Source organism: Streptomyces sp. NPDC101151 (assembly GCF_044768335.1).
In the GTDB taxonomy this organism is placed as follows: domain Bacteria; phylum Actinomycetota; class Actinomycetes; order Streptomycetales; family Streptomycetaceae; genus Streptomyces.
Genome location: NZ_JBIWPP010000003.1, coordinates 533288 through 575080 on the forward strand (window position 1 = coordinate 533288; position 41793 = coordinate 575080).

The following is a 41793-nucleotide window of genomic DNA, read 5'->3' on the forward strand; positions in this document are numbered from 1 at the left end:
GGCTGCAGGTCCTCGGGTGTGGCCTCGTGGGCGGGCCGGCCGATCCGGATGTTCAACGCGGCTGTCACAGGCCAGCGTTGAAAGTCCTGGGTGAGCAGCGCGACGCGGTCGAAGACCTGGGCGCGGTCCAAGGAGGCCACCTCGGCGTCGCCCCACAGCACAGTCCCGCTCTGCGGCAGCAGCAGACCCGACAGGACCTTCATCAGGGTGCTCTTGCCGGAGCCGTTCTCGCCGACCACGGCGGTGACCGAACCCATGGGCAGGGCGAGCGACACCCCGTCCAGAGCAGGCGCCTCGCGGTCGGGATAGCAGTAGGTGACCCGGTCGAGGACCACCTGTTCGACCTGCGCCGGAACGGGATCGCCCCCGCCGGGGATGGCACGTGTGGTGGCCTCGTCCAGGAAGCGGGAGTGATCGCGGAGATAGAGGGATTCCTCGTGCAGCTGGTTCACGTTCATCACCAGCGCGCCCAGGCTCGCCGAGCCGGAGCGGACGGCGATGACCGCGGTGCCGGCCACGGCCAGGCTCATGTGCCCGCTCATGATCAGCCAGAACATCGTCGCGTACGTGGCGGCCATGGCCAGTCCGGACATCGCGGCGGCGACCCACTCGGTGACGGCCTTGCCGGACGCCAGCCTCTCCTGCTCGGCCTCGGCACTCTCGGCCATCCGCTGGTAGCGGCTGAGCAGGAACGGCCCGACGGCATGGATGCGTACCTCCTGGGCGGCGGTGCGCTCGGTCAGCAGATTGCCGATGAGGCGACTGGCCCGAACGTGCTCGACCCAGCTCATCACCGACACATAGCGCTCCTGCGCCACCCGCATCGCGCCCCAGCCGCGCGGCGCCGCGATCAGGATCAGCATCGGCAGGAGAGCCGGGTGCAGGACGGTGAGCACTCCGGCCGTGGCGATCAACGAGATGGTGCCGTTCAGCGCGGCCACGCAGGCACCGATCATGCGGCGGGCGGATCCGGCACCGTACTGGGCGACGTCGATCAACCGGCGGAAATCCGGGTCTTCGATGGCCTCCAGCTCCACCGAGGCTGCGGCGGCCAGGTACTGGGTGGTGGCGATCCGCTCGACCAGAGGCTCCAGGCCCCCCGCCCGCGAGGTGGACCATCCGGCCAGGCCCGAGTTGACCACCGCGATCCCGGCGGCGGCAAGCAAGCCGGGCAGCACCGCGTGCAACCGCTCCACCGGCGTGCCCGAGCCGAGCAAGGCATGCATGACGGCGTTGACGGCGAGCAGTCCGACGGCAGCGGCGAAACCCTGCCCGACCTCACTGATCGCGACGGCGGACAACGCGCGTCGGTCAGCGGTCCATGCCATCCGCAAGGTCGCACCGACCAGCGCCGGCATGGAGCGCAGGGCGGACATCATGGTCAAGTCGAGTCGTGCACGCTCGTGTTCGGACCAGCCCATGTCGTAGCGCAGCGGACCGCCGAACAACTCCCGCTCCGCGTCGGAGACCTTCGGCTCGGCCATGCGTACCCGTCCCAGGAACCTCTTCACCGGGTGCCTCCCTGTGCCGGCCAGTTCAGCGCCCGATAGGAGGGCCCCTGGATGAGCATGTCGAAGATGGCGACGGTGTAGGGGTGACAGTCCGGCGGCGGCTTCTCCATCGACACCCAGAACAGCCCCTCGTGCTTGTCGGGCTCACGATTGTGCGGTTCGCCCGTCCAGGACTGCGCCACGAACACGGCGGTGACCCGGTCCTCCCCGAGAGGCTCGTGGTGGTGCACGAGTCCGCAGAACTCCTGTTGCGCGGGCGCGATATGGACTCCGGTCCCCTCGGACGCCTCCCGCCGTGCCGCACGGTCCAGCGACTCGCCGGCCTTCAGATGGCCTCCGACGACGGTGAGCCGGCGGCCCGGCGCGAGGGAGGCGGCGGGCCTCCTGCGCAGGCACAGGGCGAACCCACTGGAGCGAAGCAGGACCTGGGCAACATCCGCAGGCACCCGCCGGCGGTCCTCGCTCATCCCCGCCCCCCTTGTGTCAGGTGCTCAACAGCGCGTCGGCCGTGTGCTGTCACACGGACGTCCCCATGCCGGGCCCCGTGGGCGAGGGCGCCGGCGGCATCGGCCGCCGCGAGGCGGAGGAGGGCTTCCTCCCCCGACTTCACCCAGCGCACGACCGGGTGAGGCATTGCCTTGGTCTCACTCATGCCAGGCACCGCGGATCCGGTCGTGATGCGCTGCCACGGCCGCTGTCGTGACCGTCAATCCGGCGCATCGAGCACTCCGAAAGACCAGGCGAATTTTCGAACACGGGGTGAACGGGCTCAGGGCGGGGTGAGGGATGCATGGCTGCTCCAGAGGGTGTGATGCGGACAGGTGATCGGGTAACGGGGGGTCTGTCGTCCCCGTCACGGGTCTGCGGGGGCGAAATCTAGAACGTGATTTCGCATCGCTGATGCAGTCCCGGCGGGATGCCGCTCCTGCGATGTGATGCTGCGTTCGAATCACTCCTGTGGGTTTGAGTACTTCTTTCGGGGGATTGCGCGGATGTATGGAGGGGCGGTCCCGGCCGCGCTCCCGTGCACGACGACCAGGACTGTCGGCACCGAGCGTGTTCGCCGGCGCCGGCGCCGGGGGCCGGGACGGGGGCGGGGGTGGCGGCGAAGTGGCGGCCGTCGAGCGTGCGCAGCCCGAGGCCGCGGTGCGCCCCGGCGTGGGCGAGCGACTCGGCCCGGCGGCCGACCGCGCTCAGGACGCCGGTTCGCGCCGGATGTAATCTGCCGGGGCCTGTCGCTCCCGGACGGAATGCGAGGGCGCGCAACCGTTGAGAGTGTCACAGCTGGGAGGTCGGGTGGCGGGCGAGAACATGTCGGCGACGGATGCGATCGCAGGCCAAGGCGTATCGCAGCACGGGACGGTCCGGACCCCCGAGGAGGAGCGGCTTGCGGGCGAGCGGGCCGAAGTGGCCGCGTTCCGTCGTGCCCTCGGGCTGGACCACCTCGTCGACGTGCACACGCATTTCATGCCGCAGCAGGTGCTCGACAAGGTGTGGAACTACTTCGACACGGCCGGGCCTCTCCTCGGACAGCGTTCCTGGCCGATCACGTACCGGGATGAAGAGGAACAACGCCTGGACACACTGCGGGGCTTCGGCGTCCGTGCGTTCACATCCATGCTGTACCCGCACAAACCCGGCATGGCGCGGTGGCTCAACGACTGGGCTGCCGGCTTTGCCGCCCGAACGCCGGACTGCCTGCACACGGCGACTTTCTTCGCCGAGGCGAGCGCGGCCGAGGACGTACGCCGCGCCGTGGAACAGGGCGCGCGAGTGTTCAAGAGCCATCTGCAGGTGGGCGGGTACGACCCCAACGACCCGCTCCTCGACAACGTCTGGGGGCTGCTCGCCGACACCGGCCTGCCCGTGGTGACGCACTGCGGCTCCGGACCGGCCGCAGGTCCCTACACCGGCCCCGGACCGGTCGCGGCACTGCTCGCCCGGCACCCACGGCTGCGCCTGGTCGTCGCACACCTCGGAATGCCGGAGTACGAGGAGTTCCTCGGCCTGGCCGAGTCCTACGAGAACGTCATGCTCGACACCACCATGAACTTCACGGAGTTCACGGAATCGATCGCCCCGTTCCCGTCACGTGCCCTGCCCCGCCTCGCCGCCCTGCAGGACCGGGTCCTCCTTGGCACCGACTTCCCCAACATCCCGTACACCTACGCCGACGCCCTGCGGGGCCTGGAGAAGACCGGGCTCGGAACCCAGTGGCTGCGCGCGGTCTGTCATGACAACGCGGCACGCCTCTTCGACCTGTGACAGCGGCAGACGGCGAAGGGGCACCTCGGAGCTGACCGTCGGCGCCTCCTTCTTCGCGGGCCGCGACCGCATCAGTCCGCCGTCCAGGGGCGAAGCTTCTCCGGGTTGCGTACTCCCCAGATGTGGGTGATCCGGTCGCCGGCGATCCGGAACGCGAGGCCGGTGACGGTGATGCCGTGCTGCTGGGCGACCAGGCCCGGCCGGCCGTTGACGGTACGCTCCAGCAGCGTCATGTCGGGCGCGATGCGGGCCACGTTGAGATAGGCGTGGGCGATCCGTTCGCGACCAGTGATCGGCTGCAGCGCCGCGCCGACCAGGCCGCCGCCGTCGGCGATCACGGTGGCGTCGGGGTCGAGGACGCCGATGAGGGCGTTGACGTCCTTCGCCTCCCATGCCCGCTTGAAGTCCCGGACGATGCCGGCCTGCGCGGTCGTCGGCTGTGCCGGAGCCTGAGCCGCGCGGATCCGGCGGCGGGCGGAGGTGGCCAGTTGACGGCAGGCCGCAGGTGTACGGCCGACGATCTCGGCCACCTCGGCGAACGAGTAGCGGAAGACGTCGTGGAGGATGAAGGCGACGCGTTGGGCCGGCGTCATGGATTCGAGTACGACGAGGAAGGCCATGTCGACCGACTCGTCGAGGGTGATCCGGTCCGCCGGATCCGCCGTGACCCCGTCGGGCCGCTCCCCGCGTTCGGGAAGCGGCTCGGGGATCCATTCGCCCACGTAGCGCTCCCTCCGGGCTCGGGCGGAGCCGAGCAGATTGAGGCAGATCCGGCCGGCGACCGTCGTCAGCCAGCCGCCGGGTGAGGCGATGGCATCCCGTTGCTGCTGGTCCATGGAGTACCAGCGGGCGTAGGTCTCCTGCACGACGTCCTCGGCGTCGGACAGCGAGCCGAGGAGCCGGTACGCCAGATTGATCAACTGGCGCCGCTCGCTCATGATCGCGCTCAGATCCGGATCGGGCTGACCATGTCCTGTCTCGCCTCGGTCGGTCATGGTGTCACGTACTCCCTTGCCTCTGCTTCGCCACTGTCCTCGTCTCTTGGACAAAACAGCGCACCGGACTGTGACATCCGTTGTGCCGCCTCACATTTCTCACGGCTGCGTTGTCGTACCGGGCAAGGGAACGGAGGAAACTGATGAACGACTTTCAAGCCATCGCCGACCGCGTCGAGATCGAGGCGCTGCGCGGTGAGTTCACGGACGCGGCGATGATGCGTGATCGCGCCCGCCTCGCGTCGCTGTTCACGGCGGACGGCGTGCTGCGGATGCCCAACGTCCCCATCGAGATGAGCGGCCCGGAGGAGATACGCGCCGCGGGTGAGCGACTGCAGGCGGAGTGGGAGTTCTTCGTGCAGAACACGCATCCGGGTGTGATCCGGATCGATGGTGACACCGCGACCGGCCGCGCCTACATGCAGGAGATCGCGCGGATGCGGGACGGCCGCCAGGGCCTCAACTACGCCGTCTACCACGACCGTTACCGGCGTACTCCGGACGGCTGGAGGTTCACCGAGCGGGTCTACGAGGTCAGGTACCTCGACCTCACCCCGCTGACGGGGTCGGCGCCGCGAGCGGAGGGCGCGCCCGGCGACCCGTCGGCCGGGGACGCCCGCGGCCCGCGACCCGGTACACCACACGCACCCCAGGAGGGCTGATGACCATCTCGACTCCGGCGACACTGTTCACCGATCCGGCGCCCGCGCACCGCTTGGAGCGGGCGGCCACCGCGCTGGCGGCGCACAACTTCACCGTCGAGATCCTGGACGACGCCGCCGCCGCGCGTGTCCGGGTCAAGGAGCTGATACCGGAGAACGCCGGCGTGTTCACCGCGGCCAGTGAGACGCTCCGGCTGTCCGGCATCGACGGTGACATCAACGCGAGCGGCCGATGCCGGGCCGTCAAGCCTCGCGTGCTGGCCATGGACCGGGCCACCGAGGCCGACGACATCCGGCGGCTGGTCGCCTGCCCCGACGTCGTCGTGGGCAGCGTCGCCGCGCTCACCGAGACCGGCTCCCTCGTGGTCGCCTCGGCCACCGGGAGCCAGTTGCCCGCGTACGCGGGCGGTGCCGGGCGCGCGATCTGGATCGTCGGGGCGCAGAAGGTGGTGCCCGACCTGGGCACCGCGCTGCGCCGCGTCGAGGAACACGCCCTCCCGCTGGAATCCGCCCGCGCCCAGGTGGCGTACGGGCAGCCCAGCGCCGTCAATCAACTCCTGGTCCTCAACGCGGAAACCCGTCTCGGCCGAGGCGTCGTTCTGCTGCTCCGCGAGGCCATCGGGTTCTGAGCCGGACGCTTGAAGCGGCCCGTCATTCGGCATGCTGAGATCACCGGGGGCCGGGGGCCAGGATCCGGGGGCAGGTGACGGCGCCGTTCTCCGCGCTTCGAGATGCCGGCCGGCCTTCGGCTCCGCACTGCTGGGTGGCCGGCGTCGAGAAGACGCCGCGGATGCGGTGACCATGCTGCGGGCCGTCGCCGAGGGGATCGAGGCGCGAGGCAGCGCCCCGGACGCCTCCTGCAGCCGCCTGTGCGCGGGCGGTGGCAGCAGGACCGGGATCGGCGCGCCCGTCATCCAGTGGGGCTCCCCGCCAGCAGCCGGCCAGGAGCGGCTGCCCGGCCGACACGCGCTCGCCGACCTCGACGCCGACCTGCCGGACGGAGGCGGCAGACTCGGCCTCGACCAGATGGCCGCGCTCGGGGACCACGACGCCGGAGGCCGGCGGGGCGGCCTCGGTAACCGCCTCGGCGTGGGCGAACTCGCCGGCCGCCTCCCAGGCGTCCCGCTCCGCGCGGAACGCCGCGCTCTGCCCGGCCCGGAACTCGGCGATCGACTCGGCGTTCTCGGCGAGGAACCACTGGTACCCGCCGAGTGGGAAGGAGCCACCCCGAGTCGGGGAACTCCGGCTCCGCCGAACGCCCCGACCTCCGCAGTACACGGACGGCAACCGCGGATTCGCCGGCTCCGGCCGGTGCTGCGCGGTGCAGCCGGTCGCGTGCTTCTTCCCGACGCTCGCCGGCGGAACTCGCGCGGGTGCACGCCACGAGGGCGGACCTCAGAAGGGACCGGCGCCCGGCAGATGCTGCTCGGCCCAGATGGTTTTACCCGTGCCGGTGTACCGCGTGCCCCAGCGCTGGGCGACCTGCGCGACGAGGAAGAGACCGCGCCCTCCTTCGTCGGTGCTGTGGGCACGGCGTAGGTGGGGCGAGGTCTTGCTGCCGTCGGACACCTCGCATATGAGGGTCCGTTCGTAGATCAGACGTAGGTTGATGGGTCCTGCGGCATGTGTGATCGCGTTGGTGATCAGTTCGCTCACGATCAGCTCGGTGGTGCCAGCGACCTCTTTCAGTCCCCACTCGGCCAGCTGGCGGGCGGTGTTGTCGCGCGCCTCGTGCACCGCCCGTGGTTCGACGGGCACGTCCCAGGACGCCACGCGGTCGGGGGGCAGGGCGCGGGTCCGGGCGACGAGGAAGGCGACGTCGTCGGGTGGGTGGTCGGGCAGCAGAAGACGGACCATCGTGTCGCAGATCTCTTCCAGCGGCCGGTCGGGATGGGCCAGCGCGAAACCGAGCCGCTCGAAGCCGACATCGACATCGCGGTCGGAAGCCTCGATCAGGCCGTCGGTGTAGAGGGCCACGACGCTGCCCTCCTCCAGCTCGATCTCGGCCGACTCGAAAGGCAGGCCCCCCAGCCCCAGAGGAGGTCCGGCGGGAATGTCGGGGAGTTCCACGGGCTCGCTGAGGTGGGCGATGGCGGGAGTGGGGTGGCCGGCGCGCGCCACATTGAGTTTGCGCGAGATCGGGTCGTAGATGGCGTAGACGCAGGTTGCGCCGACCACCACCGGGCCGTCCTTGACCGCTTCCGCCTCGTCGGCCAGGCGCAGAACGAGGTCGTCGACGTGGGCGAGGAGCTCGCCGGGCGGCAGGTCCATGTCGGTGAGAGTCTGTACGGCCGCGCGTAGCCTGCCCATGCTGGCGGCGGCGTGGATCCCGTGACCCACCACGTCCCCCACGACCAGGGCGACGCGCGCCCCGGGCAGCGGGATGACGTCGAACCAGTCGCCGCCCACGCCGGCTTCGGTGTCGGTCGGCAGGTAGCGGTAGGCGACCTCCACGGCGCAGTGATCCGGCAGTTCGGGCGGAAGCAGGCTGGTCTGGAGGGTCAGGGCCGCGTGGTGTTCGCGGATGAACCGCCGGGCGTTGTCGACGCACACCGCGGCACGGGCGACCAGCTCCTCCACGAGCAGCAGGTCGTCCTCGTCGAACGGGTTGGGGTTCTGCCAGCGCAGCAGCGTGACCGCCCCCATGGTCACGCCCCGTGCCCGGAGCGGCACCACGAGGTGACTGTGCACACCGAGATGGCCGAGCTTCGACAGACGCTGAGGATCACCGGTGAGCCACCACGTCGTCGAGGACAGCACCGGGTCGCAGATCGGTCGGCCCGTGGCCAGGCAGCGCTCCTGCGGAGACTTCGGCGGGTATCTGGTCGGCCGGCCGATGGGGACGATCGCCTCCGGCAGTTCCTCGTCGATCGACAGGTGGGCGGCCCGCTGCAGCGTGTCGCCGGCGACCGGTACGGGAGTGGGATCTTTTGCCGCGAGAACGCTCTGGAAGAGGTCGATCGCGACGAAGTCGGCGAGCTGCGGTACCAGGACCTCGGCCAGCTCCTGCACCGTGCGGTCGAGGTCCAGGGTGGTGCCTATGCGCTGCGCCGCCTCGTTGACCAGGACGAGTCGCTCGCGTGCCCGGTCCTGGGCGGTGAAGTCCACGGCGGTGTGGCACACCCCGAGCGTCTTGCCTTTGACATCCCGCAACGGGAACGACGAGCGCAGCCGGAGGCGGCCCTGGGAATTCCGGCGGGACATGCTGTGCGGGAGGGACACATGCTCCACGGCAGGCGTGGCCCGCCCCGACAGCAGTGCCTGCCGCGCCTGCCAGTCCACGGCGGACGGTACCGGCCGCACTCCGGCGGTCGCGGCCGTGAGATCGGCCTCGTGGTGGGGCTGCAGGCCCTCCATGGCGGCCAGCACCCGATTCGTCCACTGCAACTGCAGCTCACTGTCGAGAACGGCGATGCCGATCGGGGACTCCTCCAGGAGGCCGCGCACCACTGCCTGGTCGAGCTCCCACCGGTGCGAGTCCTTGGCATCACAGGCCACGACGAGCCACGCGGAGCCCTTCTCCGCGCGCAGCGGACAGGCCCGCAGGGCCAGCCTGACCGAGTGGCCCGCCCGGTGACGCGCGGTGATCAGGCCCTCCCAGCTCTCCCCGGTCTTCTCGGCCGCGGACAGCAGGGACGCCAGCGGGCCCTGGCTGGTGAAGACGGCGCCCGAAGGTTGCCCCAGCACACCGGGCGCCGGATAACCGAGAAGGGTTTCCGCCTCCTGGTTCCAGTAGCGGATCAGGCCGTCCTCGTCCACGAGGACGACAGCAGCAGACGTGATGCCGAACGGATCCTCGTGGTGCTCGTTGGCCATATCCCTGAGACCCATGGTGCCGGCCCATCCGTGGGCGTCCTTCCTGGCACCACGGTCTCACACAGCCTGCGGCGTGTCTTCGGGGTCGCAGCCGGGCGTGCGTCCGCGTCGGGACCAGTGCCACGGCATCGCCGAGGCGGCCGGCCGATCCGGCCCATCGCCACGGTCACGCCGACGGCCGGGACGTCGCCGAGACCGCGGACGCCGCGCCCACCGGCTTGGCTGCCGCTTCCGACCCTCGTGGCCTCCCGCATACGGCCCGGCGACCGGCCGGGCCGGTCCTCAGGCGGTGCCGGCGTCGCGCCCGGGCGCTTCCAGAATCGGGCCGGTCCGGCCGCCCCGGCCCGGCCGGTAGTCACGTGCCGGGGAGCCGGAGGGACGGTCGCCCGCCGGCTCGGGTGCCTCCAGGTCCTTTGTCGCTAAGTCACTGGCCACGCTGATCAGTGCTGGATGCATCGGAGAGTACGGCCACCTCCGACCACCTCGCCCTGAGGGCCGGCCACGCCAGGTCACCGGATCCAGTGCTGGGCTTTCCCCGACTCGAGTGCATCCGGGATCATGAAGCATGCTCCCGGACGACTGGCAACTCACTCACGACATCCACGACTTCCTCGCCCGAGCCGAGGACTTCCTGCACTCGCGCCCCGCCCTGCACAACACGCCGCTGACCGACATCGAGAAACTGCGAACATCCGGGGCGGACGCACACGGTGCCGAAGCCGGCGTCTTCGGCTGGCTGGAGTCAGGCGGCGAGATCCGCGCCGTCTTCTATCGGACTCCGCGCAGCCGTCTGGGCCTGACCCCCCTGTCTGCCGAGCAGGCCGACACCCTCGCCGCTCACCTGGCCGGCCTCGGCCACTCACCTGCCCACGTCATCGCCGACCATGACACCGCGACCGCTTTCGCCGAAGCATGGCAGCGGCACACGGGCGCAGCGTCGGTACCTTTCTGGCGGACGCATCTCTACCGTCTCGGCACAGTCACGCCACCGCAGCCGCGCCCAGAAGGTCAGGGCCGCATCGCGGGCGGGGAGGACCATGAACGTGTCGTGCGCTGGTGCCGCGAGTTCTGCGTCGATGTCGGGGAGCAGTCCTCCATCGACCTGATCGACGCCGGCTCCTGGGCCCACTCGCGTTTCGGCGACAGACACTTTACGTTCTGGGAGACCCCGGACGGCACCCCCGTCTCCATGGCAGCCGTGACCTCGATGGTCGGCGGCATGATCCGGGTGGACCCGGTCTACACCCCGGCCCACCTCCGGGGACGCGGATACGCAGGCGCCGTGACGGTCGAGGCGAGCCGTGCCGCGCTGGCCACCGGTGCGACAGACGTCGTCCTGTTCACCGACCCGAACAACCCCACCAGCAACGCCCTCTACCAGCGCATCGGATACGTCCACATCGCCGACTTCACCGGGTACAGGTTCGCCTACGACGCACCGGAAGCCGGTCAGGCATGAGCACGCCTGCATCCGCTGTCCGATGCTGAAGCTCAACCCGAAGATGCTTCCCCGGCTCGACGAACTGGACAGCCGCTGCGCATGCCGATCGCGCATCCGGTCCCGTTCCTCGGACGAGCGGCGGAAGACGTCGGCGCCACCGTCGTAGGGGTCGTGGATGCGCTGTCGCTTCGCCGGCTGCTGAGGTAGTCGGTCCAGTTGCACTTGACGAAGTTCGTCCAGTCCGTCGCGTTGTCGATGCTGGTCCCTGTGGGGCCGGCGAGGATTGAGGCGGAACAGGTTCCCACCGAGCTTCATCCGGACCGTCGTCTCCTGAACGGCGGGGGGAGAACCGAGAGATCTCTCCGGCTCGGCGGATGGCGTCTCCCGACAAGGAACGCTCGGCCCGGTCAACCGCCCGAACCCCAGCCGCGTCTTCCCCCGCGACCGCCCCACAGGCACAGGAGAACAGACCGTGACCAAGACTGACGCTGAGCAGAGCGGCGAGCGGGGCTACGCCCCCGGGCCCTGGTGGGCGGATCTCGGGACGGGGGGAGCCGTCGCACTGATCGTCTTCGGGGGGCTCGCGGCAGCGTGGGTCTTCTTCCGGCTGCCGGGCGCCCCTCAGGAGGTGACGGCCGGCTACTACCAGGTCGCCAAGGTCGTCTCCATCGGCCTGGTGATCGTGGGAAGCACCTTGCTGGGCCGCCTTCGCACCCGGGCCGCCGCCACCGAGGAAACGAACTAGGGCCTGTGTGATGTCGTGATCAGCCAGTTGCCTCCAGGAGGTCGCTGATCCAGATCATCGAGGCACGGAGGTGGAGGCCGGCGAGGTGGCTCTCGGGCGTCTTGTCATATCGAGTCGCGATGCCCCGCCAGGCCTTCAGCTTGTTGACCAGACGCTGGACAGTGTTCCGCTCCTTGTGGAGACCGGCGTCGTGGCTGACGGGCCGACCGCCCATGGAGCCCTTCTTCTTCCGGTTGGCGGCCTGGTCCTTCTTCTCCGGGATGACCGCTTTGATGTTGCGTTTACGCAGGTAAGAGCGGTTGGCGCGAGATGAGTAGGCCTTGTCTGCGGCCACAGCATCAGGCCGGGTTCGGGGCCGGCCGGACGGGAAGACGGATGCGCACCTTCTGCAGCACGAGGACGAACTGAGGGCTGTCAGCAGCCTGTCCCGCGGTCAGCACGAGGGACAAGGGACGGCATTTGCGGTCTGCGGCGAGATGAACCTTGCTCGTCAGCCCACCACGGGATCTGCCGAGCAGAGCTTCCTTCAAGCGGAGCTTGCGCCGTCGCCTGATGTGCCGCCGCTCTTCCCGCTCGGGCCCGTCACAGCCGTCCTGACTGTTCTGTTCCGGCGGGCCGCCCCCTTTTGCCCGTCTTGCCCTGGCGGGCGGCCTCGGCGATCACGCCTTCCAGCAGTGCGGTGAAGGCACCGGCGTCCCTCCACACCCGGAAGCGGCCGTGGACCGTCGGCCACGGGCCGAACTCGCCTCCCGATCTCGCGTCGCCGGCCACGGAGTGCGCCAACAGCGGTGGGCCATGGAGCAGCTACTCCGACGTCCTGGCCGATCCGGCGCTGTTGGAATGAGCGATCACCGCCAACTCCGGTAGGCCCGCTGCGGGACGGTAGGCGCCGAGCACTGACGTCGTAGATGCCACCGTTTGGACACAGGCCCTGCCGCCGGTCCCCGGAGCCCACTGCTTCGAGGCGGGAGGGTCCTCGGCGGAGGCGGCCCGCGCGCTTCAGTAGCGGTCGCCCTGTGGGCTCAGGTGGCCAGCAGGCCGCCGTCGATGTGGAGGTCGTGGGCGTTGACACCGGTGTTGCGGAGAAGGAAGTCCGTGGCGTCGGCGATCTCGGTCATGGTGACCAGCCGTCCGATCGGCGTCTGCGCCGAGTGGGGTGGGTTGGGGACGTCGCGCCACTTGGGGCTGTCGCCGATCAGGCCCGGGTGGAGGGCGTTGACGCGGTGCGGCGCGATTTCCACCGCGAGTGTCCTGATCAGGCCCGTGATCCCGGCGTTGAAGGTGGAGACGATCGTCGAGCCGGGGTAGGGGCGCTCCTTGGCGAGTCCGCCGAAGAGTACGACGGAGGCGTTCGGGGCGAACCGGTCGCGCAGCACACGGACGGTCTCCGCGTAGCCGACGAGTTTCATGGTCACGGCGGAAACCGCATCCGTGATGCTGAACTGCGCCAGGGTGTTTGCCGCTTGGCCGACAGCGGTGATCACGAGGTGGTCCACCTCCGTCACGTCCGCCAGCGAGGCGCTGATCGTCTCGGGGTGGGCGAGGTCTAGGGCCAGCCCGCGGGTGCTGCCCCCGATCCGGGCGGCCACGACCTCGGCGCGCGCCTTGTCCCTGCTGGTGACGATGACGTCGTCGCCACGGCCTGCGAAGTGCTCGGCGATGACACTGCCCAGCCCGCCGCTTCCGCCGACGATGAGGGTGCTGGTCATGCGGTGACCGTCCTTTCCTGCTTGGTGGCCTTCAGGCTTCTCAGGGTGGCTTCGGCCTGCTCGCGCATGGCCGGGACGAGGTCCAGGGCGGCCGGTGGCAGATTCGCCGTGACCACCGCGAGTTCGGCGGGGGAGCCCACCTGCTCGAAGAAGCCGATGTTGAGGTGCGCGCCCACAGGTGGGGCCGAGGCGATGACCGCACGGGAGAACTGCGCCCAGGCGTCGTCGGACATGTGCGCCTCAAGGGCAGGGAGGAGCAGCGGCTCCTCATGTTCGAGGTGGGTGTGTATCAGGTCGCGTATGGCCACGGCCGCGGAGATCAGCGGCGCCCGGCTGGCGTCGTCACGCACGGGAGCGGCGGCCAGCGCGTCCAGCGACGCGTCCAGTGCGTCGTGCTCAGCTTCGAGCTCGGCCAGTCCGGTGGCGGCAGCGGGATCGGCGGCGGTCAACTGCGGCCACAGCACGTCGTCTTCGCTCTCGTGATGGTGCCGCAGCGCCGCAACGACGAAGTCACGCAACTCCTCCAGCGCGGCGGAGGGCGCGGCAGGCCTCTGCGCCGCTTCCGCCAGCAAGGACGTCGCCGCCCGATGCATCTTGTGCAGCAGCCGGGTCTCGACGACCGCCGCGGATTCCGGCCCCTGAACGCTCACCACAGTCTCCCCAACGCTCACCACTGTCTCCCCAACGCTCACGACGGGCTCCCTCCCCGCTCGTTAATATCCACATGGATACTAACGTAGCAGTGGCGACAGGCGACGTGCCGCAGCGCCGTAGAGTGATCACATGAAGGAGGCGCCGTGAACGACGCAGAGCCGGCGAGCGAGTCGGCCGACGAGCCGCCACGCAGGCGCCGTCGGGATCCCGAGGGGCACCGGGCGGCCATCATCGAGGCGGCCCGCCACACCTTCGCCGAGCGCGGCTACGCCCGTACGACGCTCCGGGAGATCGCGCGCCGGGCCGGAGTCACACACGGCCTGATCACACGTCACTTCGCCTCCAAGGAACGGCTCTTCCTCGCGGCGGTGCCGGGCAATCGTGACCTGGAGCAAGTCGCGGCAGGTGACCCCGAGACGCTGCCGGACCGGATCGCCGACGCCTTCGTGCGGCGCCTGGAGACCGACGCCGTCAACGACCCGCTGATCGCCCTTCTGCGCAGTGCCGCGTCCGACGAACGCGCCGCCGCCCATCTCCTTGTGGCGATGCAGGAGCACAGTGCCATCGTCTACCGCTCCGTCCTGTCACCCGGTGAATCCGCACTGCCGGACGACGACTTGGACACGCGCGTGGCGTTGGTGGGGGCGCAGATGATCGGAGTGGCCTTCAGTCGCTATATCGCGCGCACCGAACCGCTCGCCTCGATGCCTCCCGACCGACTCACCGAGCACTTTACCCGGATACTGCGCCAGATTCTCTTCGGCTGACTTCCTGCCCGGGAAGGTGATTTATTGCGACAGTCGGTCGATTTAATCCGAACCGATGTCCTTGCGCGGCCTCTTCGGGGAAGCCACTGTTGCGGGGCAAGGGGAGATCGCCTCTCCGGCAAGTGGCGGACACCTTCCGCGGTGAGGCAAAAGCAGGTACGCAATGGCCGACGACAAACTCCACCGAATCCACGGGCCAACCACGTGCCCACGGTTCGTCTCTGCTGCAACTCAGTTTCGGGCTCTGGCTCCACGGGCGGTCGGCCCGTCAGTCACGACGCCGGTCTCCACAAGGAGCGGAACACTGTCGAGCGTCTGGTCAACAAGCTGAAGGCCTGGCGGGGCATCGCGACTCGATATGACAAGACGCCCGAGAGCTACCTCGCCGCCTTCCACCTCCGTGCCTCGATGATCTGGATCAGCGACCTCCTGGAGGCAACTGGCTGATCACGACATCACACAGGCCCTAGCCGGAACGCACGTGACACCACCGGCCGGTGAGCGACGTAAGACGGCGAAGAGTTCCTGAATCGCGCAATACCTCGTAGTCGCCGGCTGAACTCGCAGAATCTGCCGGCACCTCAAAGAACCTGAGACGACGAGTGACAGTCAGCGAGAGGGCTCCCACCTCCTTACTTGCCCCGTTCTCTCCAACAGGACCGCCGAGGAACCCCGCGTGAACTCCATTTGAGCCAGCGGGTTGGCTGAACCTGAAGGCTGAAGCGGCGGGAACCTGGTGGTGGGGGGCCAGCACGGGGCGGCCGTGGGTTCGATGCCTGCAATTGCGTTGTCGATCCAGTGAGGCTGGGGCAGCATCGCGGTCATGGGACAGCCTGCTGATGTGCTTCGCTCTGACCAGGTCGAGCTGCGCCGATGGCGTGTCGACGACATCGATGCTCTGCATCGGGTGATCACCGAGTCGCGTGATCACCTGCTGCCGTGGATGCCCTTTGCGGCCACCCACGACCGGAGGCAGGGGGAAGGGTTTCTTGCCCACACCGAGGAGGAGTGGACCTCGGGGGATGCATACAACTACGCGATCACCTCGGCCGGAGTGGTGGTCGGCAGCTGCGGACTGCATCGCCGGGTCGGACCAGGCGGTCTGGACATCGGCTATTGGCTCCATCACGCATGGACGGGGAAGGGGCTGGCCACGATGGCCGCGGCTGCCCTCGTGCAGGCGGGAGGGCAGCTGCCGGGCATCGATCGCATCGAAATCCACCACGACGAGGCCAACTCCGCGAGTGGCGCCGTCGCCCGTCGCTTGGGCTTCACTGAAGTGGAGCGCGTCCAGGTGCCGGAGGGGCCGGAAGCCCCCGGCGAGACGGGCATCCATGTGAGGTGGCGCCTACAGATACGGGCCGGCAAAGACCAGCAGGGTCGCGGAATCTCGGCGCTGTCCTGAGCCAAACCAGCTGGTTGCTGGGATGTAGTCGCAGGACGGGCAGGCGGGTCCGCGGTTCCACGCCTGGGTGGGATCGATGGTAAGCGCTCGGGGGGGGGGGGCTGGTGGCATCTCCGTCATCCCGGCGCCCAACGGGCTTTCATCCGAACCGCCACCAGCAGCATATGGACGTGGTGGTCGGCATCCGCGCAACCTGGCGACCCGCACCTACCGCTCGTGACCCTGGGCCTCCGCCCCACGACGAGGTGCAGGCCGCGCTTCGATCTGATGGACCGCCTGCCAACCCCCTGTCTGTGAAACGGGCTTGCCGACGTCGGATGGCCAATGGGGACGGAAGCGTTCGACGAAGTCTGTGAAGTCGCTCCGCAGATACCGGGAGTCGCACGGCTTCAGCCGGATCTGCCGGCGGCTGTCAGCCCACCAGATCTCGAAGCCGGCGATCGTGCCTTCCGCCGGCCAGTCATCGCTCTCTTCCGGAAGCAACAGGACGTCGACGAAGCCTCCGACGCTGAGGCCGATGTCCACGAAGATTCCTATCGCACCGGGCCGAGGAACCAGCACAACCGTGCCCTCGAAGACCTGCCCGAAGCGCAGGCCCTTCCGAATCCGAGCCCACTCGGCATCTGTCACCACGAACGCATCATCGCTCCTTCGCCCGATCGCGGGTAACCGGACCCGGGCGGCAGAAGCCCGTCACGGGCGTCCATCGCCCCGCCCGCCTGGGCAACACGGCACTGCCGTCATTTCTCGTGAACATCCCTGAGGCGGCTGGTGACTGACTGCTGCTGACACTTGCCCCCTGCCACCAGCTCAGTCTGCCGCAGGTCAGCTCGCGGCGGGCGACTGGCTTCGCTGTCCAAGGACACCGGATTCCCTCGCTCATGCCGGGCTGGTGTCAGAGGCGGGTGACATAGTGCTCCGACATTGATCGACAGGAGGGGGAGACGATGGGTGACTTCTATGAGCGGATCGTCGACGTCGAGGTGACCGGCGAGGAGGCCGGGCCGCTCGCGGAGCGGATGGTCGCCTGGATGGTCACCGAGGGCCTGATCACGCGTGAGCTGTCCAGGGACGGGGTGTACAGCCTGACCGTGGACGAGGGCTATGTGCCGGGTCCCAACTGGGCGCGGGCCGTTGCCGACTCATCGGATCCGGACTGGCTGCCGGGCCCGGTGGCCGTCGTCGTCGGGCGCGACTACCACGTGGGCGGTCAGGGAGCGGACGATGCGGAGTACGCCGTCTGCCCACGGTGCGAAATCAGGACCGTGATCATCAACTATCCCGAGGAGTTCGAGGCGGACGAGGAGGTCTGGCAGCCGTTCAAGGACGGTATCGCCGCCTGGAAGGAAACGGGTGAGGGGAGTGCCCCCTGCCCCGCCTGCGGTGCCTCGGTCTCGGTCACCGAGTGGCAGTGGGAGTCCAATTTCGCGGTGGGTGCCCTCGCCTTCGACTTCTGGGGCTGGCCGCCACTCTCCGTCGGCTTCTGCGCGACGTTCAGCCGGCAACTGGGGCATCGCACCGTGGAGCACATGGGCAAGTTCTGACCGGGAACCTTCACGCCTCAGCGCGGGAATGGCACGCAAGGCGAGCCCTGATGCAGCAGCTCGAGGAAGTCCGTCGGTAGTCGCAGATCGTGCGGTTCTCACCCCAGGCTGACGGAACCACCTCTTTCTGCGACGTTGGCCGACGGGTTCCCGGTGAAGCCGAATCCGGGATTTCCGCTGGTCTACTTTACGAGCCCCGCACAGAACCAGACGTGGGCGAACTTCTGGCACGACCACGCTGCGCCCGATGGCGTCGGGGTGCAGGAACACTATGCGGCCATGTGGGCGCATGTCGCGCAACGCTTCGCAGGCCAGCCGCACGTGCTCGGCTACGACCTGATCAATGAGCCGTGGCCCGGTTGGGAATACCCGACATGCTTCCCGAAGGGCTGCCCCCGATTCGAGAACGATGTGCTCGCACCGTTCGAGGCAAAAGCCATGAAAGCCATCCGCCGAGTCGACCCGAAACACCTGCTGTTCTTCGAGCCGTCCCTGACCAACGACTTCGGCACGCCGAACTGGATGCCAATCCGACCGGCGATCCGAACGCGGGGATGAGCTTTCACGACTACTGCCTCGGCTCGGTCGACACCTGCGTGACCAACGGATTGGATCGCGCCGTCCTCTACGGCGTTGCCGGGGTGGTGACCGAGTTCGGCGCGACCGAAAATTCGGCGAGGCTGACTCGTCTCGCCGATCGGTTCGACGACAACATGGCGTCCTGGACGTTCTGGTCCCAACCGCAGAATCAGACACCCAGCCATCCCCAGGAGCCGCCGACCGGCCCCAGCCTGATGGACCCGGCGATCGTCAGGCCATATCCACGTGCCATTGCGGGCACCCCGCAGCAGTGGCACTACGACAGCGCGAGCGGGACGTTCACCATCCAATACAGCGCCCGCCGCGCGGATTCCGGTCAACCATTCGCCAGTGGAGCCCGCACCGAGGTGTATCTGCCGCAGAGCAACTACCCCTCTGGCTACCGGGTGGAGAGCCAGGGCGCCGACGTCCTGTCGTCACCCGATGCCCGGCTGCTTCAACTCACCACCAACCCGGGACAGGACTCCGTGCAGGTGACCGTGACGCCACGGTGATCGGCACCCGGGGACCCCGAAGAGGGCTTCACCCCGGGGCAATGGCAGCCGGTCGATGTCTTCTGCCCTGAAGAGGCGGTGGAGTTCGCCCGCACGCCCCGGATCACGCGAGGCGCCGAGCGGGCGTACATGGCCACACACGTCGTCTCGGAAGCGACGGCCACGGAGGGACAGCCTCCGGGGTCAGCTGGTCGAGGCCGAACGCCTCGGATGCGGCCCGGCCGCTCGGTCTGCTCGGTGACTCCCGCCCTCTGCGCCGTAGTACATCCGCAGGAACTCCTCCATCGCCGCGTCGACGCCTGCGCGGTCACCGGTGGCGAGCAGGTCGAGCAGCAGACCGCGGACGGTTGCCAGCCCCAGCCTGGCGCGGTTCCGGGCCGCGACAGGGTCCGCCCCCGCGGCCACCTCGGCGGCCATGAGCGGCTCCAGCCAGTCCGCCACGAGCCCTTCGAGGACCGGGACGGCCTCGGGGCGGCCCCGCAACGCGTGCCCGCAGATTTCGAAGAAGAGCCGCTCCTGATCGGCCAGCCCAGGGTCCGTCAGCCGCCGCCAGAGGAGCCTTGCGGTATCGGGGGGTGAGAGACCGGGCTCCAGGCGGAGCCGGGACAGCAGCTCGCGCTGGCGCCGCTCCGATGTTCGGACGATCTCGACGAGCAGCTGTTCCTTGGAGCCGAAGTAGTGGATCAGCATGCGGTGACTGACGCCGATCGCGGCGCCCAGGCGGCGCAGACTCAGGTCCGCGATGCCGTGTGCCGCGACGTGGTCGGCGGCCGCGTCCACCAGTTGGGCGCGCCGGTCCCCGTCCGTGCCGCGCGCGGCTTCACCCTCGGGATGCGAGCTGTCCGTATTCACCACACCCCGAGTGTACCAATTGGTACATGCCGCATGTACCGTGCGGTACATGAGGTCTGTCACCGTGTCGATCGACGTGCCGCAGATGCCCGAGCAGGTTTACGACTTCCTTGAAGTCATGGCTCACCACGAGCGATTCACCAACCACTACTTGACCGACTGGCACTACAGCGGCCCTGGCCAAGGCATCGGATCCGGCGCCAGGGTCACCGCCGCGCTGGCCGGAACGAAGACCGATGTCACCATCGAGGTCGTCGAGGCCGACGCGCCGCGGCGCATCGTCGAACGGAACGTCAGCGCGTCCGGCCGGCGCGTGGCCCACGGCACCTACGCCATCGAACCGCTGGCGACCGGCGGAAGCCATGTCTCGTTCACATACGCCTGGGTGCGAGCCCCGTTCGCCGACCGCTTGCTGGCGCCCGTCGTCCGGGCCACGATGCAGCGCGCCAACCGCACGGTCATGCGACGTCTGGCCGCCGAGCCGGCTCGCCGGGTGCCCGCTGCCGGCTCCTGACGGCGGTACCTTCTCGGCTCTTCCGGTCAGGGTGTGTCGTCGGGCCAGGGGATGTCGGTGGCCACTGCGACGGAGTAGTCGACGCCCGGCACAGCGAATCCGTACAGGCGCTGGACTTCGGCGTGGAACCAGTCGAGGTCGGCGAGGCCGGCGATGGTGGCCGTGGTGGCGGCCGCCCAGCGTTCGGCGACGGCCGCCTGGACGTCGTCGGTGAGTTCCCAGGTGTCCAGGCGGATCCGGCCCTCGTCGTCCAGAGCGAGCGGGGCCGCGCCGGTGAGCTGGTCCCACAGGGCGGCGAGTTGGCGGATCGGCGGGACCAGGTCCTCTCCGAGGACACCGCGCAGCAGGCCGGTGTACAGGGCGATACCGGGGATGGCAGTGGAGGACTGGGTGACGGCGGCGCCGTTGACGGAGGTCACGGCCCGCCCGCCCACCGTCTTGTCGAGCCGCTCGTTCAGGGTGCGGGCGGTGGCCTCCAGGTGGGCCTTGGCCACGCCGATGGTGCCCTGCCGGTAGATCGCCTCCGTCAGCGGTGAGCCGATGTACGACAGCGCGGCGGTGGCGAACCCGTCGGCGAGCAGGCCCCGGCCGACGAGGTGGTCGATCCAGCGTTCCCAGTCCACGCCGCCCATCACGGCCACGGTCTGCTCGACGTCGTCGCCCTCGGCCGGTCCGGTCTCGACTTCGCGGACCTCGGGAACGCCCTCGTCGTCGAAGAGGAGAGTCTTGGTGCGGTTCACCTGGCCGATCGGCTTGAGGACGGAGGCGTACGTGGTGCCGGTGTCGGGGTCGGTACGGCGGGGCGCGGCCACCGAGTAGATCAAATAGTCCAGCCTGCCGCCGAAACGCTGCTCGATGAGGTCGGCGACCTGGTCCTTCGTCGTGTCGGAGAATGCGTCGCCGTTGAGAAAGACCAGATCTCGTCCGGCGGTGCGGGCGATGTCGGCGGTGGCGGCGGTGCGGTACCAGCCGGCCGTGGCAGTCCGCCGTACGGTCGGGGCCTTCTCGAAGCACACGGCGATGCCGCGGATACCGGAGCGCTTGAGGCCGGCCAGAGTGGCCGCGAGGCCGTATCCGGCGGAGGAGCCGATGATCAGTGCCACCGGCCCGGCACCCTCCGGCACACCGGCAGGGGACGGGCAGGTCTGCCACATGCCGGCCACCGACTGCCGGCAGCCCTCGGGGTGCGAGTCGAGGAAGAGGAAGCCCCGGTTGCGGGGGGTGAGAACGCGCTCGTTCACGGTGGCAGTCCTGGGGTCGATCGGGACAAGGACGCGGTGACCAGCCAGGTCATCGCTTGCTGCAAGTCTGCGACAGCACTGACACGGGCAGGGTCCACGGTGGGGACAATGATCACGAGCTGGTCTTGGAGAGTTTCCACCACGTCCAGCCCAGAAGCAGCCGCGCGACCAACTCGACATCACCGTGCAGCACTTCGTCCGTACCTGCCTGGTCCGCCACATGCCGGTACGGCTGAGCCGCGAGTCACTCGGGGCGGTGCGCGGTACTTCCGGTCCCGGTGATGCCGTGACCTCGGTCCTCGGCATGGCCCGCTGCAAGTGAACGAATCCGCCCCTACCACCGTCGGTCTACTGTGAAGACTCATATGCTCGAACGCCGCGTTGTGTCAGTGACCGTCGCGGCCCTGGTCGTCCTGACGGGATGTTCGGGATCAGGAGCCACCGGGTCGAAAAGCGTCACGAGGAACGAGGCGATCACTCAACCGGTCACGGTGACTGGCGACGATCGCACTCTCATCGTCATGGCCGAGTCGGGTGGGTGCGACGGCCCCCCACATCTCCGGGCATCCGAGGCCCCCGAGGCTGTCCTCCTCACGGTGCGGATCACCACCAGGACAGGACCGGACATCGTCTGCCTGGCCGATGCCCGCCTCGGCCCGGTCCGCGCGACCCTGCACACGGCCCTCGGATCGAGGACCGTGACCGACGGGACGACCGGCCGTCAGTTGTCGGTCCGACGGGAGTAGCCACTGCACGCGTTCAGCGCGAGGGCGTTTCCGCCGAGGGGGGCCGGATCGGATGATCGGTCGGCCTGATCGAGGCGGCCGGCGCCGTTATCCGGCGGCCGCCTGCTCTTCGGCCTGCGCCCGGTACAGGCGGCGCAGCCGGACGACACCCAGGTCGTGCTGGTAGAGGTTCTCCTGCTGGTCGGCGTCCGCCGGCAAGGACTCGAGCATGATCCGGTCCTGCTCCAGGACCTCCCAGTGGCGCTTCTCGATGAGTGTCCTGTACAGGAAGCGCCAGGTGTCGCGCTGCCAGCCCTGCACACGGCGGTAGCGCCAGAAGAAGACCCCGCAGCGATCCTCGTCCACCGGGCACACCATGCCGACGATCCCGAATGCGCCGCCGGGACCGGCCGACGGTGGATAGGGGATCGACAGGTCGACCCAGTCGACGCCGGTGCGGCACAGTTCGACCCAGTCGAAGTTGACGCCCCGTTGGTCGGTCTTCTCGAAGAAATAGCCGTGCTCGGTCTCGCGGATGCGGAACTTCGCCGTCGTGTCGCCCTCGAACATCGTGTGCGACTCGTGGTGGAGGAAGGCGCCGTGCATGGGGTCGAGCAGATTCTCCACTGCGTAGCGCCACGGCACGTCCCACTCGGCGTAGCAGAGGATGGCTTCCGTCCCGGACTCGGTGAGCGGATCGGGCAGTGTCAGCTCGACCGGATCGGGGTGCTTCTCGTCCCCGAAGTACGCGAGGATAGCGCCGCCGGCCTCGCGCACCGGCAGCGAGGTGACGAGCTTCTTGCCTTCCAGATTGCAGCCGGGCAGGCCGGGGACGGACGAGACGGTGCCGTCCGGTTCCACCTCGACGCCGTGGTACCAGCAGGCCACCCGGTCGCCCAGGTGCTTGCCGAGAGACAGGGGGGCGCCGCGGTGCGGACAGCGGTCGGCGAGCATCGACAGGCTGCCGTCGGAGCGGCGGAAGAGCAGCCACTGCTCGCCGAGCGCGGTCACCTTGCGCATGGCCCCCGGGGCGACGAAGTGCGAGGGGACGACGGGATGCCACTGGTTGCGCAGGCCGTTGGCGTAGATGTGCTCGGCGGTGGCGGCGGTCGACAGCGTCATGGTCAGGCTCCCAGTCGGTGCATCTCGGCGCGGAAGGACTGTTCCGTCCACGGGGCGCCGTCGGGCGCGTGGACCTTGCGGGCGTTGAGCCCGCGCACGACGTCGGCCAGGTCATGGCCGTCCCGCGTGAAGACCTCTTCGAGCGTGGCGGCGAGCTGGTACTCGTAGGGGGTCGGCTCGTGCGTACGGCTCTGGTGGATCTCGAGGTACGGCCGGTCGCCGGTCACGGAGTTGGTCATGGTGCGTCTCCTGGGAAAGGGGGAAGAGGGGTCACAGGTCGAGGACCAGGCGGCCGGAGGCGCAGCGCGAGACGCAGATCATCATCGTCGTGCCCGCCGCCTGCTCGGCCTCGCTGAGCAGGAAGTCGCGATGCTCCGGGGTGCCGTCGAGCACCCGTGTCTCGCAGGAGCCGCAGATGCCGTCGCGGCAGGAGCTGCGCACGCTCAGCCCGGCGTCCTCGGCGGCCTGGAGGATCGAGGCGCCGGTGCCCACGGAGAGGGTGACGCCCGAGGTACGGCACTCGACCTCGAACGCCTCGTCGTCGGCGGAGCGCTCCACGACGGGCGCCGCGAACCGCTCCAGGCGCAGCCGCCAGCCGGGGCAGCGCGCCTCGACGGCGGTGAGCAGCGGTTCCGGGCCACAGGAGTACACGAGCGTGCCTTCCGGCAGGTCGGCGAGCGCCGCGTCCAGGTCGATGTGGCCGTGCTCGTCCTGCGGGACGAGAGCCACCTCGCCACCGCGCCCGGCCAAGGTCGTCAGCTCCGCGGTGAACGCCATGGAGGCACGGGTGCGCCCGCCGTAGACCATCCGCCACGGGGCGTCGCGCCGGGCGGCCTCCCGGGCCATCGCCAGCAGGGGGGTGATGCCGATGCCGCCGGCGATGAACAGGTAACCGGCCGCGTCCTCCAGGGTGAAGTGGTTGCGTGGCTCGGAGACGGTGACCGGCTGGCCGGGGCGCAGCGTGGTGTGCACGTGGCGGGAACCGCCGCGCGAGGCGGGCTCGTTGAGCACACCGATCCGGTAGCTGCCGGTGGTCCGCGGGTCGCCGCACAGGCTGTACTGCCTGATCTGCCCGCCGACATGGACGTCGAGATGCGCTCCGGGCGTCCACTCGGGCAGCGGCTTGCCGTCCGGGTGGACGAGCTCGACGGACAGGACGCCGTCGGCCTCCCACGTCATCCGGTGGACGATCAGCCGCAGGGAGCTCTCGTTCATGGCCTGCGCCCTCCTTCCTGGCTTACTGGCCCGGGATCTTCACGGGCGGGGTGAACGGGTTCTTCATGGGGCCCAGTGCCGCCAGATCGACCTCGACGAACGTCGGCCCGTCGGACGCGACGGCCTGCCCGATCACGGGCGCGGCGTGCTCCTCGGCACCGATCCGCAGATACGGCAGCCCGCAGGCCCGTGCGAGGAGTTCGAAGTCCGGGGTGGCGAGGTCGACGCCGGAGCGACGCTCGCTGTAGCGGTCCTGCATGTTCCGAAGGACGCCGTAGCCGCCGTCGTTGAAGACGATCAGCGTCAGCCGGGGCCTCTCCTGGGCGAGCGTGAGCAGTTCACCGAGGTGCACCGCGAGGCCGCCGTCGCCCGCCAGGACCACGGTCGGCGCGTCGGGACGGGCCAGCGCGGCGCCGATGCCCATGCCGAGCCCCTGCCCGATGCCGCCGCCGCGCGGGAAGACGTTGTCGCGCGGGTCGAACATGTCCAGGAGCCGGTTGCCCCAGCTGCTCGACGCGATGGTCACGTCGCGGGCGACGACCGCCTCGCGGGGGAGCGCGGCGCGGATGGCGTCGCAGACAGCCGCCTGCGGGCCGATGTTGTCGTGGAGGACGGCCCGCACCTCGTCCCGGACCTCGGTGACACGCTCCGTCCAGTCGGCGTCGGCGGGCCGCGCGTGCGGCAGCAGAGCCGCCAGGACGGCGGCCGCGTCGCCGTGCAGGGCGTGCCGGGCGGGGTACACACGGCCGAGTGCCGCGGCGTCGACATCGATCTGGACGTGCGCCTCGGGCAGCCTCAGCCCGTAGTCGGCGGTCTCGTTGGAACGGAAGTGGGTGCCGACGCTCAGCAGCACGTCGGCGTCGGCGAGCAGCGCCCGCCCTGCCGGGGTGGTGGCGAAGTTCCCGACGACCTGCGGGTGGTCCTCGGGCACCGCTCCGCGTCCGGAGTTGGAGGTCAGCAGCCCCGCGCCGGTGGCGGACAGCAGTGCGGCGAGTTCCGTACGGGCCCGGGCCGCACCGCCGCCCGCCCAGATCAGCGGCCTTCGGGCGGAGGCCAACAGAGTGCCTGCGGCGATGAGTTCACCCTGGGAGGGGGTCGGGACGGTGCCGGCCGGGGCCGGCTCGGGGGTGTCGGTCTGGGCCGCGTACTGCAGATCGATCGGCCATTCCACGCTCGCCGGTCCGCCCGGCGCGGTGAGCGCGGCCCGGGCCGCCTCGCGCAGGATCCGCCCCGCGTCGTCGGGCGACGGCACCGTGGCGGCGTACTTGGAGACCGCCGTCAGCATGCCCAGCTGGTCCTTGGTCTCGTGGATGTAGCCACGTCCGCTGCCCAGGAACGTGCTCTCCACCTGACCGGTGATGTGCAGCACGGACGTGCCCGAGCTGAGCGCCTCGACCAGGGAGCCGGCCGCGTTGCCCGCCCCGGTGCCGGTCGAGGTCAGGGCGCAGCCGAGGGAGCCGCGGGCCCGCCCGTAGGCGTCGGCGGCGTTCACGGCGGACGCCTCGTGCCGCACGGGCACGAACCTCAGTTCACGGTCGACGGCCTCCACCAGCGGCAGGTTGTGCACGCTGACGATGCCGAAGACGGTGTCGATGCCCAGGTCGCGCAGGATGGCGACGAGGAGATCGCCTCCGCTGTCGTAACGCATGATGGGTCTCCTCAGAGGATGGAGCGGCCGACTCCGCCGCAGACGTCGATGCTGGTGCCGGTGATGTACGAGGCGCGGGGCGAGAGCAGCGCGACGACGGCGTACGCGACCTCCTCGGCCCGGCCGAGCCGGCCGAGCGCGATGCCGCGGTCGGCGGCGAGCTCCGCCTGCCAGTCCTCGTAGCTCGTCCCCGAGCCGGATGCCGCGTGGCGGCGGGTCCACTGACCCGTGTCGACGAGCCCCAGGCAGACGGAGTTGACGCGGATGCCCTCGGGCGCCAGCTCCACCGACAGGGACTTGGCGAGGTTGAGGATGCCGGCGCGGGCGGCGCTCGTCGCGATCAGCCGGGTCTCGGGCTGCTTGGCGAGCACCGCGTTGATGTTCACGACGCTCGCCGCGTCCGAGGCGGCCAGATGGGGACGGGCCGCGTGGAGCGGGTTGAGCACCCCGGAGAACTTCAGCTCCAGCTCGTCGCGCCAGTCGTCGGCGGTGGACGCGTCGAGGCTCTTCATCCGGGACTGGCCGGCGTTGTTGACCAGCCCGTCGATGCCGCCGAACGTCTCGGCCGTATGCCGCACGAACTCCTCGACGGCAGTGGCGTCCCGTACGTCGCAGACAGCGGTCAGCAGCCGGTCGTTCCGGAGCCCGGCGGCGGCCTTCGCCAGCCGGTCGGCGTCGCGGCCGCACATGGCGACCTCGGCGCCTTCGTCGAGCAGGGCGCGGACCGTGGCCAGGCCGACGCCCGAGCTGCCGCCGGTGACCACGATGGTGCGATCGGCGAGGCCCAGATCCATGGCAGTTGTCTCCTGTGGGACGGTGCGGTCGAGGGGATGAGGGGTGTCGGTCAGTGCATGGTGAAGCCGCCGTTGACGGCGATCACCTGTCCGGTGAGATAGCGGGACTCCGGGCCGAGCAGGAACGCGACGGTGCCGGTGATGTCGTCGGGCTGCTGGGGGCGGGAGATGGCCCGGCCCGCGCGGTAGAGGTCGTGCCGCTCCGCGGGTACGGTCTCGGTCGCCTCGCACTCGGTGAGGCCGGGTGCGACGGCGTTCACGGTGATGCCCCTGTCGCCCAGTTCGCGGGCCATCGCCCGGGTCAGCGCGATCACCGCGCCCTTGGAGGCGATGTAGTGGGCGAGCCGTGGCGAGCCGTACAGGGCGGCGTCGGAGGCGAGGTTCACGATCCGGCCGCCCGTGCCGTGGGCGAGGAGTTGGGGCAGCAGGGCCTTCGACACCAGCCAGGGGCCCCGCGTGTTGACCGCCATGAGCCGGTCCCACGCCTCGACGTCGATGTCCTGGAACTCCTTGCCACCGACGCCGTTGGCGAGTGCGGCGTTGTTGACGACACCGTGCAGATGACCCAACTCGGCCACCGACGAGGCGAGTTCGACGACCGATGCCGGATCGGCGACGTCGCAGTGCACGAAATGGGCATGGAGACCCTCGTCGCGCAGCCCCGCCGCGGCGCCCTCGCCCCGGTCCCGGTCCAGCTCGGCGACGACGACTCGGAAACCGTCCGCGCCGGCCCGGCGGGCCATGGCCAGTCCCAGGCCACGGCCCGCGCCGGTGACGACGACGGTACGCCGGTCAGTCACGGCTGACGCCGTGCATCGGCGAGTGCTCCGGGTAGGTCGGTACCTGCGGCTTCTGCGTGCCGATCACCACACAGAACAGGGCGTCGATGGGGCCCTCGTTCTTGAGCGAGCGGGCCACACCGGCCGGGACGACGATCATGTCGCGGTAGCCGAGGGTGCGGTACTCCACCTCGTCCGTGCCGCGGTGGATGCCCACGCGGACCTGGCCCTCCAGGACGAAGAAGGCCTCCTCCACGTCGTGGTGGGTGTGCTCGGGGCCCTCCGCGCCGGGCGGGAGCAGCATGTTGGAGAAGGTGAACCCGCCGGACGGGAGGATCCGGTTGTCGCCCTCGTGGTTCCCGGTGGCTCCCGAGCCGACGTAGCGGATCTGGGCGCGGCGGTACTGGTCGCCGGCCTTCGCCTGGAAGGCGAGGGTGTTCCAGTCGGGCTCGCGGGAGTCCTTCGTCGCGATGAGCGCGTCGGTGTACCGGGAGAGGTCGCCGCCGTTGTCGTACTCGGTGGTGGTCAGAGGCATGGTCACAGCTCCTGTTCGAGGATGGGCGCCGCTTCCGGACGTTCCGGGATACGGTCGGCGATGCGGAGGTGGGAGAGGACCCAGGCGTTGAAGGCCCGGGGCCGCTCCTGGTTGGCCAGGTGACCGGCGTCCTTGACGATCACGTAGGCGGTCTTGTGGATGGCCCCGGCGATGGCCTGGCTCGCCTCGACGCCGGTGACGGCGTCCTGGTCGCCGCAGAGGACCAGAGTGGGCGCGGCGATCGTGGCGAGTTCGCCGCGCAGATCCGCCGCCGCCATGGACTCGGCTGCGTACGCGTAACCGGGCAGCCGTACGGAGGCGGCCATCGTGTCGACGACCCGGCTCACCAGCTCCGGCGGGGCGCCCGGCGACACGAGCCGGGGCCCGCGCCTCTCGGCGAACGCGCGCGGTCCGAGTTCGGCCAGCTCGGCGGCCCGCTGCCGCATGCCGGCGGCCTTGGCCGCGTCCGTGCCCGACCCGGGGCTGGAGTCGGCGACGATCAGCGAGGTGACGAGATCCGGGTGCCGGACGGCGAGCCGCAGCGCGATGACACCGCCCCAGGAGACGCCGAGGACGTGCGCGTTCGTGCCGCGCTCGCGGATGAGGGCGGCCGCCGCGTCCGCGAAGTCGTCGAGGCCGAGGGGGGCTCCGGGGTCGGCGGACCTGGCGTATCCGGGGGCGTCCCAGGCCACCACCCGCGCGTACGCGGACAGTTCGGCCAGCTGGGGCGCGAAGGCCGCGGACGAGGAGCCGATGCCGTGCAGGCACAGCAGCAGCGGCCCGTGCTCGCCGGCCTCCTCCACGTGCAGGCCGTCGGTCGGACGGATGCCGACCTGCGGGGCGCTGGTCACAGGATCTGTCCCGTGCGTCCGGCCAGCGTCGCGAGACTGCGCAGTACCGCGTACGGCACGACCTGGCTGGTCGCCGGGTTGCCCGGGTCCGGCAGGTGGGCCACCTCGAAGCGGTACGCGCCGTGCGGTCCGGACGCCTCGACGACGTGTGTGGTGCGATGGGCGCCAGGGTCGGCGACGACCCTGACCCGGACAGCGTCCAGGTCACCGACGGCCAGCGCGACCGACGCGGCCACGTTCGTCGACTTCGGGAACCTCACCGGCACCTCGCGTGCGGTGCCGCACATGACCTCGACCGGACCGGCCGCGCTACGCATCCTGGACAGCAACTCTTCGTCCATCCACGGCTGTTCGAGCGTGGCCGGCAGCTTTGTCGTGACCAGGCTCACCTCGTTGAGCGGGCCGAGCGAGCGCACCGCCTGCAGCAGGTCCAGGCCGCCGACCGCGCCGCCCGTGAAGTACACCCGGCCGGGACCCGCGGCGAGCAGCCGCTCGGCGAGGTCCTCGTCGGTCAGTGCGCCGGTCGAGGCGATCAGCAGATCGGTGCCGGAGCCCAGTACGCGCTCGCCCCACTCCCGTACGACACCCTGTCCGGCCGCCTCCACGATCAGATCGCAGAGCTCCAGTGCCTCGGCGAAGGTGACCTGGGCAGCGGGCGCGGCCTCGCCCAGCGGGCGGTTGTCGATCACGCACACCAGCTCGGCGCCGGGCACCCGGCCTTCGGCGAGTGCCGTCCCGACGACCCGGCCGATCGCACCCCAGCCGACGATGCCGACCTTGCGTGTCCTCATGCGCGAACTCCTTCGGACACGGATCCGGATCCGGATCCCGTGGCGGGCGTGGTGACGGTGGTGGCGGCGAGCGGGCCGGGGTCGGGGGAGCCCGCCATGTGGCAGCGGATCTCCTTGGACGGAGGGCCCGCCGTCCCCCACAGGTCGGAGAGTTCGGGGACCCGTCGCCACACGCGGGCGATCCAGGCGTCCTCGACGATCTGGGCGACCTCCGAGGTGTACTCGCAGACCAGCCCGGACGGGTCGGTGAAGTAGGAGAAGGTGTTGTCGCCCGGCCCGTGCCGGCCGGGGCCCCACTGCGGGGTGATGCCGTGGTGGCGCAGCCGGCCGAGGCCCCGCATGAAGTGGTCGACCGAGGTCATCTCGTACGCCACATGGTTCAGCGACGCCCACTCCGCCTGGTTGAAGGCGATGCAGTGGTGGTCGGCGTTGCAGCGCAGGAACGCCATCTGGTGCTCGGACCAGTCCGAGACGCGCAGTCCCAGGACATCGCGGTAGAACGCGACCGAGGCATCGATGTCCGCGGTGTTGAGCACGGCATGGGTGACCCCTACGGGCACCGCGCCGTCACGGCCGCGGGCGGTGACCGCCTCGACGTGGGCGCTGATCTCGATGAGCCGGTGCTCGGGATCGGTGAACCGCAGCCCGTGGCCACCGCCCGCCTGGTCCAGCGGGCCGGGGCCGCAGACCGGGACGATGCCCCGCGCCTCCAGGCGCCGGGCGGCCTCGTCGACCTCGGCCGGGGTGGCGACGGCGAAGGCGATCCGGCCGAGGCCGACCCGGTCCCGCTGCGTGAGGTGCAGGACGTGGTGCTCGTCCCCGGTGCCGCGCAGCCAGCGTGCCCCGGTGTCGCACTCGACCGTCTCCAGACCCCAGACCTCCTCGTAGAAGTCGGCGGCCTCGGTGAAGGCGGGCGTGTGGAGCTCGACATAGCGCAGCGAACGCAGCCGGGCGATCGGCCCGGGCGGTGGTTGGTGCATGGGTGTCTCCAGACAGACGGAGAGACGGGCGTGCCGTCGGGCAGAAGGGTGTGCCGGGTCAGCCGGCCCAGGGGAGCGGGGCGTCGGAGGTGCCCCAGTACAGGGACTTCTGGCGCTGGTGGGCGCGGATCGCCTCGCGGCCCTTCTCGGTGCCGAGGCCGCTGGCCTTCCAGCCGCTGAACGGGGTGGACGCGCTGAACTGCTTGTACGTGTTGATCCACACCGTGCCCGCGTCGATCCGGCGCGCCAGGCGCCAGGCGGCCCGGTGGTCGCTGGTCCAGATCCCGCACGCCAGTCCGTACACGGTGTCGTTCGCCTGGCGGACCAGATCGTCCTCGTCGTCGTAGGGCAGGGCGACGAGCACCGGGCCGAAGATCTCCTCCTGGCAGGTGCGCGAGGTGTTCGGCAGACCGTCGAGGACGGTCGGCAGGTAGTACGCGCCGTCCCGGTATTCCGCGCCTTCCGGTACGGTCCCGCCGCACAGCACCCGGGCGCCCTCGGAGCGTGCCAGGTCCACATAGGCGGCGACGGAGTCCCGGTGCTGATGGTGCACGAGAGGCCCCACCTGGGTGTGGGGATCGGTGCCGGGGCCGACACGCAACTTCGCTACGCGCTGGACGAGTTCGGTCAGGAAGGCGTCGTAGATCTCGCGGGCGACGAAGAGCCGTGAACCCGCGATGCAGGACTGGCCGCTGGAGGAGAAGATCCCGAACATCACTCCGGCCAGGGCCTGCTCGATGTCGGCGTCCGCGCGGACGATCGTCGGTGACTTGCCGCCCAGCTCCAGCGATGCGGGAATCAGCCTGTCCGCGGCGACGGTGGCGATGGACCGGCCGGTGGCCGTGCCGCCCGTGAATCCGATCCGGGCCACCAGGGGGTGCCTGACCACGGCGTCGCCGACCACCCGGCCGCTGCCGGGCAGCACCGAGAGCAGAGCGGTGGGCAGGCCGAACTCCTCCAGCGCCTGTGTGATCAGGCGACCGAGGGCCAGCGAGACCAGGGGGGTCCAGGCGGCGGGCTTGAGCAGGACGGCGTTGCCGGCCGCGAGCGCGGGGGCGATCTTCTGTGCGTCGCTGGCGACGGGGGAGTTCCACGGGTTGATCGCCGCCACCACGCCGAGGGGCTCGTGGACGCTCATCGTGACGTACTCGCCCCGCGAGGGCGTGATCGCCTCCTCCGCGGTCTCCAGAGCGGCCGCGATGAAGCGGAACGTGCCGGCCGCGCTGAGCGCGAGGGCCCTGGTCTCGGCGAGCGTCTTGCCGGTGTCCGCGGTCTGCAGGGCGGACAGTTCGCCCGCGGCCGCCTCGGTCAACTCCGCGATGCGGTGCAGCAGCCGGGCTCGCTGATGGGGGAGCAGGTCCCGCCAGGCCGGGTCGGCGGCGGCCCGGGCGCTGGCCTCGGCGGCCTCCGCCACCTCTTCGGGCGAGGCGCCGCACAGCGTGGCGAGCACCTGGCCCGTGGCGGGGTCGACGGTCTCGACGGGATCGCCCGCGCCGCGTCGCCACTGGCCCGCGATCAGGATGTCGGTGGGGATGCGAGACACAGCACTACCTCCGGGCAGCGGGACGGTGGGTACGGATCGCACGAATCATGCGAATCGCATGGATCGCTTGGATCGCACGGATCACGGAGCCGAGGCGGGGTCTTCGCTCGACCGCCTCGATCAAGTGCTAGAAATCTAAGCGCTTAACTATCTCCTCGCAAGCCCCCAGGCCGGATGAGTGGCCGCAGCGGGCGCACCCATGGGGTGGCAGAGATATTTAGGCCATTAACCATTGACCGCTTAGGTAACTCAACCTACTGTCTCGGCAACTTCTCTGTTCGCGGAAGGAACCCTCATGACGACTGTGGCCGGCCGGGCCGCCCCGGGAGCGATAGCTGCCAGGCTCGAGCGACTGCCCCACTCCCGCTGGCACGTGAAGGTCCGGTTCCTGATCGGCGCCGTCACGTTCTTCGAGGCGTTCGACCAGCTGCTGACCGCCTCCGCGCTCCCCGTCCTGACGAAGCAATGGGGTCTGACCACGGGGCAGGCCACACTCGTCGTGACCACCGGTTCCATCGGGATGCTCCTGGGTGCGCTGGCAGCGGGCTGGCTGGGCGACCGGATCGGCCGGGTACGGACCGTCGCCCTCGGTGTCGCCGTCACCGCGCTGGGCTCGCTCGCCGTCGCCCTCTCCAACGGCATCGAGGTCTTCTCACTGTTCCGCTTCGTGCAGGGGCTCGGCATCGGCGGAGTCGTGCCGGTCGCCGCCACCTACATCAACGAGATCGCCCGCTCCGACCGCCGCGGCCGGTTCGTCCTCCTCTACGAGATGATCTTCCCGGCCGGCCTGGCGGCCGCGAGTCTGGTCGCCGTCTGGGTCGTCCCCCACCTCGGCTGGCGGGCCATGTTCGTCCTCGGAGCGCTGCCGGTCCTGCTCGCCGCGACGCTGCAGCGCCAGGTCGTCGAGTCCCCGCGCTGGCTGCTGGCCCGCGGGCGCATCGAAGAGGCCGAGGAGGTCATCGCACGCATCGAGGCGGAGGTCGTGCGCTCGACGGGCGAGCCGCTCCCCGCGCCCGCCCCGTCCGACGCCGTGGCCGAGCAGCGGGCACAGGGCCGCCTGCGGGAGCTGTTCACCGGGCGATACCTGCGCCGTACCGCAGTCGTCTCGGCGCTCTGGTTCGTCGCGTACTACGTCAACCACGGAATCTCCACCTGGCTGCCGTCGCTGTACACCAAATACTTCGGCCTCGACCTGACCACGGCCCTCGTCTACACCCTGCTCAGCAATGTCACCGGACTGCTCGGCACGCTGGTCGTCGCTCTGCTGATCGACCGCGTGGGTCGCAGGCCCGCCCTGGCGGCCGCGCTCGGCGGGACCGTGCTCACCCTCGGCACGCTCGCACTCGTGGGAGTGACCTCCGGCCTCCAGGTCGCCGTCTTCGCCTCCTGCACGACCTTCTTCCTGTACGCGGTCAACTCGGGCCTCTATCTCTACTCGCCCGAGCTGTACCCGACGCACAACCGGGCCAAGGGTGCCGCGTTCGGCGGGCTGTGGAACCGGCTGGGTGTCATCCTCGGACCGATCACGGTCGGTGCGATCCTCGGCGCCGGCGGCAGCCTGACGACCGTTTTCGCACAGCTCGCCGGTGTGGCGGCAGTGGGCACGGTGGTCGCCCTGTTCGCGGTCGAGACCAAGGGCAGGACGCTGGAGGAGCTGAACTCCTGAGAGCGGACCGGAGCAGGGGTGACCGGAGCGGGACCACTGCTCCGGTCCACCCGCGTTCAGCCGCCGTCCCAAGGCCTCGAGCAGCTCCGAGTGCCGATGCCGATGCCAGGAAGTCCTGACCCCGGTTGAGTCTCCCGTGGGGGGAGACAGCAAGCTGAGGCCATGGACCGCGACACGCTCTATTCCATCGGGGAGTTGGCCCGCAGAACCGGCCTGACGGTGAAGACCGTCCGGTTCTACTCCGACAAGGGCATCGTCCCGCCGACCGACCGGAGTCCCGCGGGCTACCGGCTGTACGGCCTCGACGCACTCGCACGCCTGGACCTGGCCCGCACCCTGCGCGACCTCGGGCTGGACCTGGCGACCGTGCGCAAGGTCCTGGACCGGGAAGCATCCATACCGGAAGTCGCGGAAGCACACGCCAACGCCCTGGACGTACAGATCCAGACGCTCGGCCTGCGCCGGGCAGTACTGCGAGCAATCGCCAGCCGTGGCCCCACCACCATGGAGATGGACCTCATGCACCGACTCGCCACACTGTCCCGGGCCGAACGACACCGGCTGGTCTCCGACTTCGTCGACGACGCGTTCAGGGACCTTGACGACAACCCCGAGTTCGTCGCCCTGATGCGATCCGCTCTGCCCGAGCTCCCCGATGATCCCGCGCCTGAGCAGGTCGAGGCCTGGGTGGAACTCGCCGAACTCTGCCAGACCGCAGACCTCCGCATCGCGCTGCGCCGCACAGCTGAGGACCAGGCGCAAAAACCCTCCCCGCAGGGCGTCAGTGCCCTGCACGATGCTCTCGACCAAGCGATGCGTGAACGAATCGAGGAAGCCGTATCCGCCGGCATCCTCCCGGCCTTTGCCGAAGACGCATCCCGGGCCGAGACACTGGGCGGACTCTACGGCCACGCTTTCGAGCGTGCTGACGACGGCGATCTGCGCCGCTGGCTCCTCGCCCGCCTGCAGGCAACCACCGACCCGCACGCCGAGCGCTACTGGCACCTCCTGGCGACGATCAACGGATGGCCCGCATCACCCACACTCGCTCCCGTCCACACCTGGTTCACCACCGCCTTCGCCATGAGCGATGACGACGATCACCAGGGCCTGATGCGATGAGGACGCGCCTCCTGAAATTCGGCCTGTGGGCGGACGAGCAGGCGTTGGCATGGGTCAGCGGACTCGTTGCGGAGGCTGTGGCATCCCGGAGCGCCCGGATCGTCGATGAGACCACCGCCCGCGCCACGACTTGGACAGGAAGCTGCCACAAGATCGGCCGGACAAGTCCTAGACGTGGGTGAGGACCTGTCGCAGGGGATGGCCGAGCGCGTCTGTGAGGGAGGCCAGTTCCTCGTCGGTCAGCCATGTCCGGTTCGGGTACAGAACCTCGATCCTGAACCGAGCGAACCCCATCGGCCAGTCGTACACCAGGTCGTTGAGCGACGTTTCGGCGCCACAACAGGGAACCGGCACCATGAGCGTCGCAGAGCCTTCGGCGTAGCGCTCCGAGACGGCCTCTCCCCACCAGCCGGGTGTGAGCTCCGCACCGCAGCGTGGGCAGGAGATCTTCCGCAGGTTGGCACCGCAGAAGACCACCTCCACGCTGTCGTGCCACGTGGCTGCCGGACCAGGGCGGGCGTCGGCGTCAGGAAGCATCCCGGACAGCTCGGCAGCGGCACGGTCCGCCGCACCCTTACTGGGCTGCCAGTACGGGTCTGTCGGAATCACCGTCAGGTAGTTGTCACTCATCGCCCGTCTCCCTGTGCCCGCCAGGATCCGCTCCGTGTCCACCGGCCCGGCGAACCTGTCCGGTCACAGCACCGGATGCCGGCCTTGCTGAGCAGGGCTTGCGCGGTCATCGGGACCCTTCGGGCGCTGCTCCACCCGCTGAGCCGAAGCCGGAAAGCCGCCTGGCCCCAGTTCCACGATCGCCTTAGGGCTAAGATTCTAAGGGGCGTGCTATGTACCGTGCGCCCGGGGCACGGGCGCACGAGGGGACGAAGATGGCAGCACGCAAGGCGGCGCGTCGGGACGCCGTGGCGATGGTGATCGAGGCCTGGGCGCGGGAGCGGCCCGAGCTGGACACGAGCCCCCTGGAGGTGCTCGCCCGACTGCACCGCTCGTTCCTGCGCTACAACACCAAGCTCACCACCTCGATAGAGCGGCACGGGCTGTCCGTGGCCGGTTTCGACGTGCTGACCGCACTGCGTCGTTCCGGGGCGCCGTACCGGCTGACCGCGGGCCAGCTCGCCGACTCGGGGCTGGTGTCGTCCGCGGGGGTCACCTTGCGGATAGACCGCCTGGAGAAGGACGGCCTGATCGTGCGCGAGCGGGACGCCGAGGACCGCAGGGTGGTCTATTCGAGGCTCACCGAAAAGGGCCTGGCCACCGTGGACGAGGTATTCGCCGAGCATCTCGACAACGAACGCCGGATGCTTGCCGAACTGTCGCCCCCCGAGCGTCGCCAACTCGCGCGGCTGCTGCGCAAGCTGGAGGACTCGATTCTCGCGTCGGACGAGGAGCCGCCCTCGGCTCCCTGACGACGGGGCATCGGATTCGGCCCGCCCGTGGGGTGGCACCGCTGCCGCGCGACTCGGACCGCCCGTGACAGGCTGCCCAACCCCAGAACTCGACCACCTCGATCGCCAACTCCTCGTCGGCGCCCGGTCGCGCTCACCCTCGTCTCCTGGCCGCGACGAGGAGCGCGTACGTCGGACACGGCGCGCCCGCCAACCGGGCGAGGGGCCGGGCGGAACGGCATGGTGCGAGGGCCCGCGGGCGTTGCGGCCGGAGACTGGTGCCCCGGAGCCAGACAGGAGAGAGCATGGACGATCGCAGCCGCCCAGGTGCCCAGGGCTCCGTGACCACCGGCGTGGACCGGGGAGCCGGCAGTCGGGCCGGGGTGCTGGGCACCGCGCTCGCCGGCGTGCTCGCATTCGCGCTCTCCTCCGGCTCGTGGCAGTGGTTCTCCACCTACATCGGCGTCACCCTGCTCGCGGTGACCCTCTCCTTCACCCGCCCGCCGGCCCCCACGCCCGGCCCGAGGTCCGGGTACGTACGGAGCCTCACGGCGTACTCGCTGGTCGTCGGCCTGTGCGTGGCCCTCGCGGTGGCGCCCGCCATGCAGCGGTGGACCTGGCTCTTCCCGATGCCCGGCACCCGCACCAAGTGCGCCCAATTGGGCAGCTACGCGGCGCTCCAGACGCAGGCCGCCCTGCATGACCCGGGCGGCCGGTACAGTGCCGTGCTGGCGTACGCGCAGAGCGACCAGAGCCAGCACGCCGTCAACAACTGCCTGGCGTCCACGACGACACTCTGGCTGCCGGTGTACGCGTCGGCGGCAGCCCTCCTGGTGGCGCTGGGCGCCTGGCTGGTGGGCAAGGCCGGCGCAGGACGGACGACTGCCGGGGAGCGGTGAGAGGTCCACCCGCTGCGCCCGACCCGGAAGCCTCTCGAAGCTCCGCCGACCAGTCGCTGCCACGGGTGGCCCTGGCCTGCACCGAACTTCCGGTCACCGATCCAGTGGGCCCCGCTCTGGGACGATGCCTACGGCGTGCCGGGAAGCCGCACGGTTACGAGGAGACCGCCGGCGGGGCGGGGGACGAGGTCGAGGGTCCCGTCATGGGCGCGGACGATGCTGTGCACGATGGCCAGGCCGAGGCCGACGCCGGCGTGCTCGTCGGTGCGTACGCGTTCCGTTCCGCGCTGGAAGGGTTCGGTGAGGGTCGGTACCAGTTCCGGTGGGAGCCGACGACCCGTGTTCTCCACCCGCAGCACGCTCGTGTCGCCGTGCGCCTCGGTGTGGACCGTCACGGTGCCGCCGGCGGGGAGGTTGTGGACGATGGCGTTCTGGACCAGGTTCGTCACCATGCGCAGCAGTAGCTCCGCGGAGCCGCTGGTCCGGGCCGCCCCGCCGGTGACGTCGAGCGTGATCCGGCGCTGTTCGGCGAGGGGAAGCAGCGTTTCGGCGGCTTCCTCGGCGATGAGGGAGAGGTCGACGCTCTCGCGGTTGAAGTTTCCGCTGTCGCCGCGGCTGAGCAGCAGCAGGGCCTCGGTGAGGCCGATCGCCCGCGTATTGACAGCCTGCAGGCGTTCGATGAGTTCGTCCCGGTCCCGCGCGGGGTCCTTGCGGGCGACGTCGAGGAGCGTCCGCGAGATCGCCAGCGGGGTGCGCAGTTCGTGGGAGGCGTTCGCGGCGAACCTCCGCTGCTCGGCGACGTGGGACTCGAGTTGCCGGAGCATCGAGTCGAACGCGTCGGAGAGTTCACGGAATTCGTCCTGGCGGCCCTTCATGCGGATCCGGTGGGACAGCGACCCGTTCTCGGCCCTCCGTGCCGCATCCGTGATCTGTGCGAGTGGTGCGAGCATCCGGCCGGCGAGGATCCATCCCCCCAGGAGGCCGAACACGAGCAGGAAGACCATCGCCACGGCCGCGGCGGGGGCGAAGGTGTGCACGAGGAGATAGCGGTTGGGTGAGATCCCGAGCAGGCCCTTGGGGGTGTCGGGTACGTAGCGCAGCAGGAACACCCACACCACGCCCAGCAGGAGGGCGCCGGCGACGGCGAGGAACCCGGCATAGCTGAGGGTGAGTTTCAGTCGGACGCTGAGCCCGGGGCGTCTATCCACGCGTACTGCCTGGCTCGATGGTGTCCGTACCGGTGTCGATCCGGTAGCCGACGCCGGGCACCGTGGCGATGATCCATGGTTCGCCGAGTCGCTTGCGCAGGGCGGAGACGGTGATGCGCACGGCGTTGGTGAGGGGGTCGGCATTCTCGTCCCAGGCCCGTTCCAGCAGCTCTTCGGCGCTGACGACCCCTCCCTCGGCCGCGACGAGGACTTCCAGCACGGCGAACTGTTTGCGGGTGAGCGCGACGTAGCGTCCGTCGCGGAAGACCTCCCGGCGGAACGGGTCGAGCCGCAGGCCCGCGATCTCGCGGACCGGGGGCCGGGCGTACGCGCGTCTGCGGTCGAGCGCCCTCAGCCGCAGGACGAGCTCCCGCAGTTCGAAGGGTTTGGTGAGGTAGTCGTCGGCGCCGAGCCCGAACCCGGAAGCCTTGTCGTCGATCCGGTCGGCTGCGGTGAGCATGAGGATCGGGATGCCGCTGCCGGAGGCGACGATGCGCCGGGCGACCTCGTCGCCGGAGGGGCCGGGGATGTCGCGGTCGAGGATCGCGAGGTCGTAGGAGTGGACGCTGAGCAGTTCCAGGGCGGAGTCGCCGTCGCCTGCGATGTCGGCGGCGATCGCCTCCAGCCGCAGGCCGTCACGGACGGCTTCGGCCAGGTAGGGCTCGTCCTCCACGATCAGTACGCGCATGTCCGAAGCCTAAGCAGCAGGTCATATCGCCGACGTATGCAACGACGTCGGCACACCGGACATGCGACTCAGCCTGCCGGTGCCGGCGCGGGGCGGGGCCGGTCCGACGGCGCTTGCGCCGTAGTCCGCCACCAGCGGCGCGACGCCAGCCCGGCCAGCACGGCGCCGGCGGCGTTGACCAGGACATCATCCACGGAGGACACCCGGTCGAGGCGCAGGACGTACTGTGCGGTTTCGACCAGGACCGAGCAGCCCGCCCCGAGCGCCAGGATCCGCGGCACGGACGCCGGCGCCGAGAACCGCATCGGGGCGAAGAACCCCAGGGCCGCGAAGATCAGCAGGTTGCCGACGATCCCGACCGGCCCCATCGTGACCAGGTCCCGCAGCGGTATCAGGCTCACCCGGGCGGGGGCGGTGCCGGCCCCGGCGCCCGGCATCATGGTCAGCCACAGGAGCGGCACCGTCCCGTGGATCATGCCCACCTCGGCCAGCGACCTCCGCCACGCCCATGTGACACCGGCGGCACGCCGCCGGAGCGCCAGAGCCCACACCACCAGCGCGGCCAACGGCAGCGTGACCAACGTCATGAGCACCACACCGTTGAACGTGTCGAAGCAGCCGTGCCACCGCCCGGCCATGCACCTCGGAGCGGACATCATGAGCGGCCCCCGCACGACGAACATGGCGCTCGCGATACCGAGGATCATCAAGCTGACGAGCACGATCCTGTGCGTGCGGCGGGGCGGATCGGACAGGGATGCGTTGGGGTTCACGCACCCATGGGAGACGGAGGGCCGTTGCGGTGGCGTATGCGATTTTCGATACGCCCGCGATACACGGCATCCCCGGCATCAAGGAACTGGCGCAAGCCTGCAGCCGTTGCCGTTGCCGGGCAGCGGGAGGCCGAAGGCCGACAGCGGGCAAGAAGGTCCAGGGTCCGAAGAACTTTTACCGACCTTGAAGCAACCAAGAGGCACTGCCGGCTTTCTGACGTCTCGCGTCCTGCCGTCGATGGGAGACACGAGATGAAACCGCATACCGCGAGGGGCAGCCGGCTTCGGTCGGCCGTCCCGGGCCGTCTGTCCGGCTGGGTTCCGGCCACAGCACTCCTCCTGGCCATGACGACGTCCTGCACCGGCTCCGCACCGGGGGACGGTGGAGCCGTGGCCGGAAAGCCCGGCACGGCCGGAGTGGGGGACCGGCTGTTCCCAACGCTCGGCAATGGCGGCTATGACGTGACGCACTACGGACTGACACTGGATTACGTGCCCGAGACCAACCACCTGAAGGGCACGGCGGTCATCACAGCGCGCGCCACCCAGGACCTGAGCCGCTTCGACCTCGACCTGTCAGGACTACGGGTACGCACCGCCACGGTCCAGGGTGCGAAGGCCCAAGTCGCCCGCTCGGACGACGAGTTGCTCGTGACACCGGCGAAGACGGTGAGAAACAGCGAAGTCTTCAAGACCGTCGTCACCTACGACGGCACCCCCCGCACGCTCAAGGGCGACGACGGAGGCCTGGAAGGCTGGGTGGAGACCGACGACGGCTCGACGGCCCTGGGCCAGCCGTCCGGCTCCACGACCTGGTTCCCGGGCAACCATCACCCGTCGGACAAGGCCACCTACGACATCACGGTCACCGTGCCCAAGGACGAGGACGGCGACCCCTACGACGTGATCAGCAACGGCAAGCTGATCACGGAGAAGGACAGGGGCGACGCGGTGACCCGGCACTGGCGCACCGAGGAGCCCATGGCCAGCTACCTCGCCCACGTCTCCGTCGGCTACTTCGAGATACACAAGGGCTGGACGGACGACGACCTGCCCGTCTACGTCGCCATCGACCCCGACGAGGCCGAGGGCGCCGCCGATGTCGCAGACCTGGTGCCCGAGATCGTCGACTGGGCCGGCAAACGCTTCGGTCCCTACCCCTTCTCCTCGACCGGTGCCATCGTCGACCACCTGCCCGGGCTCGACTACGCCCTGGAGACCCAGACCAAGCCCTACTTCGACGAGGCGCCCGACGAGGCGCTGCTCGTCCACGAGCTGGCGCACCAGTGGTTCGGCAACTCCGTCACCCCACGCAAGTGGAAGGACATGTGGCTCAGTGAAGGTCTGGCCACCTATGCGGAGTGGCTCTGGGAGGAGGAGCGGGGCGACAGGAGCACCGAGGAGATCTTCGCCGACTTCTACGACGGCACGGACGCCGAGAGCGAGGGTATCTGGGCCTTCCCGCCGGCGGATCCACCCAGCGGGGGGCGCGTCTCCGACCCGCCCGTCTACGGACGCGGTGCCATGGTCGTACACAAGGTGCGCGAGGCCGTCGGCGACAAGACCTTCTTCGACATTCTTCGTACCTGGACCCGGCAGCACCGGCACGGCAACGCTGACACCCGGCAGTTCATCGCCCTGTGCGAGAGCAAGTCCGGCAAGGACCTGACCCGGCTCTTCGACACCTGGCTCTTCACCAGGAAGAAGCCCTCCCGGATGTGAGGAGACGCGGCCCGGGGCGGGGGGGCGGCCCGCGGGGGCGGGGGGGGCCCGGCGGGGGGGGGGGGTGGTTGTGGTTGTTGTGCGGGGGCACGCCCCGCGCCGGCGAGGTGGGGTGTG

At 70.0% G+C, this 41793-nt stretch carries 43 protein-coding genes and 3 pseudogenes (1 of these 46 running past the window's edge); 18 read left to right on the forward strand and 28 right to left on the reverse strand.

What is annotated here, in order from left to right; all coding sequences use genetic code 11:
- Together ACIRU3_RS08200 and ACIRU3_RS08205 are read right to left on the reverse strand one after the other, a co-directional pair.
- Nucleotides 1-1511, reverse strand: partial view of an ABC transporter ATP-binding protein gene (locus ACIRU3_RS08200; protein ID WP_404053038.1) — the 5' portion only. It extends 478 nt beyond the left edge of the window; 1511 of the gene's 1989 nt are visible here — the first part of the coding sequence; its start codon is at nt 1509-1511; its stop codon lies off the left edge, out of view.
- Nucleotides 1508-1978, reverse strand: coding sequence for an NUDIX domain-containing protein (locus tag ACIRU3_RS08205; protein ID WP_404053040.1), 471 nt, complete (start codon nt 1976-1978; stop codon nt 1508-1510). Before ACIRU3_RS08205 ends, ACIRU3_RS08200 begins: the two co-directional genes overlap by 4 nt.
- Before the next feature lie 829 nt (nt 1979-2807).
- On the opposite strand from ACIRU3_RS08205, the gene ACIRU3_RS08210 reads away from it, so the two are divergent.
- Nucleotides 2808-3776 carry an amidohydrolase family protein gene (locus tag ACIRU3_RS08210; RefSeq protein WP_404053043.1) on the forward strand — a complete coding sequence of 323 codons (969 nt, stop codon included), beginning with the start codon at nt 2808-2810 and terminating at the stop codon, nt 3774-3776.
- Between the two features lie 71 nt (nt 3777-3847).
- On the opposite strand, the gene sigJ is transcribed toward ACIRU3_RS08210, so the two are convergent.
- On the reverse strand, nt 3848-4771 hold the full coding sequence (sigJ, locus tag ACIRU3_RS08215) for an RNA polymerase sigma factor SigJ (protein ID WP_404053046.1): 924 nt from the start codon (nt 4769-4771) through the stop codon (nt 3848-3850).
- Nucleotides 4772-4914: 143 nt separating this feature from the next.
- On the opposite strand from sigJ, the gene ACIRU3_RS08220 reads away from it, so the two are divergent.
- Both ACIRU3_RS08220 and ACIRU3_RS08225 read left to right on the forward strand, forming a co-directional pair.
- A complete protein-coding gene (locus tag ACIRU3_RS08220; protein WP_404053049.1) occupies nt 4915-5433 on the forward strand; it encodes a nuclear transport factor 2 family protein in 519 nt (172 codons plus the stop codon).
- Nucleotides 5433-6062: an LUD domain-containing protein gene (locus ACIRU3_RS08225; protein WP_404053051.1), complete on the forward strand. Its 630-nt coding sequence runs from the start codon at nt 5433-5435 to the stop codon at nt 6060-6062. The genes ACIRU3_RS08220 and ACIRU3_RS08225 overlap by 1 nt, the downstream gene beginning before the upstream one ends.
- 40 nt (nt 6063-6102) lie before the next feature.
- Here the strand turns inward: ACIRU3_RS08225 and ACIRU3_RS08230 are convergent, their stop codons facing one another.
- The 3 genes from ACIRU3_RS08230 to ACIRU3_RS08240 form a co-directional block, all read right to left on the reverse strand.
- The gene (locus ACIRU3_RS08230) at nt 6103-6711 is read right to left on the reverse strand and encodes a hypothetical protein (RefSeq protein WP_404053054.1); all 609 of its coding nucleotides are present in this window, start codon (nt 6709-6711) and stop codon (nt 6103-6105) included.
- Between the two features lie 117 nt (nt 6712-6828).
- Nucleotides 6829-9264 (reverse strand): SpoIIE family protein phosphatase, encoded by a 2436-nt coding sequence (locus ACIRU3_RS08235; RefSeq protein ID WP_404053057.1) that lies wholly within the window; start codon nt 9262-9264, stop codon nt 6829-6831.
- A gap of 267 nt (nt 9265-9531) precedes the next feature.
- Nucleotides 9532-9684, reverse strand: a complete 153-nt coding sequence (locus tag ACIRU3_RS08240; protein WP_404053060.1) for a hypothetical protein — start codon at nt 9682-9684, stop codon at nt 9532-9534.
- Between the two features lie 130 nt (nt 9685-9814).
- On the opposite strand from ACIRU3_RS08240, the gene ACIRU3_RS08245 reads away from it, so the two are divergent.
- Nucleotides 9815-10708: a GNAT family N-acetyltransferase gene (locus tag ACIRU3_RS08245; protein WP_404053062.1), complete on the forward strand. Its 894-nt coding sequence runs from the start codon at nt 9815-9817 to the stop codon at nt 10706-10708.
- 454 nt (nt 10709-11162) lie between these two features.
- Nucleotides 11163-11435 (forward strand): hypothetical protein, encoded by a 273-nt coding sequence (locus ACIRU3_RS08250; RefSeq protein WP_404053065.1) that lies wholly within the window; start codon nt 11163-11165, stop codon nt 11433-11435.
- Nucleotides 11436-11454: 19 nt separating this feature from the next.
- Here the strand turns inward: ACIRU3_RS08250 and ACIRU3_RS08255 are convergent.
- The 4 genes and pseudogenes from ACIRU3_RS08255 to ACIRU3_RS08270 all read right to left on the reverse strand — a co-directional run.
- Nucleotides 11455-12004: pseudogene (locus ACIRU3_RS08255) on the reverse strand (IS5 family transposase); the annotation flags it as partial.
- 66 nt (nt 12005-12070) lie between these two features.
- Nucleotides 12071-12179 (reverse strand): annotated as a pseudogene (locus ACIRU3_RS08260) (IS5/IS1182 family transposase); the annotation flags it as partial.
- Between the two features lie 278 nt (nt 12180-12457).
- Nucleotides 12458-13144 (reverse strand): SDR family oxidoreductase, encoded by a 687-nt coding sequence (locus tag ACIRU3_RS08265; RefSeq protein WP_404053068.1) that lies wholly within the window; start codon nt 13142-13144, stop codon nt 12458-12460.
- A complete protein-coding gene (locus tag ACIRU3_RS08270; protein ID WP_404053071.1) occupies nt 13141-13794 on the reverse strand; it encodes a hemerythrin domain-containing protein in 654 nt (217 codons plus the stop codon). The genes ACIRU3_RS08265 and ACIRU3_RS08270 overlap by 4 nt, the downstream gene beginning before the upstream one ends.
- Nucleotides 13795-13941: 147 nt before the next feature.
- Here ACIRU3_RS08270 and ACIRU3_RS08275 point away from each other — a divergent pair, with 147 nt between their 5' ends.
- The 3 genes and pseudogenes from ACIRU3_RS08275 (at nt 13942) to ACIRU3_RS08285 (ending at nt 15970) form a co-directional block, all read left to right on the forward strand.
- Nucleotides 13942-14565, forward strand: a complete 624-nt coding sequence (locus tag ACIRU3_RS08275; RefSeq protein ID WP_359073851.1) for a TetR family transcriptional regulator — start codon at nt 13942-13944, stop codon at nt 14563-14565.
- Between the two features lie 246 nt (nt 14566-14811).
- Nucleotides 14812-15012: pseudogene (locus ACIRU3_RS08280) on the forward strand (IS5/IS1182 family transposase); the annotation flags it as partial.
- Nucleotides 15013-15388: 376 nt separating this feature from the next.
- A complete protein-coding gene (locus ACIRU3_RS08285; protein WP_404053075.1) occupies nt 15389-15970 on the forward strand; it encodes a GNAT family N-acetyltransferase in 582 nt (193 codons plus the stop codon).
- Nucleotides 15971-16177: 207 nt separating this feature from the next.
- On the opposite strand, the gene ACIRU3_RS08290 is transcribed toward ACIRU3_RS08285, so the two are convergent.
- Nucleotides 16178-16603 carry a hypothetical protein gene (locus ACIRU3_RS08290; protein ID WP_404053078.1) on the reverse strand — a complete coding sequence of 142 codons (426 nt, stop codon included), beginning with the start codon at nt 16601-16603 and terminating at the stop codon, nt 16178-16180.
- 314 nt (nt 16604-16917) lie between these two features.
- On the opposite strand from ACIRU3_RS08290, the gene ACIRU3_RS08295 reads away from it, so the two are divergent.
- The 3 genes from ACIRU3_RS08295 to ACIRU3_RS08305 all read left to right on the forward strand — a co-directional run bounded on the left by ACIRU3_RS08295 (nt 16918) and on the right by ACIRU3_RS08305 (nt 18608).
- Nucleotides 16918-17514, forward strand: coding sequence for a hypothetical protein (locus tag ACIRU3_RS08295; protein WP_404053081.1), 597 nt, complete (start codon nt 16918-16920; stop codon nt 17512-17514).
- Between the two features lie 135 nt (nt 17515-17649).
- The gene (locus tag ACIRU3_RS08300) at nt 17650-18072 is read left to right on the forward strand and encodes a cellulase family glycosylhydrolase (protein WP_404053084.1); all 423 of its coding nucleotides are present in this window, start codon (nt 17650-17652) and stop codon (nt 18070-18072) included.
- On the forward strand, nt 18069-18608 hold the full coding sequence (locus ACIRU3_RS08305; RefSeq protein WP_404053087.1) for a hypothetical protein: 540 nt from the start codon (nt 18069-18071) through the stop codon (nt 18606-18608). Before ACIRU3_RS08300 ends, ACIRU3_RS08305 begins: the two co-directional genes overlap by 4 nt.
- A gap of 183 nt (nt 18609-18791) precedes the next feature.
- Here the strand turns inward: ACIRU3_RS08305 and ACIRU3_RS08310 are convergent, their stop codons facing one another.
- On the reverse strand, nt 18792-19463 hold the full coding sequence (locus tag ACIRU3_RS08310) for a TetR family transcriptional regulator (protein ID WP_404053089.1): 672 nt from the start codon (nt 19461-19463) through the stop codon (nt 18792-18794).
- 46 nt (nt 19464-19509) lie between these two features.
- Here ACIRU3_RS08310 and ACIRU3_RS08315 point away from each other — a divergent pair, with 46 nt between their 5' ends.
- Nucleotides 19510-19974, forward strand: a complete 465-nt coding sequence (locus ACIRU3_RS08315) for an SRPBCC family protein (protein ID WP_404053093.1) — start codon at nt 19510-19512, stop codon at nt 19972-19974.
- A 26-nt stretch (nt 19975-20000) separates the two neighbouring features.
- Here ACIRU3_RS08315 and fabV read toward each other — a convergent pair whose 3' ends face one another.
- Nucleotides 20001-21215: an enoyl-[acyl-carrier-protein] reductase FabV gene (gene fabV, locus ACIRU3_RS08320; protein WP_404053096.1), complete on the reverse strand. Its 1215-nt coding sequence runs from the start codon at nt 21213-21215 to the stop codon at nt 20001-20003.
- Between the two features lie 521 nt (nt 21216-21736).
- On the opposite strand from fabV, the gene ACIRU3_RS08325 reads away from it, so the two are divergent.
- Nucleotides 21737-21961: a hypothetical protein gene (locus ACIRU3_RS08325; protein ID WP_404053099.1), complete on the forward strand. Its 225-nt coding sequence runs from the start codon at nt 21737-21739 to the stop codon at nt 21959-21961.
- 87 nt (nt 21962-22048) lie between these two features.
- Here ACIRU3_RS08325 and ACIRU3_RS08330 read toward each other — a convergent pair whose 3' ends face one another.
- Genes ACIRU3_RS08330 through ACIRU3_RS08380 form a run of 11 tightly spaced genes read right to left on the reverse strand, consistent with a single transcriptional unit; the run spans nt 22049 to nt 32198 of the window.
- Nucleotides 22049-23062 carry a Rieske 2Fe-2S domain-containing protein gene (locus ACIRU3_RS08330; RefSeq protein ID WP_404053101.1) on the reverse strand — a complete coding sequence of 338 codons (1014 nt, stop codon included), beginning with the start codon at nt 23060-23062 and terminating at the stop codon, nt 22049-22051.
- A gap of 2 nt (nt 23063-23064) precedes the next feature.
- Nucleotides 23065-23301: a recombinase-like helix-turn-helix domain-containing protein gene (locus tag ACIRU3_RS08335; protein ID WP_404053104.1), complete on the reverse strand. Its 237-nt coding sequence runs from the start codon at nt 23299-23301 to the stop codon at nt 23065-23067.
- Nucleotides 23302-23332: 31 nt separating this feature from the next.
- A complete protein-coding gene (locus ACIRU3_RS08340) occupies nt 23333-24277 on the reverse strand; it encodes a PDR/VanB family oxidoreductase (protein WP_404053107.1) in 945 nt (314 codons plus the stop codon).
- A gap of 22 nt (nt 24278-24299) precedes the next feature.
- The gene (locus tag ACIRU3_RS08345; protein ID WP_404053110.1) at nt 24300-25925 is read right to left on the reverse strand and encodes a thiamine pyrophosphate-binding protein; all 1626 of its coding nucleotides are present in this window, start codon (nt 25923-25925) and stop codon (nt 24300-24302) included.
- 11 nt (nt 25926-25936) lie between these two features.
- A complete protein-coding gene (locus ACIRU3_RS08350; RefSeq protein WP_404053112.1) occupies nt 25937-26719 on the reverse strand; it encodes an SDR family oxidoreductase in 783 nt (260 codons plus the stop codon).
- Nucleotides 26720-26769: 50 nt separating this feature from the next.
- Nucleotides 26770-27519: an SDR family oxidoreductase gene (locus ACIRU3_RS08355; RefSeq protein ID WP_404053114.1), complete on the reverse strand. Its 750-nt coding sequence runs from the start codon at nt 27517-27519 to the stop codon at nt 26770-26772.
- Entirely contained in the window at nt 27512-28033 is a 522-nt protein-coding gene (locus ACIRU3_RS08360; RefSeq protein WP_404053117.1) for a cupin domain-containing protein, read from the reverse strand. The genes ACIRU3_RS08355 and ACIRU3_RS08360 overlap by 8 nt, the downstream gene beginning before the upstream one ends.
- 2 nt (nt 28034-28035) lie before the next feature.
- Nucleotides 28036-28884, reverse strand: a complete 849-nt coding sequence (locus ACIRU3_RS08365; protein ID WP_404053120.1) for an alpha/beta fold hydrolase — start codon at nt 28882-28884, stop codon at nt 28036-28038.
- The gene (locus tag ACIRU3_RS08370) at nt 28881-29675 is read right to left on the reverse strand and encodes an aspartate dehydrogenase domain-containing protein (protein WP_404053123.1); all 795 of its coding nucleotides are present in this window, start codon (nt 29673-29675) and stop codon (nt 28881-28883) included. The genes ACIRU3_RS08365 and ACIRU3_RS08370 overlap by 4 nt, the downstream gene beginning before the upstream one ends.
- Nucleotides 29672-30655 (reverse strand): VOC family protein, encoded by a 984-nt coding sequence (locus ACIRU3_RS08375; protein WP_404053126.1) that lies wholly within the window; start codon nt 30653-30655, stop codon nt 29672-29674. The genes ACIRU3_RS08370 and ACIRU3_RS08375 overlap by 4 nt, the downstream gene beginning before the upstream one ends.
- Nucleotides 30656-30713: 58 nt before the next feature.
- The gene (locus ACIRU3_RS08380) at nt 30714-32198 is read right to left on the reverse strand and encodes an aldehyde dehydrogenase family protein (RefSeq protein WP_404053129.1); all 1485 of its coding nucleotides are present in this window, start codon (nt 32196-32198) and stop codon (nt 30714-30716) included.
- A 295-nt stretch (nt 32199-32493) separates the two neighbouring features.
- Here ACIRU3_RS08380 and ACIRU3_RS08385 point away from each other — a divergent pair, with 295 nt between their 5' ends.
- Nucleotides 32494-33864, forward strand: coding sequence for an MFS transporter (locus tag ACIRU3_RS08385; RefSeq protein ID WP_404053132.1), 1371 nt, complete (start codon nt 32494-32496; stop codon nt 33862-33864).
- A 162-nt stretch (nt 33865-34026) separates the two neighbouring features.
- Complete coding sequence (locus ACIRU3_RS08390) at nt 34027-34986, forward strand: MerR family transcriptional regulator (protein WP_404053135.1); 960 nt, start codon at nt 34027-34029, stop codon at nt 34984-34986.
- A 168-nt stretch (nt 34987-35154) separates the two neighbouring features.
- Here ACIRU3_RS08390 and ACIRU3_RS08395 read toward each other — a convergent pair whose 3' ends face one another.
- Entirely contained in the window at nt 35155-35616 is a 462-nt protein-coding gene (locus ACIRU3_RS08395; protein WP_404053138.1) for a hypothetical protein, read from the reverse strand.
- 254 nt (nt 35617-35870) lie between these two features.
- Between ACIRU3_RS08395 and ACIRU3_RS08400 the strand changes: the two genes are divergently transcribed.
- Together ACIRU3_RS08400 and ACIRU3_RS08405 are read left to right on the forward strand one after the other, a co-directional pair.
- Nucleotides 35871-36407, forward strand: a complete 537-nt coding sequence (locus tag ACIRU3_RS08400) for a MarR family winged helix-turn-helix transcriptional regulator (RefSeq protein WP_404053140.1) — start codon at nt 35871-35873, stop codon at nt 36405-36407.
- A 284-nt stretch (nt 36408-36691) separates the two neighbouring features.
- Nucleotides 36692-37285 carry a hypothetical protein gene (locus ACIRU3_RS08405; RefSeq protein ID WP_404053142.1) on the forward strand — a complete coding sequence of 198 codons (594 nt, stop codon included), beginning with the start codon at nt 36692-36694 and terminating at the stop codon, nt 37283-37285.
- A 128-nt stretch (nt 37286-37413) separates the two neighbouring features.
- Here the strand turns inward: ACIRU3_RS08405 and ACIRU3_RS08410 are convergent, their stop codons facing one another.
- From ACIRU3_RS08410 to ACIRU3_RS08420, 3 genes are all read right to left on the reverse strand, one after another.
- On the reverse strand, nt 37414-38493 hold the full coding sequence (locus ACIRU3_RS08410) for a sensor histidine kinase (RefSeq protein WP_404053144.1): 1080 nt from the start codon (nt 38491-38493) through the stop codon (nt 37414-37416).
- Nucleotides 38486-39181, reverse strand: coding sequence for a response regulator transcription factor (locus ACIRU3_RS08415; protein WP_404053146.1), 696 nt, complete (start codon nt 39179-39181; stop codon nt 38486-38488). The genes ACIRU3_RS08410 and ACIRU3_RS08415 overlap by 8 nt, the downstream gene beginning before the upstream one ends.
- 68 nt (nt 39182-39249) lie before the next feature.
- Nucleotides 39250-39954 (reverse strand): VanZ family protein, encoded by a 705-nt coding sequence (locus tag ACIRU3_RS08420; RefSeq protein ID WP_404053149.1) that lies wholly within the window; start codon nt 39952-39954, stop codon nt 39250-39252.
- Nucleotides 39955-40299: 345 nt separating this feature from the next.
- Here ACIRU3_RS08420 and ACIRU3_RS08425 point away from each other — a divergent pair, with 345 nt between their 5' ends.
- Complete coding sequence (locus ACIRU3_RS08425; RefSeq protein WP_404053152.1) at nt 40300-41676, forward strand: M1 family metallopeptidase; 1377 nt, start codon at nt 40300-40302, stop codon at nt 41674-41676.
- Nucleotides 41677-41793 lie beyond the last annotated feature (117 nt).

What these genes read in the sequence shown, in the direction of transcription:
- ACIRU3_RS08315 (WP_404053093.1), top strand. Translation starts at nt 19,510, where the DNA reads ATGAGGTCTGTCACCGTGTCGATCGACGTGCCGCAGATGCCCGAGCAG.
- ACIRU3_RS08295 (WP_404053081.1), top strand. Translation starts at nt 16,918, where the DNA reads ATGGGTGACTTCTATGAGCGGATCGTCGACGTCGAGGTGACCGGCGAG.
- ACIRU3_RS08285 (WP_404053075.1), top strand. Translation starts at nt 15,389, where the DNA reads ATGGGACAGCCTGCTGATGTGCTTCGCTCTGACCAGGTCGAGCTGCGC.
- ACIRU3_RS08245 (WP_404053062.1), top strand. Translation starts at nt 9,815, where the DNA reads ATGCTCCCGGACGACTGGCAACTCACTCACGACATCCACGACTTCCTC.
- ACIRU3_RS08415 (WP_404053146.1), bottom strand. Translation starts at nt 39,181, where the DNA reads ATGCGCGTACTGATCGTGGAGGACGAGCCCTACCTGGCCGAAGCCGTC.
- ACIRU3_RS08335 (WP_404053104.1), bottom strand. Translation starts at nt 23,301, where the DNA reads ATGACCAACTCCGTGACCGGCGACCGGCCGTACCTCGAGATCCACCAG.
- ACIRU3_RS08395 (WP_404053138.1), bottom strand. Translation starts at nt 35,616, where the DNA reads ATGAGTGACAACTACCTGACGGTGATTCCGACAGACCCGTACTGGCAG.
- ACIRU3_RS08385 (WP_404053132.1), top strand. Translation starts at nt 32,494, where the DNA reads ATGACGACTGTGGCCGGCCGGGCCGCCCCGGGAGCGATAGCTGCCAGG.
- ACIRU3_RS08360 (WP_404053117.1), bottom strand. Translation starts at nt 28,033, where the DNA reads ATGCCTCTGACCACCACCGAGTACGACAACGGCGGCGACCTCTCCCGG.
- ACIRU3_RS08340 (WP_404053107.1), bottom strand. Translation starts at nt 24,277, where the DNA reads ATGAACGAGAGCTCCCTGCGGCTGATCGTCCACCGGATGACGTGGGAG.
- ACIRU3_RS08305 (WP_404053087.1), top strand. Translation starts at nt 18,069, where the DNA reads ATGAGCTTTCACGACTACTGCCTCGGCTCGGTCGACACCTGCGTGACC.
- sigJ (WP_404053046.1), bottom strand. Translation starts at nt 4,771, where the DNA reads ATGACCGACCGAGGCGAGACAGGACATGGTCAGCCCGATCCGGATCTG.
- ACIRU3_RS08345 (WP_404053110.1), bottom strand. Translation starts at nt 25,925, where the DNA reads ATGCGTTACGACAGCGGAGGCGATCTCCTCGTCGCCATCCTGCGCGAC.
- ACIRU3_RS08235 (WP_404053057.1), bottom strand. Translation starts at nt 9,264, where the DNA reads ATGGGTCTCAGGGATATGGCCAACGAGCACCACGAGGATCCGTTCGGC.
- ACIRU3_RS08265 (WP_404053068.1), bottom strand. Translation starts at nt 13,144, where the DNA reads ATGACCAGCACCCTCATCGTCGGCGGAAGCGGCGGGCTGGGCAGTGTC.
- ACIRU3_RS08325 (WP_404053099.1), top strand. Translation starts at nt 21,737, where the DNA reads ATGGCCGAGTCGGGTGGGTGCGACGGCCCCCCACATCTCCGGGCATCC.
- ACIRU3_RS08400 (WP_404053140.1), top strand. Translation starts at nt 35,871, where the DNA reads ATGGCAGCACGCAAGGCGGCGCGTCGGGACGCCGTGGCGATGGTGATC.
- ACIRU3_RS08220 (WP_404053049.1), top strand. Translation starts at nt 4,915, where the DNA reads ATGAACGACTTTCAAGCCATCGCCGACCGCGTCGAGATCGAGGCGCTG.
- ACIRU3_RS08375 (WP_404053126.1), bottom strand. Translation starts at nt 30,655, where the DNA reads ATGCACCAACCACCGCCCGGGCCGATCGCCCGGCTGCGTTCGCTGCGC.
- ACIRU3_RS08225 (WP_404053051.1), top strand. Translation starts at nt 5,433, where the DNA reads ATGACCATCTCGACTCCGGCGACACTGTTCACCGATCCGGCGCCCGCG.
- ACIRU3_RS08330 (WP_404053101.1), bottom strand. Translation starts at nt 23,062, where the DNA reads ATGACGCTGTCGACCGCCGCCACCGCCGAGCACATCTACGCCAACGGC.
- ACIRU3_RS08205 (WP_404053040.1), bottom strand. Translation starts at nt 1,978, where the DNA reads ATGAGCGAGGACCGCCGGCGGGTGCCTGCGGATGTTGCCCAGGTCCTG.
- ACIRU3_RS08350 (WP_404053112.1), bottom strand. Translation starts at nt 26,719, where the DNA reads ATGGATCTGGGCCTCGCCGATCGCACCATCGTGGTCACCGGCGGCAGC.
- ACIRU3_RS08390 (WP_404053135.1), top strand. Translation starts at nt 34,027, where the DNA reads ATGGACCGCGACACGCTCTATTCCATCGGGGAGTTGGCCCGCAGAACC.
- ACIRU3_RS08405 (WP_404053142.1), top strand. Translation starts at nt 36,692, where the DNA reads ATGGACGATCGCAGCCGCCCAGGTGCCCAGGGCTCCGTGACCACCGGC.
- ACIRU3_RS08425 (WP_404053152.1), top strand. Translation starts at nt 40,300, where the DNA reads ATGACGACGTCCTGCACCGGCTCCGCACCGGGGGACGGTGGAGCCGTG.
- ACIRU3_RS08370 (WP_404053123.1), bottom strand. Translation starts at nt 29,675, where the DNA reads ATGAGGACACGCAAGGTCGGCATCGTCGGCTGGGGTGCGATCGGCCGG.